We start from the raw sequence: 55,946 nt of genomic DNA, 5'->3' as shown, positions 1-55,946 counted from the left end.
ACCCCAGTCCCACCGGGATCAGCACCAGCGCGAATGCGATGTAGTTGGGCATCCACGCACTGGCAATCCCGGCGATGCCGAAGAACACGCCGCCGCCGATCAGGAAGCGCCAGCGCGGAGCCGAACGCCGGGCGGCGAACAGCGCCCCGCCAAAGGTGCCCACGGCCATGATCGAGCCCAGGATCCCGTACTCCCCTGCTCCTACCCCGTAGACCTCGGTGGCCATCAGCGCGTTGGTCATCTGGAAGTTCAGCCCGAAGGTGCCGATCACGCCGGCCAGGAAGAAGATCAGCACCAGGTCCTTGCGGTTCTTCACGTAGGCCAAGCCCTCCCGCACCTGCCCCTTGGCGCGCGCGACCGGCTTAGAGGGGTTCAGCGCGTCCTTGCGCATGAACACCAGTGAGAAAATCACCGCGAGGAATGAGGCGCCGTTGAGCAGGAACGCCGGTCCGGTGCCCACCAGCGCGATGACCGCACCGGCCACGCCGGGCCCGGCCAGCCGGGCCAGGTTGAAGTTGGCGCTGTTCAACGCCACCGCGTTGGCCAGGTGGGTGCCGGGAACCACCTCGGAGACGAACGCCTGGCGTGCCGGGGCGTCGAAGGAGGCGCCGATGCCCAGCATCGTGGCCAGCACGTAGACATGCCACAGCTGCGCCGTGCCGGTAACCACCAGCAGGCCCAGGACCAGGGCGCAGACTCCCATGAAGCTCTGCGTGAGGATCAGCAGCCGGCGCTTGTCGAAGCGGTCGGCGATCAGTCCGGCATAGGGGCCCAGCAGCAGCACGGGCAGGAACTGCAGGCCGGTGGTGATGCCGGTGGCCACTGCATCGTGGTCGGTGAGCTCGGTGAGCACCAGCCAGTCCTGGGCCACACGCTGCATCCAGGTTCCGATATTGGAGACCAGCGCACCGATCACCCACAACCGGTAATTTGGTACTTCCAGTGCACGGAACATTTTCGACGCCATAGCTACCGCCAGATCCCTCCGGCTCCTCCCGTCCTCCAGTCTAGCCACCCGGGCAGGAAAATGCTGAGGTTTCCTCAGATTCTTGCTGCGGCGCTGCCCGGGCGTTCGGCGCCGGGCGCGCAAAAGGCGCACCATCGCTGGTGCGCCTGATGCATGCTTCGGGCCGGGGCTAGTTCACGCCACGCAGGTCAAGGAGCAGTTCATCCTCGCCCTCTGCGTCCAGCACCACCGGGATGCCCCAGTCCTGCTGGTACAGGTGGCAGGCCGCGTGATCGGGAATCTCGCCGCCCGGTTCGCCATCGCAGGCCGCCGCGCGGGCGGTAATGTGCAGCACGCCCTCGGCCACCTCCGGGTTCAGTTCCAGGGTGCGGGACAGGCCCACCGAGGTGCCGGCGCCGTCGAGGATCAGTTCCTCAGGGCTGGCCGAGATCTTCAGCTGGGTCGGATCGCCCCAGCGGTCATCGAGCTTCTGCCCCTTGGGTGCGGCGAAGCGGACCAGGATCCCGTGCTTGCCGGCCTGCACCCGGGTCTTGGGGCGCTGGGTCTGGCTGGCGCCCTGGTCGACCACCAGTGCTTCGGCAGGGATCGGGATGCGCACCAGCTGGTGGGAGTTGGTCTCCACGACCAGCAGCACCGGATCGCCGTCCACGGTGGTGTCCACCAGCACGTCGGCCGGTTCCTTCAGGCCCTTGGCCAGGGTGGAGACAGTCTTGGTGGCCGGATCGAAGCGGCGCACCGCGCCGTTGTAGGAGTCGGCGATGGCAATCGAGTGGTCCGGCAGCACGGCCACGCCCAGCGGGTGCTGCAGGCGCGCCTGCTGCGCATCGCCATCGCGGAAGCCGAAGTCGAACAGGCCGGTGCCCACCGCGGTGTTCACTCTCTTGGCCTTGCCTTCTTCAACCTCGATCCAGCGCAGGGCGCTGGTTTCCGAGTCGGCGATCCACACGTTTTCGCCATCCAGTGCCAGGCCCGAGGACTGGGCGAACCAGGCCTCATCCGGCGCGCCATCGGTTAGGCCTTCCAGCCCGGTGCCGGCGAAGACCGACACGGCGCCGGTGCGCGGATCGAAGGCGAAGATCTGGTGGGTTCCGGCCATCGCGACGATGACCTGCCCCGATGGGTGGTAGAGCACATCCCATGGGGACGAGAGCGAAATATTCAGCGCATCGGTGCCCAGCTCGGTGGGCTGGACTTCTTGGCGGGCGTTCTCCGAATCCAGCAGGCGCTGCACTCCGTTGCCGGCCAGGGTGCCCACGGCGCCGGTGGCCAGGTTCACCGAGCGCAGGCGGTGGTTGACGGTGTCGGCGACGATCACGTCGTAGCCGACTTCGGCGGCCAGTTCCGCCGGCAAGGCGGCCAGCCCCTGCAGTTCGTTGAACTGCGCGGTGGCAGCGTCCCCGTCGGCATAGCCCTTGACCCCGGCGCCGATGGTGCGCACCACGGTGGACAGGTCGCCGGCCAGTTCGACCAGGCGGTGGTGGCCCGAATCGCCCACCAGGAAGTTGCCGTTGGCCAGGGCGATCGCCTTGCCCGGGAAGCGCAGGTCGCCCTCGCGGGCTGCCGGTGCCACGTACGGACCGTTGCCGCGGTGCAGCGTGCCCTTGGCTTCGTGCTCGGCTACCAGTTCCTCGACCAGCGAGCCCAGGCCCTGGGCGTGGCCCTCGCCGGACAGATGCGCGACGATGTAGCCTTCGGGATCCAATACCACCAGGGTAGGCCAGGCGCGGGCACCGTAGGCCTGCCAGGTGACCAATTCCGGGTCGTCGAGCACCGGGTGGTGGATTTCGTAGCGCTCCACGGCGGCGGCCAGCGCATCCGGATCCGCTTCGTGCTCGAACTTCGGGGAGTGCACGCCGACGGTGACCAGCACGTCCTTGTACTGCTCCTCCAGCGGGCGCAGCTCGTCGAGCACGTGCAGGCAGTTGATGCAGCAGAAGGTCCAGAAGTCCAGGAGCACGATCTTGCCGCGCAATGCGTCCAGATCCAGTTGCTTGCCGCCGGTATTCAGCCAGTTGCGGCCCAGCAGTTCGCTGGCGCGCACCTTGTAATTGGCGCGGACGGATTCGGAAGTGCTCATGGTGATCCTTTCGCTGTCGCCGCGGCTGCGGCAATTCGAACCTCAATTATCTGCCACCGCGGCCCGCTGGGGCTAACGGTGTTAAGCAACATTGAGAAAAGTGTGAAACTCGCTCACGGTCTGCTGGTGTAACCGCAGGCCCACGCCTTCTATTCCCTGCCGGGGCGGCGAGCTAGGGCAGCTGCGCGAGCACGGTGTCCATGATGCCGGTGGCCACCTGGTTGAAGGCGGCATCCTGCAGCGAGGTCGCCGAGAGGAAGGAGACCATCACCGCATACTCCCCGGTGCTCTTGATCAGCACCAGCGAATCCTGCGCATACTGCCCATCACGGCTGTAGTACAGGGCCGAATCGGCATCCTGCACGCCCGGATCGGAGAATGCCAGGGTCTCGCGGTAGTCCAGCCCGTTGAGCTTCACGCTCTTGCATTCCTCCAGGATGGTGGCCACGTTCGCATTGTGCACCGCCACCTTCGCCGCCCCGTCGCCGAGCTTGGCCACCTCCACCGACCCGGTGATCGACTGGTTCTCGTTGGTGAAGTCGGTGCGCGCCGCCTCGGTGCCCAGCTGCACCGGCGACCAGTTCAAGTCCTCGATCGGAGCCGAGCATTGGGACGGCAGGACCACCAGGTCCTTGAGCGTATCGGTGGGCGGCGTGGCCAGGGATTCGAGGTCCTCGCCCTGGATCTTGGCGCTGGAGGGGAAGCCGAGCTCGGCGGCCATCACTGCGCCGGCCGTGGTGGCCACCTGCGCGGTGGTCATTTCTTCCGGCTGGGCAGGCTCTTGCGGCTCTTGCGATGCGCTGGGCGTCGCGGTGCCCTGCACGGCGATCTTGTGCGTTTCGTCCTGCGGCATTTCGGATTGCGCGGAGCAGGCGCTTGCGGCCAGCAGCGCGCACACCGCCAGGGAGGCGGCGAGGATTTTCTTGGTGCTAGGCACGTGGGTCCCTTCGGTCGGCTTGCTTGAAGCGGGCGAACATTTCGTTGTAGGCAGCCAGCTCGGCGTCGTTGTCGCGCTCGGCCTGGCGGTCGTAGCGCTTGGTGTCCTTCTTGTCCTGGCGCAGCCACGAGATGACCACGAAAATGGCCAGGACCAGGGTCGGCACTTCGCCGATCGCCCACATCGCCCCGGCACCCACCACCTGGTCTTCCAGTGCGGTGCCGCCCCAGGTGCGGCCCATGTTCCCGAAGTAGTCCGGGGCCAGCAGGGTTTCGGTGCTCATCAGCGCCACCCCGAAGAAAGCGTGGAAGGCGACGGTGGCCAGCAGCACCACCAGGCGCATCGGGTACGGGTAGCGCTTGGGGACCGGGTCGGCGTCCACCAGCGACAGCGCGAACAGGTATCCGGTGAGCAGGAAGTGCAGGTTCATCAGCTCGTGGCCCGCGTGGTAGCGCATGGCCGGTTCCAGCAACGGGGTGAAGTAGAAGACGACGATCGAGCCGGCGAAGTTCACCGCGGCGAAAATCGGGTGGGTGATGACCTTCGAGTAGCGCGAGTGCACCAGGTAGAGGATCCATTCGCGCGGGCCGCGGGTGCCGTCGACGCGCGATCCCAGCACCTTGAGCAGCAGCGTGACCGGGGTGCCCAGGACCAGGAAGATCGGCACGATCATGGTCAGCGACATGTGATCGACCATGTGGGTGGAGAACTGGATCTTGCCGTACACGGCCACCGCGCCGCTGGTCACGTAGAACAGCGCGAAAAGGCCCACGATCCAGCTGGCCAGGCGCAGCACGCTGGGCTTGTCGCCGCGGCGGGCCAGCTTGATGAAGGCCCACAGGTACACGGCCAGGCCGAACAGGCACACGGCCACCCAGATCCAGTCCATGCGCCAGGTGGTGAACCACGCGGCGGTATCCGGGGCCGGCGGCAGGTCGTAGCCGGTGAGCAGGCGGGCCGGGGTCGCTTGCACCGGAGGCTCATCGGAAGTCGGCGGAGCGGTGCGCGCCAGCACGGTGGCCACCGACATCACCGCAGCCATCAGGATGACCTCGCCGGCCACGACCTGCCAGGCCGCGCGCAGCGCCGTGAACTTGCCCTCCAGCAGCCGCGGGATCACCATGCGCCGATGCCACAGGCCCAGTGCGCCCAGCCCCAGGGTGATCAGGATCTTCACGATCACCAGGATGCCGTACGGGGTCAGCCACTGGTCCCAGCCGGTAATGCGGATCACCGCCGAAGCCAGGCCCGAGCCGATCATCAGGAACACCGCGAAGGTGGCCAGCGCGGAATAGCGCTTGAGCACCACCCCGGCCAGCACCTGCCCGCGTTTGCGTCCCGGCGCTTCGCCGGCCAGCGTCGGAGCGAGCAGGGCCAGCACCATGATGCCGCCAAACCAGAGCACCACGGCCAGCAGGTGCAGGCCGATGGAGTTCACCGCGGCGAAGTGGTCGTCTCCCCCGGCCGCGTGGCCGATGAAGGCCAGCGGCAGGATGCCGAACAGCGAGAAGAATGCGCTGAGCCCCACCGTGGTCCTGGAGCGCGCGGCCAGGGCCAGCGAACTGGTGATCGCTGCGATCACCACCATCCAGGCCCAGGCCCGCCCGCTGGTGATCGACAGGATGTAGTCCAGGATCGCGGCCGAATACTGCGGATCCAGGCTCATCGGGATGCCGGCCAAATCCCAGAAGGTCAGCAGCATGACGGTGGCCGCGGACAGGGTCCACACCACCGCGGCCCCGGCGGCGATATTCATCGTGCGGGCGAACGCCGGATGGGCCTGGCCTTCGGCATCGCCGGTCACCTTGGCGGCCCGCGGGATGATCGCCGCACCGAAAACCAGCGCGGCGATGCTCAGCGACATCGAGGCATGGTGGATGGCCCGGGAGATGGGCAGCGACCAGCGCACGAAAGCCCCGGGATCGGCCAAATCCGCCGGCCGGGCGATCCCGGTGAACAACACCGCCGCCAGGAAGGCCACCGCCGCAGCGAGGATTCCGGGCAGGATGAAGCGGGTGACTGAAACCGTGCGCTGTGCTGTATCCATAACCTTCTCATCATCTCATTTTTCGCCCGGCCGGTCACCGCGCGGCAGCCCGCTTTGGGCGCATCTCACACCTGGCCCAGCAACGCCTCCCCCAGGTAGCCGCCTTCGCGCACCCCGGGAAGGATCGCGTACAGGCCCGATCCCACCGGCTTCAGCCAGGTGTTCAGCGCATCTGCGGCCGCCAGCCGGTGCTGCACCGGGATGAAGCTGGTGGCCGGGTCGCGCTGGTAGCTGGCGAACAGCAACCCGGAAGCCGCTCCGTCGAAGTTGTAGCCCCGCCGGTGCATGGTCTCATCCGCGCTGGCCGGCTTGGCCAGCGCCACGTGGGCGTTGGCCGCGATCGCCGGCAGCCCCAGCTCATTGGCCGCGGCCAGGTCCACCGGATCATCCACGCTGGCGCCCGACAGCGGCGCGCCGTCGGACTGCCGGCGGCCCAGTGCATGGTCCCGTCCGGCGCCGTCCACCTCGTCCCAGCCGTCCAGGTCCATCTCGAACCTGCGCAGCGCCAAGGTGGTCCCGTTCTCGATCCAGCCCGGCTGGCCGAACACCGCGCTCTCGCGCAGTTCTCCGCCGGGGTTGTTGATCCCGTCGAGCTGGCCGAACAGGTTGCGGAACCCGCGCCCGCCGGGGTTGATGAACCCGGTCTGGGCGAAGCGCCTGGCGCCCAGCCCGCGCAGGTTCTTGGACACCGCCCGCACCGCATGGTGCAGCACGGTCTGGTCCTGCGCGCAGAACTGGATCAGCAGATCGCACTGCCCGTACTGCTCATCGAGCTGGTCCCCGGCGAAGCGCGGCAGCGTGCCGATCTGCCCGCGCCCGGCCACATCCAGCAGGCTCTGGCCCAGCCCCACGGTCAGCGTCAGCTCGCATCCGGGCTGCGCCATTTCCGGTTCGGTGTCGGCCAGCACCCCGCGGCCACTGGCCAGCCGGGCCGCATCATCGTTGATCATCTGCAGCACCGCGCGCAGCTGCTCCTTCTTGGAGCCCTCGCGCCAGTGCAGATCCCACCCGGCGAAGACCGCGTGGGCCTGCTGGCCGTCGAGGATCCCCGACTGGTACTTCCCGTAGAACGGGCGGTACCCCTGCGGGTTGGCGGTGGCCGCTGGGGCTGGAGCGCTCAGCTTTCCGGTGCCGAACCCGGTGAGCATTCCGCCCAGCGCGGCGGCCGCGGTGGTGCCCAGCAGCAGCCGGCGGTCGACGCTAGTGCCCGGCATGCGCATCCCCGGCATGCTCGTCGTAGCTTTCGTTGGCCCCGTCGAAGTTGCGGATCGGGAAGTCCACCTCGGTGCTCGACCCGTCGGCGAATTCCAGCTTCAGCCTCGCCGTCTGGGCCGCCACCAGCGGTTCCTGCAGGTCCATGAACATCAGGTGGTGGCCGCCCGGTGCCAGCACCGCGTCCTTGCCGGGTTCGATCACCAGATCCCCTTCGAGCTGCGCCATCGTCATCCCGTCGCCGGTGCCGCGCATTTCGTGGATCTGGATCTGATCGCCCTGGGCATTGCTGATCTTGCGCAGCGCAATCGGGGTGCCAGAATTATTGTGCAGGATGCCGAAGGCCGCGCTCATGCCCGACTCGGCGGCCTTGGCCCAGGTTTCGCTGGTGGCCAGCGCTTCGGCTTGCCCGGCGGTTTTCTGTTCGGCCGGTGCGGGCTGCTGCCCGTCGGCGCTCTGTGCGCAGCCGGTGAGCAGCAGTCCAAGGCCCAGGGCCAGTGCAGTGGTTTTGCGGAAATTCATGTTCTCAAGCTTTCGGGTTCGGTGTGCAGGCGCGCCAAAGGCAGCGGTGGCCTCGGGCGCACCGGAAGGGTGGGGGCTACTTGGACTGGCGCATGAACTTGGCCAGCACGCCCAGCGCGCCGCCAAGGATGACCACGCCGATGATGACCCAGACCACCGGGCTCATCGAGCTGCCCAGGTCCTGGACCGGGTTAGCGCCTGGATCCAGGTCGGCGGACCCTGCGGAGTCGCTAGGCGCCGCTGGCGCGCTCGAGCTGACCAGGGTGGGGGCGGCCTGTGGCGCGTCGACGCTGAAGCCGATCTTGTTCTCGATCGGGTGGCCGTCAGACGAGACCACGCGGTAGGCCAGCTGGTACTCGCCGTTGCCCAGCTCCTTGGCCGGGGTGACGGTGACCTTGGTGCCCTTGGTCTTGGCCTCGGTGTCGATCTTTTCCCCATCGAGGGTCAGCGAGACCACCGTGGAGTCCACGCCGGATAGGCTCTGGAGCACGCCGGAGAATTCGAGGGTGATGTCCTCGGGCACTTCCTGGATGGTGGCCCCGGCCTCCGGGGTGGAGCCGATCAACTGGTCGTGCGCGTTGGCGGCACCGATCGAGCCGGCGAAAGCCAGCAAGGAGAATGCCAGTACTGCGACTAGTCGGGTGATGTTCTTGGTTACTACGCTCATGATGTTCCTTCCAAGCCCCTTGCGGGGCGCTTCGATTCTTTACTCAGGCAGCAAGAATGAAGCAGGGCGGACCGCGGCGCTCCGGCAGTCTTCCCAATTGCGCCAGCTTGAGTTGGAAACGCAAGGGGAAGTAGGCACGAAGCGGCCGGGCAGCAGGTACCTGCACGCGAATGCGCGAGAGGATCCGCCGGGCCGTTGAAAGGGTGAGCCAGCCGGCCATGGCCTTGAGCAGGCGTTCACCGCCGTAGAGCACCAGTACGCTGGCGATCGCGGCCAGCACGTGGGCGTAGAGCATCGATTCGGTATGCACGTTGGCGTACTGCGCGGTGATGTCCTGCGCCAGCGCTGGATTGCGCCCCGCATGGTGCGCGTGTTCCAGTCCGGAAAGATCGCCGCCCTGGTGGCTCATCACCGACAAGCTCAGGTGGTAGAGTCCCTGGCTGAGCAGCACGACCAGGCTGGTCGCCCACAGGGAGAACTTCCGGCCCACCAGCACGACGCCGATAGCCGCAGAGACGCAGGTAATGAGCACCATTGCCACCACCGATAGCGCTGTAGGCGCACTGTGGGCGTGCGCGGCAAAGGCTGTCCAGGTGCACACGCTTGCCGCCAACCAGCCGCGGATAACGCGGGTTGCGGGTTTCTGTGACACGATGGGCAGCCATTCTTCGCGGAGTTCTACGATCGAAGCTGATTCTACGCGAAGTAGAAGAGCGCCTCAAACGGTGCTCCGATAAAGCAGAAGGCCCGACCCTGCCTCCTGGATTTCTCCGGAGCGGGTCGGGCCTTGCGCAAAGCTCTAGCGGAAGCTTACTTCTTGGCTACAGCAGCCTTCAGCTTCGACCCAGCGGTCAGCTTGACCGAGTGGCCAGCAGGAATCTGGATTGCTTCACCGGTCTGTGGGTTGCGGCCGGTGCGAGCTGCACGATCGGTGCGCTCTACAGCCAACCAACCTGGGATCGACACCTTCTCACCCTTGGAAATCTGGTCGACGAAAACCTCGAAGACTGCATCCAGAACACCATTAACGGCAACCTGGGAGTTTTCGGTCTTCGCTGCAACAGCAGCAACAAGTTCGCTACGGTTCATAGCCAATGTATGGTCCTCCTGGACTAGTGATCCAAAGCCCTCTTCCGGGCCCCGAACGCCGCACGGTCGCACGGTCTTACCAGTGAGAACATATCAAACGTTTCGCCCCAGAACTGCGGAAAACAGGCGGAAAACCGGGATTTTTTCAACTAATTGCAGATTTCTTGGCTCAACGGCAGCATTTTTGGGTTCAATGAAGGCTTTTGCAACGTTCCTTAACGCCGCAAGGCCCGCCAATCCGGGAACGGACAGCGGGCCTTGCGCAAAGCTCTAGCGGAAGCTTACTTCTTGGCTACAGCAGCCTTCAGCTTCGACCCAGCGGTCAGCTTGACCGAGTGGCCAGCAGGAATCTGGATTGCTTCACCGGTCTGTGGGTTGCGGCCGGTGCGAGCTGCACGATCGGTGCGCTCTACAGCCAACCAACCTGGGATCGACACCTTCTCACCCTTGGAAATCTGGTCGACGAAAACCTCGAAGACTGCATCCAGAACACCATTAACGGCAACCTGGGAGTTTTCGGTCTTCGCTGCAACAGCAGCAACAAGTTCGCTACGGTTCATAGCCAATGTATGGTCCTCCTGGACTAGTGATCCAAAGCCCTCTTCCGGGCCCCGAACGCCGCACGGTCGCACGGACTTATCAAGAGTTGAACTTACCAGCTGAAAGCGACAAAAAGTGCATCATCTTGCGGATTCTGCTGAATTTTCGCCAAATCAAGGGTGTGAAAGTTCACCCGGGACCTACAGCGCGAACGGATCGAGGCCTTCGTTTGCCTCCACGAAAAGTTCCCAGGCTTTGCTTTGCAGCTCCTTGCCGCGGCTCGCTTTCGCCGGGCTGGCCAGTGCCGTTGGACCCTTCGTGAGGTATTTCGGCCCCAAATAGCTGCCTCGGGGCGCGTCTTCGAGTTCCGGCGCCAATGCCGCTTCGACCAATGCCACCGCACCTTCATGTTTGCCCTGCGCGAAACTGGGCTGCAATTGGCCAATCAGCCGCTTGGCAAAGTCCGGTTCGTTGATGTTGGGCACCTGCGGGGTCAGCCCGGAAAGCGAATACCCCGGGTGGATGGCCAGCGCGCGAGCCGGCAGTTCCAGCTGGCGCAGCCGGTGGTCCAGGGCCAAGGTGAAGGCTTGCACTGCCGCCTTGGACTGCGCATAGGCACGGTATGGATGGTAGTCGCGGGTCAAGGCCAGGTTTTGCGGATCGGTAGCCAGCATCCGGGTGGACATCGATCCCAGCCCGATGAACCGCAGCGGCTGGGCGAAGCGTTCGGCCAGCTCGCCGACTAGCCGCGCATGCCCGATGAAATTCGTGCTCATGGTCAGCTCATGGCCCAGCAGGCCCTCGACGCGGCTCTGCGGCGCCCGGATGACCCCTGCATTGGCGATCAGCGCATCCAATGGCCGATTGCGCAGTTCAGCTGCCAGTCCCATTGCGGATTCCATGCGCGAGGAGTCGAACTGCATGAATTCCACGCTAGCCGCCGGTACGCGCAGCCGGATCTGCTCCATGGCATGCTCCGCACGGCTCTGGTTGCGGCAGGCCAGGATGACTTTCGCACCGGCTCGCGCCAAGCCGAGGCTCGCGAAGAAGCCAAGGCCGCTATTCGCGCCGGTCACCACAACGGTCTTGCCTTGGCCCAGCGGCGCCCACCGCTGCCGGTTCGCGTAGATGTCAGTTGCGGGTCTCGGATAGCGCGTCGCTGGCTTCATGGAATACACGCTACTACAGGGATAATGCTCGATTGCGGGTGGGACATGGCCGCTAATAGCGATCTCCAGCCACCCCGCAGCCGCTTGCTGGGCACTGAATCCTTGGCGAAGCGCCCGAACCCGAAGGGAATGATTTTATCTTCCCAGCTCCCCCATCAATTGCTTCGGAAAGTCCCAGTGCCGTTGCCGGGCTCAGGCACACGGTGGGATCATTGGAAGATGGAGCACAGCGAGGATGCCGCACTGAATGCGGCCCGGTACAAGATGAAGCAGGACAGCGAGCCGTTGCCGGTGGACGAGTATGCGCAGGCCACCGGGATGGCTCCCGTCGAGAAGCAGAAGACTCCGCTGCAGCTGCATGCCGAGGACGAGGCATGGGAAGTGGCCAACTCCGTGCTCGATGAGGCTTTCGCCCGCGGGGACTTCGACAATCTTGCCCTCTCGGGCCAGAAGATCGACCATATCACCAGCAATGACGATCCCGACTGGTGGCTGAAGTCCATGATGCGCCGCGAGCAGCTTACCGGGCTGGGCCCACCAGCGCTGACCTTGCGGGTGGAAGATGAGCAGATGGAGCAGACCTTGGACCGCTTGCCCTCCGAGCGGGCCGTGCGTGAGCATATCGAGGATTTCAATGCCCGCATTATCGAGGCGCGGCGGCAGCTGCTTGGCGGCCCGCCGGTGATCACCGCATTGCGCGATTCCACCGCAGAGGTGCTTGGTTGGCAGGAACGCCGGGCGGCAGAACCTGCACCGGTGGCAGAGAAGGCACCGGTGAAACGCCGGTGGTGGCGGCGTTAAAAGGCGAAGCCGCCTTCCCGAAAGGGAAGGCGGCTTGCTAAGTCAAAAGACTTGCAGGTCTTACCAGGAAGACTTGGTGATGCCCGGAAGCTCACCACGGTGCGCCATGTCGCGGAAGCGAACACGGGAGATACCGAACTTCTGGAAGGTGCCGCGTGGGCGACCGTCGATTGCGTCGCGGTTGCGAACGCGAATCGGGGAAGCATCGCGTGGAAGCTTCTGCAGGCCTACGCGTGCAGCTTCGCGAGCTTCGTCGGTTGCGTTTGGATCAACCAGGGTCTTCTTCAATTCGAGACGCTTTGCAGCGTAACGCTCGACAATGACCTTGCGCTGTTCGTTCTTTGCGATCTTGGACTTCTTGGCCATGTCTTAGCGCTCCTCTCGGAATTCAACGTGCTTACGGACGACTGGGTCGTACTTCTTCATGACCATGCGGTCAGGGTTGTTACGACGGTTCTTACGGGTTACGTAAGTGAAACCGGTTCCAGCGGTGGACTTCAGCTTGATGATCGGACGTACGTCCTTATCCTTCTTTGCCATTTTTAGAGCTTCACACCCTTCGCAATCAGGTCAGCAATTACAGCGTCGATACCGCGAGCATCGATGACCTTGATGCCCTTGACCGACAGGGTCAGGGTCACCTTACGGCGCAGGGAAGGCACGTAGTAGGTCTTCTTCTGGATGTTCGGATCGAAACGACGCTTGTTGCGACGGTGCGAGTGGGAGATGCTATGTCCGAAGGCCGGAGTAGTACCGGTTACCTGGCAAACAGCTGCCATGATCACTCCTCAGTTAGTTAGTAGTAAAATTCGGCGGTACTCGCGCACAGTGCCCATACCAAAATATCGACACCGCTTCTGCGTTATGAGTCCCGCCAACCAGTGAAACACCGTTAATACTGCACACTAGGAAGGTAACCAGGCTGGGTGAGAACCAACCGAAGAGCCTTAAAGTATGTAAGTCGGTGAACTTCGCAACCGGTCGAGCAATTTCCCCGTACTCAGTCGGCCACGATATTCGGTATTACGGGCAACGCGCAGTTGTTCTGCTGTTAGACGGCATAACAACACACGCGATTAACGCCTGATTAGCTTATCGAGAATTCCTCAGTGTTCCAAATCGAGGTTTTCCGAATTCAGGATCCAATGATCCGCATCAAGCGAAGTTGTAATTTTGCGTGCGATCCGCGTGAGATCGTTAACGTCCTTGTCATCAAGGGTATCGAAGAGAAGTCCGCGCACCGAGGCAACGTGGTGAGGCGCCATCTGCTGCACGGCTTCCCATCCGGCCTGCGTTAATGAGGCGATTTTCACACGGGCATCTTCTGCGGACTGCTCGCGGGTAACCCAGCCGCGCTTCTCCAGCTTCTTGACCACATGCGACAGTCGCGAAAGCGAAGCACTGGTGTGCGAAGCCAGCGTCGTCATGGTCAGCTGATGGTCCTTGGCCTCGGAGAGCATGGCGAGCATGTGGTAGTCGAAAAGCGTGATGCCTTCCAGGCCCTGCAGATCGGAATCCAAGGCCGCCGGAAGCAAAGTCATGACAGCATGCAGTCCAAGCCAGGCGTCGCGTTCAGGCCCGGAGAGCCAAACTGGCTTATCGCTCATGAAGTTTCCAATCGTTCATAGACCTGCACCTACAGGCCAGCAAGGTATCAACCTGTAGACCATATATTGTAAAGCTAAGTATTTACTATATGTCAGATGCCCGCATTTCGGCTCTCTGCCAATATTTCGTTCCGCCAGCCACCCTAATGGCCTTTGGCCGCGGCTGCATCCTGCAGGCAATGGTCCTGCAAATCACCGCAAGAGCAGCAAGCGGCCGGAGGCCTAGCGCCAGTCCAACAACGTGCAGGTCCCAGAGGGTGCAAGGAGCGAGCTGGGTACCGCTCACGCTAGTGACGATCCCTGCTTTTTGACCAGCTGGCAAGCCAAAGGCCCGCGCTGAAGAGCGCGGGCCTTTGGAACCTAGGAATTCTCCAGCTGTTTCTTCTTCCGGTAGCTGATCACCTGTCCGATGACCACCACGAGCAGGGCAAGGATGAACATCGCCGAACCAATGACATTCGCCTGGGCCGGGATGCCGCGGGTAGCTGCCACATAGATGAACTTCGGGAAGGTCTGGAAGGTGCCGGAGTTGAAATTCGTGATGATGAAATCATCAAAACTCATCGCGAAGGACAACAGCGCGGCGGCCACAATGCCTGGCAGCAGCAGCGGGAACGTCACCTTCCAGAAGGCCGCCCGCGGCGAGGCGTAGAGATCGGCGGCCGCTTCTTCCAATCGCGGATCCAGCGAGGAGACACGAGCCCTGACGGTGACGATCACGAAGGACATGCAGAACACAATGTGGGCGATCACGATGGTGGCGTAGCCCAGTTCCCAACCGAGGTTCAGGAACTGTGCCAGCAGAGAAGCGCCGAGCACGACCTCCGGAGTAGCCAACGGCAAAATGATCAGCACATCGGTGAGCTTGCGGAACCGGAACTTGTAGCGGACCAGGCCGATGGCGATCAGCGTGCCCAAGGCGGTGGCGGCAATCGTGGCCACCGTGCCGACCTGCAGCGAGTGCGCCAGCGATTCGCAGACCGCCGGAGCGCCGCAGGGGTTCTGCCAGTTCTCCAGGGTGAAGCCGCGCCAGTCCAGGTTGGTGCGGCCGGCATCGTTGAAGGAGAACACGAAGATGTACGCGATCGGGACCAGGAGGTAGATGAAAGCCAGCCCGCCGACAGCGGGGATGAACCAGCGTCCGATTTTCTGCTTCATGCTACATCAGCTCCTTGGTCCCGAAGCGGCGGATATAGATCGTGACCAGGATCAGGATCGAGACCATCAGCACGAAGCTCAACGCCGAGGCGCCCGGGTAATCGATGACCTTGAAGAATCTGGAATCGATGATCTGGCCGATCATCGTAGTATTGCGGTTATTGCCCAGCAGGGCCGCGTTCACGTAGTCGCCGGCGGCCGGGATGAACGTCAGCAGGGTGCCGGCGAAGACGCCCGGGGCGCTCATCGGCAGCGTCACCTTGAAGAAGGAGGTCACCGGGCTGGCATACAGATCCCCCGAGGCCTCGAGCAGGCGGGTGTCCAGCCGGCCCAGGTTAGCGTAGATCGGCAGCACCATGAACGGCAGGAAGTTATAGGTCAGGCCCGCGACGACCGCGAACGGCGTGGCAGTCAGGTGCCCGTCGGCTGGCAGGATCGCCAGGAATTTCAGCGTTTGGGCGATGAACCCCTCATCGGCCAGTATCTGCTTCCAGGCCTGGGTGCGCAGAATGAAGCTGGAGAAGAACGGGGCGATCAGCAGCACCAGCAAGATGCCCTGCAGCAGCGTCTTCTCGCGCAAGCGGACTGCCACCAGGTAGGCCATCGGGAAGCCGATGAGCAAGGCCAGGACGGTGGCGATCAGCGCGAACCCGAAGGAGCGCAGCAGCTCGGGCCAGTAGGCGGCGAGCACCGTGGCGTAGTTGCCGATTTCGAAACCCGGCACGAATTCGCCGATTTCCCCGCCCTCGGGTTTCACGTACAGGCTCATTGCCAGCAGGACTACCACCGGAAGCGCGAAGAACAGGGCGAGCACCAGCATGCCCGGGGCGATCAGGTAGACGCCGGTGCGGCCCTTGCGCCGCTCCGCCCGGATCTCCTCGGGGCTGCGCAGGTCGACGATGCCCTTCTTGGTCATGACCGTCATGGCTGGTCAACTCCGGCATCCTCGTGCTCGGCACCGGCCAGTCCGAAGGAATGCTGCGCTTCCCAGGACAGGTACACGGTGTCGCCTTCGGCAGCAGGCTGCTGGCCGCGATTCTGCGCGAAGGTCCCGAGCGTGCCGATCCCGTCCACCTCGACCAGGTACTCGGTGGTGGTGCCGGTGAAGGACACGTCGACCACGGTGCCGGACAAGCGGTTCTCTCCCGCATAGCCATCGCGCGAGATCGTGATCTTCTCCGGGCGCACCCCGACGACCACCTCCCCTGATGCCTGCACGGCGCGGTCGGCCGGCAGCAAGATGGCTTGGCCGTTGACCATGACGCTGAGCATGCCGGCGTCATTGCCGGTGACCGTGCCGCGCATCAGGTTCGACTTGCCCAGGAAGTTCGCGACGAACGCGGTCTTGGGCAATTCGTAGAGTTCGCGCGGCGGGCCCATCTGCTCGATCCGTCCGCCGTTCATCACGGCGACCACGTCGGCCATGGTCATGGCCTCTTCCTGGTCGTGGGTGACGTGGATGAAGGTCAGGCCGACTTCGGTCTGGATGTTCTTCAGCTCCAGCTGCATTTGGCGGCGCAGCTTCATGTCAAGTGCCCCGAGGGGCTCATCGAGCAGCAGCACCTGCGGGCGATTGACCAGCGCCCGGGCCAGGGCCACGCGCTGCTGCTGCCCGCCGGAGAGCTGGATCGGCTTGCGATTGGCAAGGTGCCCGAGCTCCACCAGGTCCAGCCCGGCCCTGGCTTTCTCCATCGCCTGCTTGTCCTTCTTGCGCTTGAGCCCGAAGGCCACGTTTTCCAGCACGCTCATGTGCGGGAACAGCGCATAGGACTGGAACACGGTGTTCACCGGACGCTGGTGGCTGGCCAGCGCGGTCACGTCCTGGCCGCCGATCGAGATGCTGCCCTCACTGGGGGCCTCAAGGCCCGCGATCATGCGCAGGGTGGTCGACTTGCCGCAACCGGAGGGTCCTAGCAGGGCGAAGAAGGTGCCCGAAGGGACCACCAAATCCAGGTCCTTGACCGCCACGAAGCTGGAAAAGCGCTTGGTGATGCCCGAGAGGTGCAGATCCGCGCCGGTGGCAGTGGTTTCGGTACGCGTTGCCAAGGTTGTCATGCCCCTATCACTTCCTGGAACTGGTTGTGGAAATCGGTTTCTGCTGCCGGTACAGCACGTGCGGAGGTTGCCCGGTTGACGACGTCCCTGGCGCGGGCCGGGCCCGAACCGTGGCCCTTGGGCAGGCGCTGGCAGTTGATGGCTCGTTGGCGAGTCATGGTGTTCCCCGCTTTCTAGGCGCCGATTGCACTCTGGAATTCAGAGTTCAACGCGGTCTCTTCATCCGCTTCCAGCGAGCGGAAGACATGTGCCTTTGCCAGATCCTCATCGGTCGGGAAGATCAGCGGGTTGCCGACCAGGTCAGGGTCGATCTTTTCCATTTCTTCCTGGGCGCCGACCACCGGGCAGATGAAGTTCACGTAGGCTGCGACCTGCGCGGCCACGGCCGGGTCGTAGTAGAAGTCCATGAGCTTCTCGGAGTTGGCCTTGCGTGGCGAGGCCACCGGGACCATCAGGTTGTCGCTCCACAGGGTGCCGCCGGCCTCGGGGATCACGAACTCCCACTGGTCATCGTTCTCGAAGTTCATCTGCACGATATCGCCGGACCAGACGATGCCGGCGATCGCATCGCCCGAGACGAAGTCCTCCTTGTAGGAGTTGCCCTTGACCTGGCGGATCTGGCCATTGCCGATGTTCTCGCGCAGCACGTCGGCAGCGGCGCCGAATTCGCTTTCGCCCCATTGGCCGGCGATGTCCACGCCGTTGTGCAGCATCAGCAGGCCGATGGTGTCGCGCATTTCATCGAGCACGGTGATACGGCCCTTGAGCTTTGGATCCCAGAGGTCCTCGACGGATTTCAGGCCCTTGGGGAATGCCTTCTTATTCCAGGCGATGCCGGCGTAGCCGGACTGCCAGGTCAGCGAGTGCTTGCGTCCCGGGTCGAAGTCCACGTCCTTCAGGTTGGGCAGCAGGTTGGCCGAGTTGGGGATGTTCGCCAGGTCCAGCTCCTGGGCGTAGCCCTGGCGGATCATGCGGCCGGCCATCCAGTCGGTCATCGTGATGACGTCCTGGCCGATGTCCTGGCCTGCCTTGAGCTGGCCCTGCACCTTGCCGTAGTAGGTGTCGTTGCCGTCGATATCCTCGCGGTAGTTCACCTTGATGCCGGTCTGCTTGGTGAACGCATCCAGTGTCGGGTAGGTCTTCTTCTCGTCGTCGTAATCCAGGTACAAGGTCCAGTTGGCCCAGTTCACGGTGGGGTCGTTTGCGGAAATGTCCTCGATCGACGGTGCGGCTTTGGTGCTGCTTCCTCCGGTGCCGCAGGCTGCGAGCAGACCGGTCAGGCCCAATGCGCCGGCCGCGGAAAGCACGCCGCGGCGGGAGTAGCTGCGCTGGCTCATGGCCTGGACCAGTGCGCGGACTTGGGGGTCTTGCGGAAGTCGGCGTTGCGAGTGCGACATGGCTGGAATCCTAACGACGAATGTGATCGGCCACACATGAAAGTGTTGTCGTTCATCCTGCCAGCAATGCACAAGTCCAACAAGACCCGAACGCAAGTTTCCTTGTAAAAATTACGTTATGAAAACTGAAAACTTTCAAAAATACCCCTTTCGCAACTGAATCAGTGACGGTAGGGTCTGTGGAAAGTCCCTTAGACCTAGGAGGTCGATATGACGCTGCCCTCGCATACGGCACAGGCCATTGATGAAATTTCCAAGGAGATCATCGAGCAGCTGCAGGAAGATGGCCGGCGCTCCTATGCCGCCATCGGCAAGGCAGTGGGCCTGAGCGAAGCGGCTGTGCGCCAGCGCGTGCAGAAGCTGGTCGAGAGCCGCGTCGTGCAAATCGTCGCAGTCACCAACCCGCTGGAATTGGGATTCACCCGCCAGGCCATGATCGGCGTCGTCGCCGCCAGCGACATCAGCGGCACCGCCGACCGGATCGCCGAACTTCCGGAAGTCGACTACTGCGTGGTCACCGCCGGCAGCTCGGACATCCTCGCGGAGGTCATCTGCTCGAACGATGAGGACCTGCTGCGCGTGATCGGAACGATCCGCGGGCTCGAAGGCGTGGTCAGCACCAATACGTACACCTACCTTTCACTCAAAAAACAGGAATACAACTGGGGAACACGATGAACACACCACGTGGTACCGATCGCCAGCAAGCCGCTCGCGATCACCTTTGGATGCACATGGCCCGGCACTCCGGAATTTCCAACGGCGCGCACGTTCCGATCATCTCGCGCGGCGAGGGGCACAAAATCTACGACGATGCCGGGCGCGAATACATCGACGGCTTGGCCGGGCTGTTCGTGGTCAACGCGGGGCACGGGCGCGCCGAATTGGCCGAAGCCATGGCCAAGCAGGCCGAGAAGCTGGCCTTCATGCCGCTGTGGTCCTACGCCCACGAACCGGCGATCGACCTGGCTGAGCGCCTGGCCAGCTATGCACCGGGCGACTTGAACCGCGTCTTCTTCACCACCGGCGGCGGCGAGGCGGTCGAATCCGCCTTCAAGCTGGCCAAGCAGCATTTCAAGATGAAGGGCAAGCCGGGCAAAACCAAGGTCATTTCGCGCGCCCTGGCCTACCACGGCACCCCTCAGGGAGCCTTGGCCATCACCTCGCTGCCGGATATGAAGACCCCGTTCGAGCCCTTGGTCCCCGGCACCTTCCGCGTGCCGAACACCAACTTCTACCGCGCACCGCAGATGTTCGCGGACAACGAGAAGGACTTCGGGCTGTGGGCCGCGGAGCGCATCCGCGAAGCCATCGAATTCGAAGGCGCCGACACCGTGGCGGCGGTCTTCCTGGAACCGGTGCAGAACTCCGGCGGCTGCTTCCCGCCACCACCGGGGTACTTCGACCGGGTCCGCGAGATCTGTGACGAATACGATGTGCTGCTGGTTTCCGACGAAACCATCTGCGCGTTCGGCCGCATCGGCTCGATGTTCGCCTGCAACGACTTCGGCTACGTCCCGGACATCATCACCTCGGCAAAGGCGCTGACCAGTGGCTATGTCCCGCTGGGCGTGATGGTCGTTTCCGACAAGCTGTTCGAGCCTTTCACCAAGGGCGATACCACCTTCTACCACGGCTACACCTTTGGCGGGCATCCGGTGGCAGCCGCGGTGGCGATGGCGAACCTGGACATCTTCGAGCGGGAAGGATTGAACGAGAACGTCAAGAACAATGCCGACGCGTTCAAATCCACGCTGTCCAAGCTCACCGATCTGGACATCGTTGGCGATGTGCGCGGCGCCGGCTACTTCTACGGGATCGAGCTGGTCAAGGACAAGGCGACCAAGGAGACCTTCAGCGACGCGGAGTCCGAACGCCTGCTGCGCGGGTACCTCTCCCCGGCCCTGTGGGAGGCGGGACTGTATTGCCGCGCCGACGATCGCGGCGACCCGGTCATCCAGCTGGCTCCGCCCATCACGATCGGGCAGCCGGAGTTCGACCAGATCGAATCCATCCTTCGCACCGTGCTGAAGGAAGCGGCCAGCAAGATCTAGCGCCACGAAGGCTCGCAGGCATCGCCTGCGAGCCTTTTCGCAAGTCAGAGCGTGTTACTTCACGAAGCTGCACGCAATTGGTGCTTTGTGGCATAGGCCACTAGTCTGAGGTCATTAGACGATCAAGATCGCCTTTTGGAAGATTGCAGGAACCTCATGACTTTGGAACCGACCAGAATCAGGTTGGCACGCGAACGTGCAGCGCTGAGCCGGTCCGCCTTGGCCGCCTCGCTGGGTATTTGCGAGCGCGAACTCGCCCATGCTCCCGAGGATCTTTCCCTTGCGCTGGCCGATGCGCTGGGCTGCGCGCCGCAGTTCTTCCGGCTTCCCGCGGCCCAGGGCATCGACACCGAACGGATTTTCTTCCGCTCCCCGCGCCGCACCAGCACCGCGCAAAAAGTCGCCGCAGCCGCGCTGGGCCGCAACGGCGTAGAACTCTACAACCTGATCACGCGGAACTTCCGGCTCCCGCACACCGGGATCCCCGAGCTGTGCGGCTTCACCCCGGAAGATGCCGCCGCGCATCTGCGCACCGAATGGGATCTGGGATGCGGCGCGCTGCCCGATCTGCTGCATCTGCTCGAAGCCCGCGGGGTGCGGGTGCTGAGCCTGCCGGCCTCGCTCGAAGCGGTCAAGACCTTCAGCTTCTGGGAAGACGAGCAGGCCTTCATCTTCCTGGCCGCCGGCAGCCGCAATGCACAGCGCCTGGCGATGGCCCACGAGCTGGGGCATCTGCTGATGCACTCCTCGCTGGGCGAGAACCGCGAGCAGGTGGCCGCCGCGGAACGCGAAGCCGACGAATTCGCGGCACGCTTGCTCCTGCCCTCCCTGTCCCTGCAGGTGCGGGTCTCCGATTCCCTGCAGATCCCGCAGCTGCTGGCACTCGAAGAGCAGTTCGGTGCACCGGCCCAGGTGATCCTCGCGCATTCGCGTGCCCGCGGCTTGCTGGGCGAAGGCGCCTACCAGTGGTTGTCCCAGGAGCTGGCGCTGGAACCGGCCCAGGAGCACCAGCAGCTGGTCTCCCGGGTCTTCTCCCTGGTCTTCCCCTCCCTGCAGCGCGACCATCGGGCCAGCACCGCACGGATCGCCCGCGAATTAGGGCAAACCGCATCGCAGATCCATGAGCTGACCTTCGGGCAGGCGTTCGTGCTGCTCGAAGGAGAGAACCTGCACGACGCCGGCCAGGCGATCCGCGGCCACCTGCACGCGCTCTAGCAACCCCGGGGTTTGGCAGCTACGCTGGTGCCACCAGGCGATGGCGCCGCGGCCGATCGCCGAGCCAAAGGGGATCGCCATGCAAATCAACGCCGACAAATCCAGGCAAGTCGCCGAGGAGTCCCGCGAGCAGTTCGACCGGCCCAGCTTCGCCAAGGGCCTGTACATGGGGGCCGTGGACTTCTCCCTGATCGAACCATTGCCCAGCGCCCTGCATCCAGAACGCGGACAGGAATTCCTGCCGCAACTCGAAGCGGTCCTCGATGGCATCGACCCGGAGCGCATCGAAACCGAGGCGCGCATCCCCGGCGAATATATTGCCCAGCTGCGCCGCATCGGCGCCTTCGGCATGAAGATCCCGATTGAATACGGCGGACTGGGGCTGAGCCTGCTGGACTACGGCCGGGCGCTGATGCGCGTCGGCGTGGTTTCCCCGGCCATCGGCGCGCTGCTCTCGGCCCACCAGTCCATCGGCGTCCCCGAACCGGTGAAGTCCTTCGGCACCGAGGAGCAAAAACGCGAATACCTGCCGCGCTGCGCGGCAGGAGCCATCAGCGCCTTCCTGCTCACCGAGAACGATGTCGGTTCCGACCCTGCACGGTTGGGCACCGAAGCCCGGCTCAGTCACGACGGCAGCCACTACATCCTGGATGGCGCGAAGCTGTGGACCACCAACGGGGTGGTCGCCGAGCTGCTCGTGGTGATGGCCGCGGTGCAGCCGCATGAGGCCCTCGGCCAAGAGCCTGCAGGTCGCGGCGGAATCACCGCCTTCATCGTCGAGGCCGATACCGCGGGCATCACCGTCGAGAACCGCAACCAGTTCATGGGCCTGCGCGGAATCGAGAACGGGGTGACCCGGTTCCGCTCGGTGCGCGTGCCGGCGGCCAACCGCCTGGGCAAGGAAGGCTCGGGGCTGAAGATCGCGCTGAGCACCCTGAACACCGGGCGCTTGTCCATCCCGGCCATGTGCGCCGGGGCCGGCAAATGGTCCACGAAGATCGCCCGTGAATGGTCCGCGGCCCGCGTGCAGTGGGGCCACCCGGTCGGCAAGCACCAAGCCGTCGCCGGCAAGCTCGCCTGCATCGCGGCCAGCAGCTATGCGCTGGAAGCGGTGTTCGAGGTGTCCGCCCGGCTGGCCGATGCCGGCATGAAGGATATTCGCATCGAGGCGGCACTGGCCAAGCTCTGGGCTTCGGAGACCGCCTGCACGATCGCCGATGAGCTGCTGCAGATCCGCGGCGGGCGCGGATTCGAGACCGCGCAGTCGCAGGCAGCGCGCGGCGAGCGGGCGGTGCCGGTCGAACAGATGCTGCGCGACCTGCGGATCAACCGCATCTTCGAAGGCTCCACCGAAATCATGCACCTGCTGATTGCCCGCGAGGCCGTGGATGCGCACCTGCAGGCGGCCGGGGACCTGGCGCGCGCCGGGTCGAGCATCCAGGACAAGGCCCGAGCGGCGGTGGATGCCTCGGGGTTCTATGCCCGGTGGCTGCCCAAACTTGCGATGGGCGCAGGCTCGCTTCCGAACTCCTATGCCGAGCACGGCCCATTGGCCAAGCACCTGCGCTATGTGGAGCGGACCTCGCGGCGGCTGGCACGCCAGACGTTCGCCGGGATGGCGCGCTGGCAGGCCGGCCTGGAAAAGCAGCAGGTCTTCCTGGGCCATATCGTGGATATCGGCGCGGAGCTGTTCGCCATGTCCGCGGTGATCGCCAAGACCACTGCGCTGCCGCAGTCCCCGGCCGGCCAGCGCGACTCTGCGCAGGATCTTGCCCTGGCCTTCTGCGAACAGGCCGCGCAACGCTGCGAGGAGCATTTCGACAGGCTCTGGAAAAACACCACCCGTACCGATGGACGGATCGCCGCGGACCTGCTGGACGGGAAGTTCCAGTGGCTGGAGGCAGGGGTCCGCGATGTCTCCGAAGGCACCGGAGAGTGGATCGCCCAGTGGTCCGATGGAGTTCGCAAAGACGTGCGGTGGCCCTACCCGGAGGATGCCTAGGGCTCCACGATCTCGATGTCCAGTTCCCCGGCACGCCACTTCGCGGTCATGCGCTCGGCGAGGGCATCGGCCGCCAGGGCTTCCTGCGGGGTCATCCAGTAGGTGTTCACCCGGAGTTTCTGCTGCGGGTCGAGTTCCTTGGACAGCAGGGCCATCGGCCGGCATCCAGGGATCTTCACCGCGTGGAACAACCCGCAATGCCTGCCGATATGGTGGATCGTGCATCCCAAGGCCGCGGACTCGATGTCCGTGTTGCCGCCCTTTTCCCACGCGTCGAGATGATCCAGTTCGCATCGTTCGGCGGGCATGCTGCATCCCGGATACAGGCACCCTCGATAGGCCGCCCGGATGGCGCGGCCCTGCGCCTTGCTATACAGCCGCTGGGTGCGGCCCAGGTCCAGGGGAAGGCTCTGGCCGTTCAGCACCAGCGGATAGATTCCGGCCGTGCACAATGCCGCTCTGGTTTCGCCCGGGGATAGCTGGATCCCGGTGGAAGTGACCGCGAATTCCTTGCCGTCGCGTCTCATCTTCTCGTAATCCAGGATGATGCTCACCTGCGGTACCGCCATCCCGGGTTGCTTCCCTGGCGAACCGCTCTGGTTGCGGTCGGTCATCAGCAAGGCCAGGAATCCTACGAGCCGGCGTCGTTCTGGCCTGAGCTCCTCGAACTGGGTGGCGGCCGGGCCGGCAGGTTCCTCGGGCTCTTCAGGTTCTTCGGGTTCGTCAGGTTCCTCGGGTTCTCCAGGTTCGTCAGGTTTGTCAGGTTCTTCGGGTTCTTCAGGTTCGGCGGATCCCTCGGGTGCCGATCCGGCAGGTTCCCCGTCTTTGGCCCAGTCGGGCATCGATTCCTCGTCATCCCAGCCGCTGTCTTGGGCACCGGTGAACTGCGCCTCGGCGTGCGCCAGGGCTTCGCGGTTCCCGGCCACGGTGGCCGGGTTGTCCAGCGCGTTGAAATACGCTTCGATCATCGCCGCATGGGCGGGCAGGACGCGCAGGACGTATTCGACCAGGCCCTGGCGCATGCCCTTCTTGAAGATCCCGATCCCATCCAGCAGGGCCTGCAACGGGCGCTGGCCGGACTTCACCTGCGCCACCAGTGCGTTGATGTGCCTGCGGGCGGCCTTGGGTTCGCTGCGGATGAAGGCGGCCGATTCGGCTTGCAGCTGGTCCTTCTTGGCCTGCCCGGCCTGGCCTTCGCCGAAGTCCTTGCGGGCCGAATGCAGTTTCAGCGCGGCCGAGGACACCAGCCGGGGATCCACGTCGGGGTCGGCGAATTGCCCGGCCAGTTCCGGCAACCAGGCGGGCAGCGGTTGCCCTGCCTCGTCGACACCGCCCAGCAAGCAATCCACCAGGGCCAGCCGGGAGCGGACCGTGCTGCGCGGGATGTCCAGCCAGCCGTGCAGCAGCCCGGCCGTGTTCTTGAAATGCGTGCGGGCAGTGGTGGTGCGCCCGGCGGCCACCTGGAATGCGGCGCGGCTCGGGTGCTCGCCTGCCTCGGTGACGGCCTGGAAGGATTCCTGGTCGAGCTTGTGGGCACCGGTGCGGCGCAGCGCATGGGCGGCGTGCAGCTGGGTGCGGCTCTGGCGGCGGGCGAGCTTGTCAGCAAGCTGCGCAAAGCAGGCCGCGTGGCCGGGGCTCAATGGCCCGCCGGCAAGGACCGCGGTGGCCGATGCGATGAGTTCTTCCGCGTCGGCCAGGTCCTTCAGCGCCTGTGCCTGTTCTGTGCTCATGCCCCCATGATGCCTGCGGCGTCCTGCGGGGTTTTCGGACCGGGAGCCAAGTGTGGATAGCTCAGCCGTGCATGCGGTACCAGAGCAGCGCCACCTGCAGCGAGGCGCGGGACTCGGCGGAGTCCAGCTGCACCCCGAGCTTGGCTTCGAGCTTGGCCAGCCGGGAGTAGAGGGTGGGCCGCGAGAGGTAGCCGGCCTTGGCCAGCGCGGTTTTGTTCCCGCCGTGGGCCAGGTAGAGATCGAGCAGGTCAAGGGCGGCCAGGTCGAGCGGGTTGAGCAGGCCGGAGAGCTCGGCCAGCGCGAAGGTGCGCAGCTTCGGGTCGCTGCCCATGGCCGAGAGCACCCCGCGCAGGCGCAGGTCGGCGAAGCGGTAGTAGGGCTGGGCGCGGGTGGGCAGGTGCGGGACGATCTGCGCGACCTGCGCGGCTTCCTCCAGCCCGGCGATGCTGGTGGCCAGGGTGCCTTCGGGCCCCACTCCGATGGCCACCGGCGCGGTGAGCTGCTCGGCCAGCCGGCGGGTGAAGCCCTGCAGGGTGGAGTCCAGCAGTTCGCGGGCGCGCAGCGGCAGGATCAGCCCCAGGTACCCGGGCTTGAGCGAGCCGGCCAGGATGCCCAGGTGCAGGGTTTCGGCCAGCTGGTCGAGCACTTCGAGCAGGGCGCGGTCGGCCAGCTGGGTTTCGGTCGGCGTGCCGGAACCGGCCAGGGAGATGACCACCGGGACATAGTAGGGGGCGGCGGCCAGGCCCAGGGCCTGGGTGCGGATGGCGATGTCCTTGTCGCTGTAGCTGTGCCCGGCCTGCAGTTCGTGCAGCGTGGAGGTGCGCGCCTGGTAGAGCAGCTCGCGCTGGTCGCGCCCGGACAGGCGGGCGATGGTCAGCGCCTGGCCGGCCCGTTCCAGCACCAGGGCCGCGCGGTCGTCGTCCTCCAGGACGGCCGGGACGATCAGCCGCCCCCAGCGGCTGCGGACCGCGCCGACCGGGGTCTGCAGCCAGTTCTCGGTGCCGGTGGCGCGTCCGGTGTGCTCCAGGAACCCGACGAAGCGCGAGCGGGTGATCCAGTGTTCGAGTTGCGCGCCGGACTGGGCGAGCACGTGGTGGCGGACATCTTCCAGGACCACGGGGGCCGAGAGCAGCTGCGCGGTGCGGTCCACGATCTGCGCTTCGTCGGCCTCGGTCAGCGAGAGCCCGGTGTAGATTTCGTGCACCGTGCGGGAGAACTGGACGGCCTCGAGCTGCTCGGCGACGAGTTTCTGGTGGATGACCTCGGTGATGGACACGAAGCGGGTAGTGGTGCGCAGGGCGATGACCGGCAGGCCCAGGTCGGCGACGTCCAGCGGTGCGCCGGAAAGGTCCTCGATGATGACCCCGACGGCCCCGGCCTCGCGCAGCGCGGTGATGAAGGCGCGCACGTCGCTCACGTTGCGCAGGGTCGTGAGGATCAGCTCGCGGCCCAGCAGCAGGTCGATGTTCTCGGTGGATTCGGTCACGTGCACCCAGCGAAGCGGCGCGTCCATCCCTGTTCCGCAGAGCACCTGGGGGTCGGCGGCCTGGACCACCGGCAGGTGCAGTACCTCGTCTACCGTCAGCATTTTTACACTCCGTCAGCACTAGTGCTTAAATCATGACACAGTGATGGTGTTGTCCCTCACATCCATGACCCATGATGAAGGCAGGCACCCAACTTCGAAAGGCCGATACGATGACCGCAACGCTGACCGGCACACTGCAGCACTGGATCAACAACGCCAATTACTCCGCCGATGACCGCACCGGCAAGATCTACAACCCCGCCACCGGCGAGGTCACCCGCCAGGTTGCGCTGGCCTCCAAGGCCACCACCGAGCATGCGATCGCCGCAGCCGCCGAGGCCTTCCCGAAGTGGCGCGACACCTCGCTGGCCCGCCGCACCGCGATCATGTTCAACTTCCGCCAGCTGCTGGCCGAGCGCAAGGGCGAGCTGGCCGCGATCATCACCGCCGAGCATGGCAAGGTGCTGGACGACGCGCTGGGCGAAGTGGCCCGCGGCCTGGAAGTCGTCGAGCTGTGCTGCAACGCGCCCTACCTGCTCAAGGGCGAGTTCTCGCAGAACGCCTCCACCGGCATCGACGTGCAGTCCATGCGCCAGCCGGTCGGCATCTCGGCCATCATCTCCCCCTTCAACTTCCCGGCCATGGTGCCGCTGTGGTTCTTCCCGGTAGCGATCGCCGCCGGCAACGCGGTGGTGCTCAAGCCATCGGAGAAGGACCCGTCGGCCGCCAACTGGCTGGCCGAGCTGTTCACCGAGGCCGGCCTGCCCGAGGGCGTGCTGAACGTGGTGCACGGCGACAAGGAGGCGGTGGACACCCTGCTGACCGATCCGCGCGTGAACTCCGTGTCCTTCGTGGGTTCCACCCCGATCGCGCAGTACGTCTACTCCACCGGCACCGCGCACAACAAGCGGGTGCAGGCCTTTGGCGGCGCGAAGAACCACATGCTGGTGCTTCCGGATGCCGACCTGGACCTGGCCGCCGACATGGCGGTCAACGCAGGCTTCGGCGCGGCCGGCGAGCGCTGCATGGCGATCTCCGTAGTCGTCGCGATCGACACCATCGCCGATGAGCTGGTGGCCAAGATCGCCGAACGCGCCAAGACGCTGCGCGTGGGCGATGGCACCCGCGGCTGCGACATGGGTCCGCTGATCACCGGCGAGCACAAGGCGAAGGTGGCCGGGTACATCGAGGCCGGCATCTCCGCCGGCGCGGACCTGGTGCTCGATGGCCGCACCGGCACCGTGGATGCTGATGGCGAGGGCTTCTTCCTGCATCCGACGATGTTCGACCATGTCGGCACGGACATGTCCATCTACACCGAGGAAATCTTCGGTCCGGTGCTCTCGGTGGTGCGCGTGGAGAGCTTCAACGAGGGCATCGAGCTGATCAACTCTTCGCCGTACGGCAATGGCACCGCGATCTTCACCAACGACGGCGGCGCGGCCCGCCGCTTCGAGGACGAGATCCAGGTGGGCATGGTCGGGGTCAACGTGCCGATCCCGGTACCGGTGGGCTACCACTCCTTCGGCGGCTGGAAGGCCTCGCTGTTCGGCGACCAGCACGCCTACGGCCCGGAGGGCTTCAAGTTCTTCACCCGCAACAAGGTGATCACCAAGCGCTGGCTGGATCCCAGCCACGGCGGCATCAACCTCGGCTTCCCGCAGAATGACTGATACCCATGACTGAACCACTGGCACAGCCACTGACGCAGGGCGTTTCCGCAGCGGATATCGCCGCTGGCCAGCACGCCTACGAGCTGGACCGCAAGCACGTCTTCCACTCCTGGCAGGCCCAGGGGCCGTTCGCCCCGATGGCCATCCTGAAGGCCGAAGGCTCCTGGGTATGGGACGGCGAGGGCAACGCGCTGATCGACCTCTCCAGCCAGCTGGTGAACACGAACATCGGGCACCAGCACCCGAAGGTGATCGCCGCGATCCAGGAGCAGGCCGGCAAGCTGGCCACCATCGCCCCGCAGCATGTGAATGACGCGCGCTCTGAGGCGGCCCGGCTGATCGCCAAGCACACCCCCGGGCAGCTGGACAAGATCTTCTTCACCAATGGCGGTGCCGATGCGGTGGAGCATGCGGTGCGCATGGCGCGGCTGCATACCGGCAAGCACAAGGTGCTCTCCGCGTACCGCTCCTACCACGGCGGCACCCACCTGGCGGTGAACCTCACCGGGGATCCGCGGCGCTTCGCCTCGGATCACGGAACCGATGGGGTGGTGCGCTTCTTCCCGGCCTACCCGTACCGCTCCTACTTCAATTCGAGCACCCCCGAAGAGGAAACGCAGCGGGCGCTCAAGCACCTGGAAGACACGATCCTGCTCGAAGGCCCCGGCACCATTGCCGCGATCATCCTGGAGAGCATTCCGGGTACCGCCGGCATCTACCTGCCGCCCCCGGGGTATCTGCAGGGCGTGCGCGAACTGACTAAGAAGCACGGCATCGTGTACATCGCCGATGAGGTGATGGCCGGCTTCGGGCGCAGCGGGAAGTGGTTCGCGGTGGACCATGCCGGCGTGGTGCCGGACCTGCTGACCTTTGCCAAGGGCGTGAACTCCGGCTATGTGCCGCTGGGCGGGGTGGCGATCAGCCCGGAAATCTTCGAGACCTTCCGCGAGCGGGTCTACCCGGGCGGGTTGACCTATTCGGGCCACCCGCTGGCCTGCGCGGCGGCGGTAGCCACCATCACCGCGATGGAGGACGAGGCCATGGTGGAGAACGCCCAGCGCTTGGGCGAGGAAATCATCGGGCCGCGCCTGGCGCAGTTCGCCGCCGAGCACCCGAGCGTGGGCGAGGTGCGCGGAACCGGCGTGTTCTGGGCGATCGAGCTGGTGAAGAACCGGGAAACCCGCGAGCCGCTGGCCGCCTATGGAGGCAGCAGCCCGGAGATGAACCAGGTGGTTGCCGCCGCGAAGGCCGCAGGGCTGCTGCCCTTCGCGAACTTCAACCGGCTGCATGTGGTGCCGGCGATGAATATCGAGGACGACGTGCTGATCGAAGCACTGGATCGCGTCGAGCAGGCCTTGGCCGTCGCCGACACGTTCGTTCAATAGCACCGATCTGGCAGGACAGCTCAGCTGTCCTGCCAGTTCTGCATTCAAAGGAGATCGAGATGACTACCGTGGCGACCAGTCCAGTGCTATGCGCCCATCCCCGGGCCTCGCTCGATGAGCAGGACCGCAAGCAGGCCAGCGTGGACCGCTCCGGCTATGTGCCCCCGACCTTTGCCGACGGGGTGATCTTCGCGCAGGACATCGATGATGTGGTGCTGGCGATGCAGTTGGCCCACAAGCATGGCGCCACGATCGTCCCGCGCGGGGCCGGCACCGGGCTGGCGGCAGGGGCCAGCGCCGAGGCCGGGCAGATCGTGCTCGACTTGTCCCGGATGGACAAGATCCTGGAAATCGATCCGGTGGAAGCCACCGCGGTGGTGCAGCCCGGCGTGCTCAATGCGGCGGTGAACCAGGCCGCCGGCGAGCACGGGTTGTTCTACGCCCCGGATCCTGCCAGTACCGCGATCTGCTCGATCGGCGGCAATATTGCGACGAATGCCGGCGGCATGTGGTGCGCCAAGTACGGGGTGACCCGCGAGTCGGTGCTCAGCTTGCTGGTGGTGCTGCCCGACGGGCAGCTGCTGCGTACCGGGCGGCGGACCATCAAGGGCGTGGCCGGCTATGACATGAATGCGCTGATGATCGGTTCGGAAGGCACCTTGGGCATTGTGGTTGAAGCACTGCTGCGCCTGCGCCCGAAGCCCAAGCACACCTCCACCTTGGTCGCCTACTTCCCCGATGAGGATACCGCGGCAAAGGCCGCCTCGGCGGTGATCGCCGAACGGCTGGCCCCCTCGGTGCTGGAGCTGATGTGCGGCAAGACCCTGAAGGCAGTGGATGCGGCGCTCGGAACGGATCACGAAGCGCGCGGCGGCGCGTTGCTGCTCGCGCAGACCGACGGCTACGGCGCGCAGCTGGAAATGCAGGCCCTGCAGGATGCGATCGCCCCGCTGGCCGCGCACATCGAGATCGCCACGGACCAGGAGCAAGCACAGGCGCTGATCGAAGCCCGGCGCCAGGCGATCCCGAGCATGGAGCTGCTGGGCACGGCCTCGATCTGCGATATCGGCGTGCCGCGCAATCGCTTGGCCGAAGCCTTCGCCGGCCTGCAGCGCATCGAGGATGAACGCGGAGTATCGATCTTCACTATCGCCCATGCCGCCGATGGCAACCTGCATCCGATCATCGTGGTGCCTGAAGGCCAATCCATCACCAGCGGCGCACCGAAGGCCGCGCTGGGAGACATGTTCCACCGCGCCAAGTCCCTGGGCGGCACGCTCACCGGCGAGCACGGCATCGGTTTGCTCAAGCAGGATTGGCTGGCCCAAGAGCTGGGCGAAACCTCGCTTGCGCTGCAGCGACGGGTGCGCGCGGTGTTCGATCCACAGGGCATCTTGAACCCGGGCAAGGCGATTTAACCCTAGAAGTCATCCGCTGACATGGGTAGGGTAAATACATGGATGAGTATCTACCGGTGGAATTCAGTCTTCCTCTCGTGTCGCTGGCGGCTTCTGTGATCTTCTTGTTGATCGGGTTGCCCTTGATCATCCACGCCCTGATCCGACGCAAGGGCTTCACGCGCCTGCGTGACGGGGAGCAGACTTATGCGCGACGCGCATCCATCCGCACCGAGTTCATTTCTGCCGGAATTGCTGTGGTGGCAACGGCCATCTGCCTGGTCATGGGCATCACCGGCTACAACACCGCGATGAGCAACCTCGTGGCGAACGTCCAGAAGGAATATTCGCCGACCGAGTTGGAGATCAAGTACTGGAACGGGTCGTGGGCAACAGCAGATATCGCCTTTGCCGATGGCACCAGCTACGTGGATGCCCAGATCTCAATGCAGTCTGCCTACCGTCCACTAGTTGAACCGAAGATGACGCAGGATTAGCTGGCAGAGAACTGTCGCCATGATCCAACTCCAGTATGAAATACTGGCCACAGCATATTTTCACGCCGATATCCTGTGGAGGGAAAAGACAATGACCGGAAGTGGTGCGCCAGCAGGCGATCCGTTCCAGCCGCATCTTGAATGGGGTCTGAAAACCTCGTTCGTGAGCTATATTTCTTCCCTCGCCGACGGACGCATTGAAGCTGCCAACGGGGTATGGCAGGCAGGCAACGCGTTGGCGTTCCCCGTCTCCCCCGCTGCAGAGGTACCGGAAAACGAAATCTGGTTCAACGGGCGTGTGTCCTTCTCCGGGCACGGCGGCATGATGAAGCTGGATCTCTTTGAACCGCGCATCGTGAACCATGACGAGAACATCAGCCTCACGATCGACGAAGCCGGCGAACGCGTTGCCATTGCTGAGCTCACCGAAACCAGCGTTTCGAACGCTTTCGGCCTGGTCAAGACCCGCTTCTCGGCGGTGCTCACCGAGACAGGTTCGAAGCTGTTCAACGGCCAGTACCCTGCCGGCCAGCAGATGGAAGAAGTCGAGGTCGTGCTGCGCGGTTAGCAGCTCACCAGCAACAGGGCCCGGCACGAAAGTGCCGGGCCATTGGCATATCTATCACCCGTGTTCAGTTGCCGGGGCTGATTTTCTCCCTTTAGCAAGGTAGGTTCGGTTCATGTCTAGAACTTTCCTGTCGAAGATCAGAATCCTGACTGCGCTGAGTATTGCGATGATGGCTTTGTCTTTCGTCATGGCTCATTCGTGGTTATTGCAGATCCTCACGCTGGGTCTAGGCGCTTCGGCACTAATATCGGTCTTCGCCCGTATATGCCAAATAAGGCGCACAAGTGCCGACAACCAGTCACTTCTGCTTCCCTCGCTCGCCATCACCGCGGCAGGTGCATTCATCTTCCGGTTCTTCATCTTGTGGGCGACATCCAGGCCTGCAAGGTACGCCGACTACATGCCCGAGAACGGTGTACCGATCACGAATGGAATTGCATTGAACACGCAATTCTTCCAGTTGCTATCCATGGGATTGATCGTGCTCTTACCGATCTCGTTCTTCGTCCTGCTGATGGTATTTTTTCGTGGAAAGAACATCATAAGCCAAGTGAGTACCGCCAACTAGGGCGCGTACTGATATTCGGGGCTTCAGGATTCCCGGGAGAATTCTGAGGCACGCAATACCTGCTCTTCACTTAGTGCCTGGCCGGTGTACTTCTGAAACTGCGCCGCGGCTTGCAGGGCGATGACTTCTGCCCCGGTAATCACCTGCTTGCCAGCAGTTCGTGTTGCGCGGATCAATGGTGTTTCACTTGGGAAAGCCACCACGTCGAAGACGGTTCGTGCGGCTTCAATCTGCTGAGTGCTAAATGCGTGCTCCTCAGACTGGGCTCCGTCCATGCCCAGCGGCGTTACGTTCACAAGAATCTCGTGTCCTGGAGCCGGGTCAGCACTGGTAAATCGGTAACCGTATTTGTCAGCTAAGGCTTGGCCGGAAACTTCGTTACGTGCCAGCACCGTCAGGTCGTTGAATCCGGCTTCGCGGAAGGCGGCCACGACGGCCTTGGCCATTCCTCCGGAGCCTCGGACAAGCACGGAACTTTCAGGATCCAGCTGATGGCGTTTGATGAGCGTCGCGATCGCCTCGAAGTCGGTATTTGAAGCAACCAGTCGCCCGTTGGTATTCACGATGGTGTTCACCGAGTCGATTGCCTTGGCCGAAGGCTCAATCTCATCGACCATGTTCATCACGTCTTCCTTGAACGGCATGGATACCGAACAGCCACGAATGCCCAAGGCCCGGACACCAGCGATGGCACCAGCGAGGTCTTCGGTCGAGAAGGCCTTGTAGATGAAGTTCAGCCCGAGTTCTTCATACAGGTAATTATGGAACCGGGTGCCGATATTAGATGGTCGACCAGATAACGAAATGCATAGGGTCATGTCCTTGTTCAAAATAGGCACGCGTTACTCTCCAAATACTGTCGTCGGTTCACTTCCCAATATACGTGGCGATACCCGGCCGATCCTTTCATGAACCGGCAATGGCGACTATCGTCTTGGCCTATGAGCAACGAACTTGATGACGGCCCGTTCTTCCACGGCACCAAAGCCGCGCTGCACCCCGGGGATCTGCTGTCCCCCGGTTTTCCCTCGAACTATCGTCCCGAAATCATCATGAACCACATCTACTTCACCGCACTTGCCGATGGCGCGGGGTTGGCCGCCGAAATTGCGGCCCTGGAGGGGACCGCCCATGTCTATGAAGTGGAACCGACCGGGGCGTATGAAGATGACCCGAATGTCACCGACAAGAAATTCCCGGGCAATCCCACGCGTTCCTACCGCAGTGCGCATCCTGTACGGGTGATCCGTGAAGTCCACGATTGGACCCGGCTGTCGCCCGAAGCCTTGCAAAGCTGGCGTGAACGCATCGCAAGGATCACCGATGACCCCACTGCCGAGATCATCAACTAGCCTTCGCACGCAAATGGGCGGTGCCCGATGCCTGGATAGGCACCGGGCACCGCCGGGGAATGCTGGCGAACGCAGTCTCCGTCAGCCCTTGATGATCTGCGGCTGAGCCAGGGACTTCAAGCCGTCAATACCGAATTCCAGGCCGTAGCCGGACTGCTTGGCGCCGCCAAATGGAATGCGCGGGTCGATGGTGCCGTGCGAGTTGATCCACACGGTGCCTGCTTGGATCTGCGCCGCGACTTCTAGTGCCTTCTCGCGGTTGCTGCTCCATACCGAGGCTCCGAGCCCGACTTCCAGGGCATTGGCGTGCTTGATCGCTTCGGCCGTGTCCTTGACCTTGATGATCGGCAGGGCCGGGCCGAACTGCTCCTCGACCACCAGCGGGTTGCCCGGGTCGATGTCGGCAATGAGCGTGGTCGGGTAGAAGTAGCCGGCCGCGTTTTCATCGGGGTTGGCACCGAGCAGCACCTTGGCGCCGGAATCCACGGCATCCTTGACCAGGGAAGCGACGATGTCGTACTGGGCCTTGTTCTGCAGCGGGCCCAGCACGTTGTTCTCGTCGAGGCCGACACCCATGGGCATCTGCGCGGCGACGCCGGCCAGTGCATCGCACACCGCGTCGTAGATCGATTCGGGCACGTACAGGCGCTTGAGCGCGGCACAGGTCTGGCCGGTGTTGATGAAGGCACCCCAGAACAGGTCTTCGGCGATGGCCTGCGGATCGGCGTCTTCGAGCACGATGCCGGCGTCGTTGCCGCCCAATTCCATGGTCAGGCGCTTCACGGTATCGGCCGAGGAGCGGATGATGGCCTTGCCGGTGCGGGTGGAGCCGGTGAACATGATCTTGGCGATATCCGGATGGCCCGAGAGCCTCTCGCCGACCTCGCGTCCGCCAGCCACGATCTTCAGCACGTCTGCTGGCAGCACTTCGTTGAGCACGTGGACCAGGGCCAGGACCGAGAGCGGGGTGTATTCGCTGGGCTTCATCACCACGGTGTTGCCCATGCGCAAGCTCGGGGCCAGCTGCCAGATGGAGATCATCATGGGCCAGTTCCACGGGCCGATGGCGCCCACTACGCCCAGTGCGCGGAAGTGCTTGGCTGCATAGGTTTCGCCGTCATCCACGACCACTTCCGGCTCGATTTCATAAGCGGTGGCGGCGCGCAGCCAGGCGGCTGCTCCCCCGACCTCGAAGCGCGCATTCGGCCCGTTCAGCGGCTTGCCCTGCTCACGGGAGAGCAGCTCGGCGAGCGCTTCCGCGTTGGCTTCGATATTGTCCGCGGCCGCATTGAGCACGCGGTTGCGCTCTTCGTGGCCCAAGGCATCCCAGGCCGGCTGGGCGGACTTTGCGGCGGCAACGGCCGCGTCGAGATCGGCGGCAGTCTGCTCGGCAACACAGCCAACCAGTTCACCGGTTGCCGGGTCCAGGATTTCGGTGCCACCGGTTGCGGGCTGGATCGCATCCAGCAGTTCTTGGGCGTTTGCGTAAGCCATCTTTGAGCTCCTTGGTACTGAGTTGTTAGGTGACGGGAAGTTTTTCGGCCATCGGTGCACGCCGTTTGGACGAGCGGATGACCAGTGCCAGCACCCATGCGATGAGGCCAGGCAGGATCACGATGCCTTGCAGCACATAACCGAGCATTCCCGGTTCTGCCATGCCAAGCAAGATTTCGAAGTTGATGACGATTTGGGCGAAGACATAGACCAGGGCGATGCCCGAGACCAGCGGAGCGATCACCCGGGTTATCAGGGATTCTCCGCTGCGGTTCGCCTTGAAGTATCCGATGACGGCAAAAGAGGTCAGTGCCATGAGCAGCACCAGCCCGTAGGCCGCCGAGTTGGTCATCCAGGTGAACATCGTGAACACGACATACATCGGATCCTTGCCATGCGAGATCACCGCGAAGACGGCGATAACCGCCAGTCCGAGGGTGGACTGCGCCAGCGAGCCTGCAACGGGGGCGTGGGTGGTGCGCGAAGTTGCGGCAAGGAACTTCGGCAGCGCCCCGCCGCGGCCCATGGAGTAGAAGTAGCGGGCAATGACGTTGTGGAAGGCCAGCAGCGCGGCGAACAGGCTGGTGATGAACAGGATGTTGGCCAGATCGACGAACCAGGCTGGCGCGTTGGCGCCGAAGAACGCGAAAATCAGGTCGGGGCCGAATTGTGCCGAAGCGCCGATGACGTTCGAGGCGCCTTCGCCGACAGCTACGGCGAAGGCCGAAAACGCGTAGAAGCAGGCGATGATCACGACCGCGATCATCGTGGCACGCCGGGCGGTGCGTGCTGGATCCTTGACCTCTTCGTTGTAGATGGTTCCGGATTCGAAGCCCATGAAAGCGGCGATGGTGAAGGCCATGACGGCGCCCATGCCCGGTGCGATGGCGTCAGCCATGTTGAAGGATGCGGCCGGCTGCGGCGCTTCGGGAGCCAGCACGAAGGCCATGATGTTGTAGATGATGACCACGAGGAATTCTGCGGCCACGACGATGCCCAGGATCTTGACGGAGAAGTCGACCCGGTTCATGCCCAGGAAGCCGACAACTGCCCACGCGGCCAGGGCCATGGCCCACCATGGGATGGCGGTGCCGAAGGAGGCATTGGCAAAGGATGCCGCGGCGAATCCGAACATGCCGTAGATGCCGATCTGCATGAGGTTGTAGCTGACCAGGGCGACCATTGCCGCTCCCACGCCCAATGCCCGTCCCAGCCCCTGGGCAATGTAGGCGTAGAAGGCGCCGGCGTTCGGGATGTAGCGGCTCATCGCGGTGTAGCCGATGCTGAAAACCAGCAGGATGGCACCGACCATGAGGAAGGACAACGGCACGGATTCCATGCCGGTCACCGCGTAGTTGGTAGTCACGCCGCCAGCCACGGCGGTTAGCGGTGCGCTGGCGGCAATGATCATCACGACCAGAGCCGGCACCGTCAGTGTGCGTTGTTCGAGTCCCATTCGATCCCCCATTTGCCGAGTGCTTGGATATCAGCATCGCCCAAGTGCTCGGGCTTGTCCTTGGCATTGAGTGCAGGACCATTGGCTCCGCGTGCACAAGAGTGTCCTGCGCCTCAGCCGGCGCAGCGGTATTTGCCCGGGGTGGAACCGAATTCCTTGGAGAACATGCGGCTGAATCCGGCCGCATCGGCAATCCCGACCCGGGACCCGATGGCTTGGACGGGCAGTTCGGCCAGCAGCGGGTCGCGCAGCAGGCGCGCGGCCTCGCGCATCCGCAGATGGCGGATCAATGCGGCAACACTGAGCGGCTGGTTCTCGAAAAGCGCGTGCAGGCTGCGCACGGACATGAAGTGGGCGGCAGCGATGCGTGCAGGTCCCAGGTCGGGATCATCCAGGTGTGCGCCGATGTAGCTGGTGGCCAATTCGCGCTGCCGCTCCTTGGCATCGCCATGGCACTCGGCGCCAAGCGCCCCGCCCAGGGCAGTTGCCAGCAGGTCCACGGTATTGCGCGCCAGCTGGTAGCCGCCGAATTCATCCCATTGGGACAGATTGGCGCCAAGATGGCGCAGCAGCGGGGCGACGGTTCCCGATAGCGGGTGGGTTTGCCTCAGGGCGACGGCGGTGAGCTGGCCGACCTGTTGCTGGGACAGGCGGAACAGACCATGGGGAACCAATGCGACGAGCACCGACGCCGGCTTTTCAAAGGCCAGGGTGTAGGGGCGCTGCGTGTCATAGATCGCCAGGTCCCCTGGGGCCAGCAGGGTCTCGCGACCGTCTTGGATCAGCAGCCCGTAGCCATCGAGCTGGTAGGAAACCTTGTAGAAATCCCCGTCGCCACTGGAGGTGAGGTTCTCGGTTCGTTGCACTGCGTGGGGTTTGGCATGTATGCGCATCAAACCGATATCGCCGAGCATATTGGCACCCAGTGTGGCGGTGAAATGGCCGCTGGAAATCTGCTCGCTTTGCAGCCTGACGAAGGCGTCGGAAATGAGCCGCGACCACGCGGTGAACGAATCGACGTGCTGAAGTTGGTACATGCTTGCCTCCCCATTGAAGCCCATCAACTGTGTCGGGCATCACGAATGAGAGTACGCCGAGCGAGGCGAAAAGTCACTATTTTCTTCGCGCGGAGAATATCCGCTTAGGCCTGGGGGTGGAGGCGACGCAAGGCATCCAGACGGTATTGCAGCTGCGCTTCGAGCGACTCGGCGGTGTTGACAGCTTCATCGAGCACGCTGCTGGCCTGAGCGCCCATCAGGAAATTGATCATCGAGTCGCGGGCAACACGCGCCGCGGGATGCTCCGGACCCAGCAGCTGTCCAAGCCATTGGTCGATGAGCTCGCGCCACCGGTCCATAGTTTGCGCATTGACCGCAGCCAGCGCACGGTCCCCGAGGGCCAGATGCCAGAAGTGCACAGCAATGCGGGCTTCATTGCGCCGCAGCTCATCAAGCGGGAGCACTTCGCGCGAGAATGCCTCCAGCGCGCCCAGCCCGGCTTGCCCCTGGCACATGCGGGCGATGCGCCGGTCGGTAGCCTCGGCCACGTAGCGGAACGTGGCAACCAGCAGCGAATCGCGCGTCGGGAAGTAGGGCTTGAAGGCGCCATTTGAATAGCCGGCCGCGGCCGCCAAGTCACGCAGATTCAGCTTCTCGATGCCTTCGCGGGCAATGAATCGCCAAGTGACTTCGACAATCTCCCGGCGACGCTGATCATGGTCCACGATTTTCGGCATGGTTCAAGATTAGCGAAAAACAATTTATTTCAGGCAAGGGCTTGCGTCACATTGGCCCCGTCCGTATTCTCTACAACTAGAGAATAATAAATGCCGCAGATCACACTTCAGTGCCGAAGGAGTCAATCCCATGCCAATCACCACCACCACGGATTTCACCCTGCTCAGCGAAGCAGAGATTGCCACCGCCAAGGAATTGCTGGTCAGCCACCAGCTTTTCACCGAGAACACCCGCATCGCCTACATGGGCCTGGAAGATCCACGCGCTGACCGCCCCGGACGTTTTGTCCGCGTCATGCTCATGGACAAGCTGGCCAACTCACCCAAGGACGTCGTCCTGGACTTGGGCGCGCAGGCCGTGCACTCCCGAATCGACCTGGATCCGGCCAAGGTGGGGCAGATGCCCGTGCTGCTGGAGGAATTCGAAATGGTGGAGGCCATCCTGGTTGCCGATCCGCAGTGGGCGGCCGCTCTGGCCAAGCGCAATCTGACGCCAGAACAGGTGCGCGTTGCCCCGCTCTCCGCAGGTGTCTACGAGGACGAGTACCCGCAAGAAGCCGGGCGCCGCATCCTGCGCGGCCTGGCCTTCCGCCAGGATTTCGCCGAAGACTCCGCCTGGGCCCATCCCGTTGATGGACTGGTGGTTTACATTGACACCATCGCCGGAAAGATCGACCAGCTGCTGGACCTGGAAGTCATCCCTGTGCCCGAAACCCACGGCAACTACACGGATCCGGAACTCACTGGCCCGGTGCGCACCACCCAGAAGCCCATCGAGATCACCCAGCCTGAGGGCGCCAGCTTCACGGTCAGCGCAGGCAACCACGTCGAGTGGGAGAAATGGTCGCTGGATATCGGTTTCGACATGCGCGAAGGGCTGGTGCTCTACAACATCGCCTTCAACGATCGGGGCACCGAACGCCGCATCCTGGATCGTGCGTCCATCGCGGAAATGGTAGTCCCCTACGGGGACCCTTCCCCGGTGCGCAGCTGGCAGAACTACTTCGACACCGGCGAGTACCTGATCGGGCGCCTGGCCAACTCGCTGGAGCTGGGCTGCGACTGCCTGGGCGAAATCCACTACATCTCCCCTGTGGTCACCGACGCAGATGGCAATGCGCAGAAGATCACCAACGGCATCTGCATGCACGAGGAAGACGCCTCGATCCTCTCCAAGCACGCCGATGACTGGTCAGGCGTGAAGTACACGCGCCGCAACCGCCGCCTGGTGATCAGCTTCTTCACTACCGTGGGCAACTACGACTACGGCTTCTACTGGTACCTGTACCTGGACGGCACCATCGAATTCGAGGCCAAGGCCACCGGCATCGTGTTCACCTCGGCCATGCTCGACGAGCGCTACTCCTCGGAAATGGCGCCTGGCCTGGGCGCGCCCTTCCACCAGCACATCTTCGGCGCCCGGCTGGACTTCGCCCTGGACGGCGGACCCAGCCGCGTCATCGAAGAAGAAGCCGTGCGCCTGCCCATCAGCAAGGAGAACCCCCGGGGCAACGCCTTCACCCGCAGCCACACGGTGCTGGCTACCGAGAAGCAGGCGGTACGCGATAGCAATCCGACCGCCGGCCGCACTTGGGTGGTGACCAACCCGGATTCGAAGAACTACCTCGGCAAGCCGGTGGGCTACAAGCTGATGTCCCAGGGACTGCCGACCCTGCTGGCCGCCGAAGGATCCTCCATCCATCGTCGCGCAGAATTCGCCTCCAAGGCCCTGTGGGTGACCAAGCGCGAGGACGGCCACCGCTATCCAACCGGTGACTTCGTGAACCAGAACCCGGGCGTTGACGGCATTGGCTCGTGGATCGAGGACGACAAGAACATCGACGGCGAGCAGATCAGCCTGTGGCACACCTTCGCGTTGACCCACTTCCCGCGGACTGAGGACTGGCCGATGATGCCTGTGGACACCGTTGGCTTCACCATCCGTCCCGAGGGCTTCTTCGACCGCTCCCCTGTCCTTGATGTTCCAGCCCCGGTCCAGCACGGCTGCTGCGCCACCAAGGAATCAGACGGTTGCTGTGGCAGCGGCGACTAGCCACGCGGCCAGGGTGCCGGCCGGACACATTGCCCTGGGAGCCGCTTCGCTGGGCCTGGCCGCAACCCACCTGCTGGTTCTGGCACTGATGCCGCACTCCTTGTGGTGGAACCTGGCATTGCTTGCCATGACCTTGTGGTGCATCAAATGCTCCTGGTGCGTGCTGCGCGGCGGTTCTCCCCTGCGCCTGCTGGTGATGAGCGCGCTCATGGGCACCTCCCATGTGGCGATGGTGATCGGAATGCCGTGGTTTGGCGGCCATCACGCGTCCCACGCTGCGCACGGCGCCCAGCATGCACCGGTGATGCTGGGAGTTGCGGCCGCCGAATTCCTCCTGATGTTCGGCGCGGCTTGGCTCAGCCGCCATTTCCCGGGACGGGCGCATCAATTCACTAGCGGCAAACCGGTCGCGGTTCCCGCATGACCAGGCCCGGTCTTCGAAGCAGTGCTTTGCTGTTTCGAAGGCCGGGTTTCGGCTTGGCTTCGGGACCTTGACAACCCCGAGCGGCGCAGGCTTAGATGAGTAATGAATCACATTCAATTTGTATTCATCTTTCCGAGAAGAGGGATAGCCTTGGCCGCCGATTGGCACTCAACTGGCATCCCCGGTGCCCAGCAGACGGCAAAGCCGCACGGACCACTGGTCGTTCCCCTGCCTCGATAGCGCCTGCCGAACCCGCTACCTTCGAGGAAAGAACCAATGAACAGCACCAATGACCTGACTTTTGACAGGCATGAAGCCGAAGTCTCGCCCACCCTGATCTCCCGAGCATTGGCCGGCGCCAAGCGCACCAGCTACTGGCTGGATCATGAGCACCGCCCCGCACCCCACCCGGCGCTGCATGGCTCGCTCACCACCGACTTGCTGATTATCGGCGGCGGCTACACCGGATTGTGGACCGCGCTCCAAGCCAAGGAGCAGAACCCCGGCCGAAGGGTCGTACTGATCGAGGGCCAGCGCTTGGGCTGGGCTGCTTCCGGGCGCAATGGCGGCTTCTGCGAAGCCTCCCTGGTCCATGGCGAGGCCAACGGAGAAAACCATCTGCCCAAGGAAAATGCGCTGCTTGCGGAGCTCGGCAGGAAGAACCTCGACGAGTTCGAAGCGACGGTGCGCCGCTATGCAATGGACGTGGACTTCGTCCGCGAGGGCGCGCTCAGCGTGGCCACCGAACAGCATCAGATTGCGTGGGTGGCCGAGGAAGCTGAGGCACCGGGTGTCGACTACCTCGATGCCGGCGCGGTAAGGCAACTGGTCAATTCGCCAGACTTCTTGGCCGGCGCCCGTGACCATGACTCAACCGCGCTGGTCCACCCCGCCAAGCTGGTCTGGGAACTTGCCCGCGTCTGCAGCGAGCTAGGCGTCGAGTTCTACGAGCATACCCACGCCGTGGAGATGAACAATGCCGGCACGCAGGTCCAGGTGCTGACCGCCGACGGGCAGATCACCGCCAAGCATGTGGCCCTGGCAACCAATGTTTTCCCGTCTCTGCTCAAGCGCCACCGCTCCCGAATTGTGCCGGTATACGACTACGCGCTGATGACTGAGCCGCTCACTGCGCAGCAGCGCGCGGCCATCGGCTGGGAGAACATGGTGGGCTTGGCCGACCTGAACAACCGGTTCCACTATGCCCGCCCAACCATCGACGCCGAAGGGAACTTCCGCATTCTCTACGGCGGCTACGACGCGGTCTACCACTTCGGGGGCAAGGTCCGCTCCAGCTACGACACCAACCAGCAGACCTTCGAGAAGCTCGCCGCGCATTTCTTCGGCAGCTTCCCGGACCTCTCACAGGTGAAGTTCTCTCATGCGTGGGGTGGCGCCATTGATACCTGCTCCCGCTTCTTCTCCTTCTTCGATCTGGCCTACGGCGGCAAGGTCGCCTACTGTGCAGGCTTCACCGGCCTCGGTGTCGGCGCTACCCGTTTCGGTGCAAGGGTCATGCTGGATCTGCTCTCGGGCCAGAAGACCGAGCTGACCGAATTGGAACTGGTGCGTACCAAGCCGATCCCATTCCCGCCGGAACCTGCCGCATGGGTGGGCGTGAACCTGATGACAAGCCAGCTGGTCAAGGCCGATCGCAATCGAGGCGAGCGCTCGGCCTTCTTGAAGCTGATGGATAAGATCGGAATGGGGTTCGATTCCTGATGCCTGGAAGAATACTTCAAGCCGGCATCGTCCAAGCCGATGCCCTTGAGGTCAAGCATGTTGCCATCGGCGACGAGCAGGTGGTCGCCGGTCAGGCATCCGCAACCGCAGGCTACCGCGAGCTGGGCACCCTCGGGGATGCAGAAATCGGCGTCTGGGAGATGTCCCGCGGCGCCATGCAGGATATTGAAGCGGACGAGTACTTCGTGGTGCTTGCCGGGTGCGCGACGGTGCAGATTCTGGAAACCGAAGGTTTCGGTGCCCAAGAACTGGTGCTGGTTCCAGGCAGCGTTGTCCGGCTCCATGCGGGCATGAGAACCCGTTGGATCGTCACCGAAACCCTGCGCAAGATCTATTTCACCCTCTGAATCCCCCTAGGAGAATTCACATGGCCTACTACGATAGTTCCCTTGGACACCAGTTCATCAATGGCCAGCAGGTCCGCGGGCACGGCCCGGTGCTGGAGCGTGCGAATCCAGCCACCGGAAAGAAGCTGCTGGACGTGGATACCGCGACCGGCGAGCAGGTTGACCAGGCGGTGCAGGCGGCCACCGGCGCCTTCAAGACCTGGTCCCGGCTGACCCCGGGCGAACGGGCCGACCACCTGCTGGCATTCGCTCGCGAACTGGAAAAGCATGCCGATGAAATCGCCGCCCTGGAAACCGCTCAGACCGGCAAGAGCATCCGCATGTCGACCCAATTCGATGTGCCCGGTTCCATCGACAACGTGAATTTCTTTGCTGGCGCTGCACGCAATTTGCAGGGATTGGCCGCCGGGGACTACGCGGGCAACACCACCTCGATGGTTCGCCGTGAAGCTATCGGCGTGATCGGTTCGATCAGCCCGTGGAACTACCCGCTGCAGATGGCTGTGTGGAAGGTCCTGCCAGCGATTGCCGCCGGCAATACGATTGTGCTCAAGCCCAGCGAGCTGACCCCGGGCACCTCGGTGCTCTTTGCCCAGGCCGCCAAGGATGCCGGGGTGCCGGACGGCGTGATCAATATTGTCGTTGGCGACGGGCCCAGCGTTGGCTCGCCCCTGGTGCGCCACAAGCTGGTGAAGATGACTTCGTTCACCGGCTCTACCGCCGTGGGCCTGAAGATCATGTCCATGGCGGCCGAGACCGGTACCCGGGTTCATCTTGAACTCGGCGGCAAGGCGCCGATGGTGGTCTTCGATGATGCCGATATCGAAGCTGCCGCACATGGTGCGGTGGCCGGCGCGACGATCAATTCCGGACAGGATTGCACCGCCGCCACCCGCGCGTACGTGCATTCCTCGGTCTTCGAGAAGTTCACCAGCAAGGTGGCCGAACTGATGGAGGCCATGGTGGTGGGAGATCCGACCGATCCCGATACCGACATGGGTTCGATGATCAGCGAAGCCCACCTGCAGAAGGTTTCCTCGATGGTTGAGCGCGCCAAGGATGCCGGAGCAACGGTGCTGGCCGGAGGCAAGCAGCTTCCGGGCGATGGCTGGTTCTACCGCCCTACCCTGGTGGTGGGAGCTGCCCAGGATTCAGAGATCGTGCAGCAGGAAGTCTTCGGCCCGGTCCTGGTGGCGTTGGCGTTCGATACCGATGACGAGGCCATCGAATTGGCCAACGACACCCCGTATGGCCTGGCGGCGAGCGCATGGACCAAGAACGTTGACCGCGCGATGCGTGCCAGCGCCGAAATCCAGGCCGGTTGCGTGTGGATCAACGAGCATATCCTGATCGTTTCCGATATGCCGCATGGAGGCTACAAGGCTTCGGGGATGGGCAAGGACATGAGCCAGTATTCCTTCGACGAGTACACCAATGTCAAGCATGTGATGATCTCCCATGATTCCGCGACCCATCGCGAATGGCAGGATACGGTCTTCAAGCAGCGCTAGGCCCAGAAGGCTAGAGGCTCGAAAGCAGCTGGCTCAGCTTCTTCGTAGCCACCCCGGGTTCTGTGGTGGCAAAGAAGTACTGTGCCAGCTGTTTTTGCGCCCCGGCAACCGAGGAAGCGGCAAGATCCGCAACCCGCTGCGCCAGTCCGTTGGCGTTGCCCAGCCGCTGGTCCAATGGCAACCCTGAATGGAGCTTGCTTTGGGGGTCTCCCGCCAGCAACAGCGGGATGTTGAGCGCTACCGCGTCATAGGCCATCGCCGAGGTGTCGCAGATGGCCACATCCGCCCACACCAAGGACTGTGCCGCGTCGCTGAGCGCATCCACGGTGGCAGCGTAGTTGCTTTTCAGGCTTACCACGGCCCTTTTTGCCTCTGCGGACACATCACCGGTCTTCGGATGAGGACGGAAACGCACTTCGAAACGCTCATCGTTGCTCAGCTGGGCCAGAATTCTCTCGCCCAAAGTAGCCACCGAGGAGTACGCCATGGCTTGCGAGTCGCCCTCCCAAGTCGGTGCGTAGAGAACCCGGATCTTCTCCGAAGGGCCGGGCAATTCCAGTTCATCGAGCTGCGGGCGTCCGATCTGCACCAGATGCGATGGGTCGAAACGGGAGATGTTCTCGGTGATGCGCTCTACCGCGGCAGCACCAGCCACGCAGGCGAAATCGTAGGCCTTGAGCTGGTTGGAGACCATGGAGGCCTTTTCGCTCTCACCGTGGTTCAAGTGAATATGCGCCGGTCCGTTGAAGCGCAGCATCGTGAAGTTCCGCTGGGCGTTGTTCACGTAATTGATGGATTTGGTATTCCACTCGCTCAGCTTATTCTCGATCTGCTCCATGGAACGCGAGAACAATATCGGCAGGTTCGACTCTGCCAGCGCGTGTCGTGCGCTTAATGCGTCCATGAGCACCACGCCGACGTTGAGACCCTGGGCAGCCAGTCGCTCGAAGGTACCCAGCCAGACTCCGAGCTGGTAGAACTGCCCGGGCCCCTCGGCGAAGAAAAGCACATGGTCGGCTTGCTCGATTCCCCGGTCCGAGTGAGCGATCTCCGCTCGAACAGACCGCTCCGCAATGAGGGAGCGTGCTTTACCTGTCGCTTGCGTTATCTGGGAAGAGAACAATGCCATGCATTTAGTTTACGTAGGTTTAGCCGTTGATTGCGGAAGCCAAGTCGGAAATGTTGGATTCCATCCATTCGAGGTAGCTGGAATCATCCTGAATGGTTTCTGCAAAGTCGACTACAGGTACCTGTCCCCGCTCAGCGTTCTTCTTCAGCGCCTTGGTTTCGCTGCCTTCGGTCTGCACGTTGTAGGCAAGCATGTCAGCGTCGCCAGCAACGAGCTTGTCTTCAGCCTTCTTCATGGTCATCGGCGCAATGCCCTCGCCCTCTTCGATGGCTTCGCTCAGCCCTTCAGGAGTGGTGTTCTCCATGCCGGCTGCTTCCAGCAAGTGGAATGGAACCGGCTCGGTCATCATGAAGCTCTTGCCATCCAGCTTGGTGGTTTCGAGCTGGGCTTCGAGTTTCCCGATCCCTTCGTTGAAGGCTGCTGCGTTCTGCTTGTACTGATCCGCGTTGGCGGTATCGGCCTTGGCGAAGGACTCGGCCAGTGCATCAGCAAGTTCACCCATGGAATCCAGGTCGTACCAGATGTGCTCGTTGTAGCCCGCGTGGTCGTGGCCCTCATGGCCGCCCTCTTCAGCGTGCTGCGCATGCTCCTCGGCGCTTTCGCCCTCATGGCCGCCCTCATCAGCGTGCTGCGCATGCTCCTCAGCGCTTTCGCCCTCATGGCCGCCCTCATCAGCGTGCTGCGCATGCTCCTCGGCACTTTCGCCCTCATGCCCGGCCTCTTCAGATTCCGCAGCTACCGGCGAGGAGTCCACAGCGTGCATGAGCGTGATCTCTCCAGACTTGCCTTCCGGTAGCGAAGAAACGAGAGAGTCCATGAATTGGTCATATCCGCCGCCATTGGCAAGGACCAGGTCCGCGCTGGAGATCGCAAGCTTGTCGCGTGCGGTTGGCTCATAGGAGTGCGGATCCTGTGCGGCCGAAGTGATGATCTCGCTGACCTCCACGCTATCTCCGCCAATGGCACGGGCGATCTGTCCGTAGACGTTCGTCGTGGCCACTACGCTGATCTCTGCAGATTCCGCGTCCTTCGATTCGCTTCCTGTGGCGCTACCGCATCCGGCAAGGATCAGTCCGGCAGCGGGCAGGGCGACGGCAGCTGCGAGCAGCGAGCGGTAGTTCTTCATGGTGGTCTCCATCTAAATCGGATCGCTATTGAGAACTATTCTACATTACATATGAGAATGGTTCGCACCTAGGAGTCGGAGCTTACACTCTGCAAAGCCCGCTTGCCGTGGGCACCGCCGGTGCCGGTAGCTTTCACCACCATCACTGCAATGGCGGTGGTTACCGGGATCGCCAATACCAATCCGATGGAACCAATCAGGATTCGGATGACCTCTTCAGCCATGGCGCCGGAGCCGAGGGTGACCCCGAAACTCTGGTTGCTCAGCGCCGCAATGGCCAGCACCGGCAGGGCCGCACCGGCGTAGGCGAAGGCGATGGTGTAGACGGTCGAAGCGATATGGTCCCGGCCGATGCGCATGCCGCGGAAGAACAGTTCCCTGGCCGAGGCCTTGGGCGTGCTCTCTGCCAGTTCCCAGACGGTTGCCGACTGCGTAATTGTCACGTCATTGAGCACACCCATGCCGCCAACCAGCACGCCGCAGATCAGCAAGCCGGGCAGGGAAATTTGCGGGGCCACCGTCGATAGGGTGATAGCCGATTCATCGTTGGCTCCGGTCAAAGCGGCCGCATCGGTCAACCAAAGCACCATCGCCGCGGTCACCGCTAGGCCAAAGAGCGTTCCCAGCAGCGCTGTGGATGTTTTCGCGTTCAGCCCATGGGCGAAATACAACGCGACAAACATGATGGCGGTAGAACCGGTGAGTCCCACCAGGACCGGATTGCCGCCTTCAAGCAAGGCCGGAACCATGAAGATGATCATGAAGGCGATGCCACCGACCAAGCCGATCATCGCCCGCGTGCCGCGCCATCCGGCGACCAGCACCACGACCACGCCATAGGCGATGGCCAGCAGTGCCATGGGCAAAGTGCGCACGAAGTCAACGAATACGTACGGGCTGCCGCTGGTGGTGTCCACCGCGGAGAGATCAAGGTATCGAATGCTGTCGCCCGCGCGCGCATCACGTGATTGCAGCATTTCCGGTGGGATTTCCAATTGGATTTCCGCGCCACCGGATTCGGGCATCACGTAGGTTACTTGGCATTCGAGAACCTTGCCACCAACTTCTTCCAACCCTTGGGAAGACGGGCAGTCCTGGACTGTGCTGCGCGTGACAGTGCCCACTTCCATCGTTGCGCCACCGGTAGTGTCCATGGCTCCGTTCAGGGCAAACTTGTCGTAGTTGCCTTGCGGCCACAACAAGATGACCATGACCAGGGCCAGGGCGCCGATAGGCGCAAGCAGCGCCCATAAGATGATCGAGGCACGCCGCCGGCGCCGGGGATCCTGCAAAATCGGTTCGTCATGGTGATGATGGCCCACGTGGTGCTGCTCCAAATCAAAGAAGGCGAATCGTTCTTTCCCAGTGTAAGAGCTAGCCCATTGGAGTTTGCCTTGGATGCCGACCGCGTTGCGAAGAGCTGGTCCTGGATATTCAAAAGGATGACCCGATAAATCCTCCGTAAGGTTCATACCTTCAAACACTGCGGAACGGGAGAATTGAGCCATGAGCTTGCCAATGAACCAGCCACCCTTGCCGCAAGGCGCCGAGGGTGAGATGAACTATCCGTTCCATCGCCTAATGAGACGCAGTGAGAACTACCGCTGGTGGAGGCCGCTGGCGTTCACCGGCATCGGCATTGGCTTCTACGGCGCGGCATTGCTCATCGCCATACTGGCGATGTTCATTGCACTGATCATGAACCCGCTGACGTGGGCTGCGGAGAATCCAGATGAGGCTCCCGATCAGTTCCTCATGGATCCAACCCTGAACATGGCCACGGCGACGGACTTCTCGATGACCATGGTCTCCCTGATCATCATGATCCCGGCGGTCTACCTCGCCTACTTGCTCATCGGGCCCAAGCCTGTCGGCTTGCTGATATCGGTCGCCGGCAAATTGCGCTGGCGCTGGTTCGGCCTGGCGTTGGGTGCCAGCGCCATCTTGTTCGCAGTGTATTTCGGGCTGAGTTTCGGGTTGGGCGCCTTGGGCATTGGCGAGTCCGAACCCGTGCCGGCGAGCAGCCTGCTGGCCGATCCGCTGTTCTATGCCCTGCTGGTGATCCTCTTGACGCCCTTCCAGTGCGCAGCTGAAGAGCTTGTTTTCCGTGGCGCGTTCATGCAGGTCATCGGCAGCTGGCTGAAGCATCCACTGTTCGCCATCCTGCTTCCAGTTCCCTTCTTCACCATCGGCCATCTCTACGATGTCTGGGGGCTTCTCGATGTGGCGGCGTTCGCTATCGCGGCAGGCTATCTGACCTGGCGCACCGGTGGCCTTGAAGCAGCGATGGCGATGCACATCATCAACAACACCTTCTTGTTCCTGCTCGGTGCAATGGGCGTAGTTGATCTGAACGCCACGGAATCCAACCCGGTCTCGCTGGTCTTCTCGGTGTGCTTCATGGCCCTATTGACCTTCGTGCTGGTGAAGCTGGCAGACAGGCAAGGCATTGCGCGTACGGCAGGCCCGATTCCAGCAGCAGAGCGCCGTCCGATGCTGCAGCCTTGGCAGATGAACCAGCCACCGGTTCACCCTAGCCAGGCCTACTGGGCTCCTCCGGCCTACCAGCCTGGACAGCAGCAGAACTCCGATCACGGTTCAGAAGTTTCCCCACCGGCTCCCCCGGCAGCCGGCCCGTCAGATCGCTAGGCACCAGATAGCTGGAACGCAAAAAACGATCCGCGCAGGATTTCCTGGGCGGATCGTTTCTTCTAATGAACTGTTCAGGATTTGGCCCAGCGCAGCAAGGCTGCGATTCCTGCACCGCCAGGAATCACCGAATCCGGTACATAGCGAATGCTGGCATCGGTCAGCGCAGTGGCCCGCAGGAGCACTTCTGGCGCCGGCCATTCCCCGACGACCAACTCTGCATGGTCATCTCCGTCCTGATGGGCAATCCATGGTTCGGCGCTCAAGGCGCGAAGGGTATGCTCGCTTTGGTACTGTCCAACCAGCACCATTTCGGCTTGCGCCGATTGGAGCGCAGTGACAACTTCATCGAGACCGACAGCAAGCTGCGCTTTGCCGTTGCCGGACTGCGCAGCGATCTTCGATTCCAATTCAGCCAGGGACTTGGCTTTCACTTCCTCTACAAGCTTGGTGATTTGGGCATCGACTTGCTTGGTGTCCGCACCCCCGGTGCGCGTATGCGAGTCGATGACTTCTACATAGTCCTTGAGCGCCACGGGTACTGCCCCGAGCACTAGTTCACGAGCCTTGATGTCGCCCGAAAGAATGATCAGGCGGACGTAGTTCTCGTTGGACATTTCACTGATCAGCTCGGCAACTTCGTCAGCGTTTCGACGAGCCATCTCATCGGCGGCGGCCTGCGCCTTGGGCTGGTCGTATTCCCCGGGCACCTTGCGTGCATGGTGGATTTCCTCGGGCAACCCGACGATGCCACGGCTGCCCAGGCGTTCAGGTGACGCCGTATTGTAGAGGTGCACCTCGCCTCCGTCCTTGCTGACTTCAGCTACGAGGTAGGAGAACGATCCGCCACGGGCGCGGGCCAGCGCCGTGAAGTTCGGGAACGGACCCACATCAACCGATGAAGTTTGGACCTTGAGGCCTGGGATGATTTCGTTCAGGACGATTTCACCGTCATGAACAGCTACGAACCGTGCTACCGGTGCTCGCAGTCCCTGGGCTGGCTCCAGTGCGCCGATCAGTACTTGGACATCGCTGGGCTGCGCCTGCTGGCTCTTGAGCAGCTTGGCTACCTCGTCCGGAAGCCGATCTGCTGCTTCCTGGGCGGCAGTGGTTCCCAACGATGCATCCACGAGAGCTGTGCTCCACGAGCCGTTTCTCCGGTAGAGCGAAGCGTCGATTCCATTAGAATCCGCGCGTAGTGCCATGCTGACTCCCTTCCGCACGCGACCCTTGGCCGCGGTGCGACTAGATCCGTGGCACTAACCTAACATCACTATTCAGTGGCTGGAAGAGGTAACCAGAAACTATGTCGTTGTTTGGATGAAATCAGCATGGCAACTTGCGTTTACCAGCGGCCGCGCCAGTATTGGGCGGGGAATGCCATCGGTGCACCCAATTCCTGCGCCGAACGGTTAGCCCACTGCGGATCGCCCAGTGCAGCGCGCCCAACGCAGACGCCGTCCGCTTGCCCGGTCACGACGATCTGCTCTGCCTGCATCGGCTCGGTGATGACGCCGACCGCGGTAACGAAGGCATCCTGGGGCAGCGCTTCCTTCACTGCCTGAGCCAACGGCACTTGGTAGCCCGGACCAGACGGTCCGTTGAACTTGCCAATTCCTGCACTGGAGAGGTCGAAGTGGCGCACACCGTAGCCGTAGAGTTCCTTGGCGATCCGAACGGTGTCAGCAATGCTCCATCCATCGTCCACCCAGTCTTCTCCGGAGAAGCGAATGCCCAGGGCCTTGTTTTCCGGCCACACGGCAGCCACTGCCTCGATGACTTCACGCAGGTATCGAGTGCGGTTCTCGAAGCTGCCACCGTATTCGTCGGTGCGCTTATTGGTCAGCGGCGACAGGAATTGGTGCACCAGGTAGCCGTGCGCGGCATGGATCTGGATCAGGTCGAATCCGGCCGCGTCGGCACGCTTGGCCGCATCAGCCCAGTCCTGCACCGATGCCTGGATCTGTTCCACGCTCATCGCGGTAGCTGGCTTCAGCCCGTAGAGCTCGCTGGGCGAGGAAGTGAAGGTTTCCCAGCCGCCATCGTCCGCGCTGATGCTGCCGGATTTTCCAGCGTCTTCAAGATCCTTGAGCCAGCCATAGGTCGATGCCTTGGCTCCGGCGTGCGCCAGCTGCACGCCGGCGGCTGCCCCATGGGCGCGGATGTATTGGGCAATCGGTTTCCAGGCTTCGGCCTGCTCGTCATTCCACAGGCCGGTATCGCGATCCGAGATCCTGCCTTCAGCTGCCACCGCAGTTGCTTCGGCGATCACCAAGGAGTATCCGCCATGGGCCATGGAACCCAGATGAGCCAAGTGCCAGGTCGTTGGAACGCCGTCGCGTTTTTCCACGGAATACTGGCACATCGGCGGAAGCACGACGCGGTTGCGAAGCTTCAGGCCTGCTCCGCTTCTGGCCGGGACGGTAAATTCAGTAAAGAGCTTGCTATGAGGCATACCTGTTACGACACTGGGGTGCGCGAATTTATTCCGCGCACCCCAGTGCAGCTGCAGGCTATCCAAGAATCAGCACGGCCACCGACAGGTAGACGATCAGCCCGGCGGCATCCACGAAGGTTGAAATGAAGGGGTTGGAAAATACCGCAGGATCAACCTTGAAGAATTTACCGATGATCGGCATCACCCCGCCGACAGCGGCAGCAATGCTGCACAGTGCCACCAGACTGATGCCTATCACCAATCCGATGCGCAGTTCGAAAATGCTCCCGGCCACCACCAGCGCTATGGCGCCCAGGCACAGTCCCAGGACCGCTCCGATTCGCACCTCGCGCATCAGCACCCGCCAGAAGTCGCTTCCCCGCACATCCCCCATGGCCAGCGCACGGGTGACAGTGGTCGCCGCCTGGTTGCCGGTGTTCCCGCCAATGCCCACGATCAAGGGGATGAACAAGCTGAGCACCACCATCGACTCCAGTGTCTGCTCGAAACTGGACAGCACCTTGACCGTCAAGGTGGCGCCGATAGCCAGGACCAGCAGCCAGATGACGCGCGCCTTCACCAGGTGGCGCAATGGCGTCCCCAGGTAGGGGCGGAAGAGCGGATCCGTTCCGGAGCCGTACGCGGAGCGGCGCTCTTCGGCATCCTCTAGGATCGCGATCGCCATGGGCAAGGTCAGCACTCCCAGCAGGCGATCTTCCCGATCAAGCACCGGGAGCATCCCTGCCTTCCGATCCACCACCACCCGTGCCGCGCTCGTCTCCGGCTCGCAGGCCTGGACGACCGGGCTCTGGGTGCACAGTTCTCCGATCGTTGTCCCGGCCGGCTCGGTGAGCAGCTCGCTGAGCTTGATGGTGCCAAGCAGCCGGCGTTCATCATCGATCACCAGGATGTGCTGCGCGTTCTCGCAGTTCCCGAGGCGTGCGCTGATGCGTTCCAGGGTTTCGGCCACAGACAGCTGCGGGTGGGTCGAGATGAAATCCGGGGACATCGCCCTGCCGGCGCTTGATTCCGGATAGCCCAGCAGGATTCCGGTTTCCTGGCGCGTGGCCGTCGGCAGCCCTGCCAGCAGTTTCGTGGCCACCATCGCTGGCAGTTCATCGAGCAGCGCTACCCGTCCCGCGGCGGGGAGTTGGGCGAAGGCATCGATGACGATCTGCGACTGCAGCGCCCGCACCAGGTCGGCTTGCACCGGGGCGTCGAGTTCCTGGAAGACCAGTACCGCGGTCTGCTTGTCCAGCAGCCGGTAGGCCAGGGCAGCCTCCGTGGCATCCAGTGCTTCGAGGTGCTCAATGGTCTGGGCGATGTGCAGACCGCCCAGCAGCCCTGCCGCGAGCTGGAATTCTGCGTGATTGAGATGGGAGCGCAAGGCTCGCGAAATAGTAGAGAAGTCTACCTTTTCTGGAGAAAACATGATTTTGGTCCAAATGGTTCATTTGGCGCGTGAATACAAGCCTGCCAGCAACTTCTCACCGCTTGACCACCCCATGAATACAGGGAGATAAATCAGTCAGTATTTGCGTGCAGGACCAGGCGCCGGTGACATGTACAAGAGTCACGAACTCGTTGGGATCCCATGGCGGGATGCTGCCAGATTCGGCTGATTCGGCTACGAGCGTCCGGGTGAGTTCGTGTGCATAGATCGACTAGAACTGTCTTCCACGACACTCACCTCCTCGAAACTGGTTTGCGCTAGCGCGCATCAGGCCTAGTCCCAGTTCTATCAGCTATGGCTGGGAATTGCCGGACTTGGGGGCCAAGATCACATTTAAACAGTTCGGGAGGTCTGCAGTGCAGGCCTCCCGAACTGGGTCATGCGTTACTGGGAAATCAGCATTCCACCACGTTGACGGCCAGGCCGCCCATCGCAGTTTCCTTGTACTTGTCGCTCATGTCCTTGCCGGTTTCGCGCATGGTGATAATGACTTCATCCAAGGTGACGTGGTGTTCGCCGTCGCCCATCAGCGCCATCTTCGCCGCGTTCACTGCCTTGGAAGCAGCGATGGCGTTGCGTTCGATGCAAGGGATCTGGACCAGTCCGCCGATCGGGTCGCAGGTCAGGCCAAGGTTGTGTTCCATGGCGATTTCCGCTGCGTTCTCTACCTGCGCTGGGGTGCCGCCAAGAATTTCGGCCAGGCCGCCAGCAGCCATCGATGATGCCGAACCGACTTCGCCCTGGCAGCCGACTTCGGCGCCGGAGATCGATGCCTGCTCCTTGTACAGCACGCCGACGGCACCAGCGGTGAGCAGGAAGCGTACGACAGCGTCGTGCTTTTCCTCCTCATTCCAGTACTTTGCGCCCGGTGCGTAGTGGGTGGCGTAGAACAGCACGGCTGGGATGATGCCCGCTGCGCCGTTGGTCGGAGCGGTGACCACGCGTCCGCCGGAGGCGTTCTCCTCATTGACGGCCAGCGCAACGAGGTTGATCCATTCCTGCCAGTAGACCGGATCCCGGTCCTTGTCTTCCTTGCGCAGGCGTTCATGCCATTCCGGCGCACGGCGGCGAACTTTCAAGCCGCCGGGCAGCACGCCGGTGCGTTCCAGCGCGGAATCCTTGCAGTCTTCCATCACTTCGTAGATGTGGACCAGGCCGTTGCGGATCTCGTCGCGGGACCGGTAAGCCATTTCGTTGGCCATCATGATGTCGGCAATGGACAGGCCGGTTTCCTTCACATGTTCCAGCAGCTTGGCTGCCGTGGTGAAGGGATAGGGCTGCTTGTTCAGCTTCTCTTCGAGGTTCTTCTCGATGCGGTCTTCGGCGCCTTCGCGCACGATGAAGCCGCCGCCTACGGAGAAGAAGGTCTCGTTGGCGATTTCGTTGCCGTCAGCGTCGAGGGCAATGAACTTCACGCCGTTGGTGTGGCGTGGCAGTACGGTGAGCGGATGCTGGATCATGTCTTCGACCTTGTAGTTCAGGTCCTTGCGCTGATCAAGCTGTTCGGCCAGGTGGAGGATTCCAGTGGCTTCCATGTCCGCCAGGCGGTCATCGACCTGTGATGGCAGCACGGTTTCAGGTTCGAAGCCTTCAAGCCCCAGCATGATGGCAGTGAAGGTGCCGTGGCCGCGTCCGGTAGCGGCCAGGGATCCGTAGACATCAACACGGATATTTTCCAGTGCGTCCAGTTGGCCTTCTCGGATTACTTGGGCAATGAATGCGTGTGCTGCACGCATTGGTCCCACGGTATGGCTGGAAGACGGTCCGATGCCAACCGAGAAAAGATCGAATACGCTAACCGCCATAGCGGGTCACATCCTTAGAACTTGGGTAATCCGAGAGCTTCTGCCCCGGATCTGTGGAGTGTGGTTCCAGAGGCTTGCGGCCACCGCACGTACCGTGCAGCGCCTGGACCTCTGGATGTTGAAAGACCGCGGGCCCGAAAAGCGAGTATTTCCACCTTCCGGGCCCACATCCTAATCAGATGATGCTACTCGGAAACCTTAGCCAGTTCCGGGTACAGCGGGTGGGCCGCGGCAAGCTTCAGAACACGATCCTTCAGCTCCGGCAACACCGCCGTATTACCCTCAGCACCAGCAATCAACGCCTGAGCAATAATCTCCGCAACCTCGGCGAATGCCTCTTCAGAGAAGCCGCGGGTCGCCAGTGCCGGGG

Annotated in this window: 52 protein-coding genes and 1 pseudogene (1 of these 53 running past the window's edge); 18 read left to right on the top strand and 35 right to left on the bottom strand. The window is 63.1% G+C overall.

Annotation, left to right across the window (positions count from 1 at the left end; all coding sequences use genetic code 11):
* The 11 genes from ACIOTL_RS04560 to ACIOTL_RS04510 form a co-directional block, all read right to left on the bottom strand.
* Positions 1-955: the 5' portion of an MFS transporter gene (locus ACIOTL_RS04560; protein ID WP_332594843.1), read on the bottom strand. The gene continues 284 nt to the left of window position 1, outside the view; the window shows 955 of its 1,239 coding nt (coding positions 1-955); it begins with the start codon at positions 953-955; its stop codon lies beyond the left edge, outside the window.
* A gap of 181 nt (positions 956-1,136) precedes the next feature.
* Complete coding sequence (locus tag ACIOTL_RS04555) at positions 1,137-3,044, bottom strand: NHL domain-containing thioredoxin family protein (RefSeq protein ID WP_400341955.1); 1,908 nt, start codon at positions 3,042-3,044, stop codon at positions 1,137-1,139.
* 172 nt (positions 3,045-3,216) lie between these two features.
* Positions 3,217-3,981 carry a hypothetical protein gene (locus ACIOTL_RS04550; protein ID WP_400341954.1) on the bottom strand — a complete coding sequence of 255 codons (765 nt, stop codon included), beginning with the start codon at positions 3,979-3,981 and terminating at the stop codon, positions 3,217-3,219.
* Positions 3,974-6,028: a cytochrome c oxidase assembly protein gene (locus ACIOTL_RS04545; RefSeq protein ID WP_105657032.1), complete on the bottom strand. Its 2,055-nt coding sequence runs from the start codon at positions 6,026-6,028 to the stop codon at positions 3,974-3,976. The genes ACIOTL_RS04550 and ACIOTL_RS04545 overlap by 8 nt, the downstream gene beginning before the upstream one ends.
* Positions 6,029-6,093: 65 nt before the next feature.
* Entirely contained in the window at positions 6,094-7,242 is a 1,149-nt protein-coding gene (locus tag ACIOTL_RS04540; RefSeq protein WP_400341950.1) for a Dyp-type peroxidase, read from the bottom strand.
* A complete protein-coding gene (locus ACIOTL_RS04535) occupies positions 7,229-7,762 on the bottom strand; it encodes a copper chaperone PCu(A)C (RefSeq protein WP_133833542.1) in 534 nt (177 codons plus the stop codon). Before ACIOTL_RS04535 ends, ACIOTL_RS04540 begins: the two co-directional genes overlap by 14 nt.
* 76 nt (positions 7,763-7,838) lie before the next feature.
* A complete protein-coding gene (locus ACIOTL_RS04530) occupies positions 7,839-8,429 on the bottom strand; it encodes a copper resistance CopC family protein (RefSeq protein ID WP_105657035.1) in 591 nt (196 codons plus the stop codon).
* 43 nt (positions 8,430-8,472) lie between these two features.
* The gene (locus ACIOTL_RS04525) at positions 8,473-9,081 is read right to left on the bottom strand and encodes a hypothetical protein (protein WP_332485890.1); all 609 of its coding nucleotides are present in this window, start codon (positions 9,079-9,081) and stop codon (positions 8,473-8,475) included.
* Positions 9,082-9,239: 158 nt separating this feature from the next.
* Complete coding sequence (locus ACIOTL_RS04520; protein ID WP_013349906.1) at positions 9,240-9,524, bottom strand: HU family DNA-binding protein; 285 nt, start codon at positions 9,522-9,524, stop codon at positions 9,240-9,242.
* 275 nt (positions 9,525-9,799) lie between these two features.
* The gene (locus tag ACIOTL_RS04515; RefSeq protein WP_013349906.1) at positions 9,800-10,084 is read right to left on the bottom strand and encodes an HU family DNA-binding protein; all 285 of its coding nucleotides are present in this window, start codon (positions 10,082-10,084) and stop codon (positions 9,800-9,802) included.
* A 174-nt stretch (positions 10,085-10,258) separates the two neighbouring features.
* On the bottom strand, positions 10,259-11,227 hold the full coding sequence (locus ACIOTL_RS04510; protein WP_400341948.1) for an SDR family NAD(P)-dependent oxidoreductase: 969 nt from the start codon (positions 11,225-11,227) through the stop codon (positions 10,259-10,261).
* Between the two features lie 219 nt (positions 11,228-11,446).
* Here ACIOTL_RS04510 and ACIOTL_RS04505 point away from each other — a divergent pair, with 219 nt between their 5' ends.
* Positions 11,447-12,028: a DUF1992 domain-containing protein gene (locus ACIOTL_RS04505; RefSeq protein WP_166650710.1), complete on the top strand. Its 582-nt coding sequence runs from the start codon at positions 11,447-11,449 to the stop codon at positions 12,026-12,028.
* A gap of 60 nt (positions 12,029-12,088) precedes the next feature.
* Here the strand turns inward: ACIOTL_RS04505 and rpsN are convergent, their stop codons facing one another.
* The 9 genes from rpsN to ACIOTL_RS04460 form a co-directional block, all read right to left on the bottom strand.
* The gene (rpsN, locus tag ACIOTL_RS04500; RefSeq protein WP_013349909.1) at positions 12,089-12,394 is read right to left on the bottom strand and encodes a 30S ribosomal protein S14; all 306 of its coding nucleotides are present in this window, start codon (positions 12,392-12,394) and stop codon (positions 12,089-12,091) included.
* A gap of 3 nt (positions 12,395-12,397) precedes the next feature.
* A complete protein-coding gene (gene rpmG / locus ACIOTL_RS04495) occupies positions 12,398-12,568 on the bottom strand; it encodes a 50S ribosomal protein L33 (protein ID WP_013349910.1) in 171 nt (56 codons plus the stop codon).
* 2 nt (positions 12,569-12,570) lie between these two features.
* Positions 12,571-12,807 (bottom strand): 50S ribosomal protein L28, encoded by a 237-nt coding sequence (gene rpmB / locus ACIOTL_RS04490; RefSeq protein ID WP_013349911.1) that lies wholly within the window; start codon positions 12,805-12,807, stop codon positions 12,571-12,573.
* A 327-nt stretch (positions 12,808-13,134) separates the two neighbouring features.
* Positions 13,135-13,635 carry a MarR family winged helix-turn-helix transcriptional regulator gene (locus tag ACIOTL_RS04485; protein WP_105657039.1) on the bottom strand — a complete coding sequence of 167 codons (501 nt, stop codon included), beginning with the start codon at positions 13,633-13,635 and terminating at the stop codon, positions 13,135-13,137.
* A gap of 360 nt (positions 13,636-13,995) precedes the next feature.
* Entirely contained in the window at positions 13,996-14,793 is a 798-nt protein-coding gene (locus ACIOTL_RS04480) for an ABC transporter permease (protein WP_105657040.1), read from the bottom strand.
* Between the two features lies 1 nt (position 14,794).
* Positions 14,795-15,718 (bottom strand): ABC transporter permease, encoded by a 924-nt coding sequence (locus ACIOTL_RS04475; protein ID WP_332730597.1) that lies wholly within the window; start codon positions 15,716-15,718, stop codon positions 14,795-14,797.
* Complete coding sequence (locus ACIOTL_RS04470; RefSeq protein WP_332730596.1) at positions 15,715-16,848, bottom strand: ABC transporter ATP-binding protein; 1,134 nt, start codon at positions 16,846-16,848, stop codon at positions 15,715-15,717. Before ACIOTL_RS04470 ends, ACIOTL_RS04475 begins: the two co-directional genes overlap by 4 nt.
* Complete coding sequence (locus ACIOTL_RS04465) at positions 16,845-17,006, bottom strand: hypothetical protein (RefSeq protein WP_166650709.1); 162 nt, start codon at positions 17,004-17,006, stop codon at positions 16,845-16,847. Before ACIOTL_RS04465 ends, ACIOTL_RS04470 begins: the two co-directional genes overlap by 4 nt.
* Before the next feature lie 15 nt (positions 17,007-17,021).
* A complete protein-coding gene (locus tag ACIOTL_RS04460; RefSeq protein ID WP_400341945.1) occupies positions 17,022-18,245 on the bottom strand; it encodes a PotD/PotF family extracellular solute-binding protein in 1,224 nt (407 codons plus the stop codon).
* 210 nt (positions 18,246-18,455) lie between these two features.
* On the opposite strand from ACIOTL_RS04460, the gene ACIOTL_RS04455 reads away from it, so the two are divergent.
* From ACIOTL_RS04455 to ACIOTL_RS04440, 4 genes are all read left to right on the top strand, one after another.
* Positions 18,456-18,923: an Lrp/AsnC family transcriptional regulator gene (locus ACIOTL_RS04455; RefSeq protein ID WP_105657044.1), complete on the top strand. Its 468-nt coding sequence runs from the start codon at positions 18,456-18,458 to the stop codon at positions 18,921-18,923.
* Positions 18,920-20,299, top strand: a complete 1,380-nt coding sequence (locus ACIOTL_RS04450) for an aspartate aminotransferase family protein (RefSeq protein ID WP_105657045.1) — start codon at positions 18,920-18,922, stop codon at positions 20,297-20,299. The genes ACIOTL_RS04455 and ACIOTL_RS04450 overlap by 4 nt, the downstream gene beginning before the upstream one ends.
* Positions 20,300-20,455: 156 nt before the next feature.
* A complete protein-coding gene (locus ACIOTL_RS04445; RefSeq protein WP_332485883.1) occupies positions 20,456-21,514 on the top strand; it encodes an ImmA/IrrE family metallo-endopeptidase in 1,059 nt (352 codons plus the stop codon).
* Positions 21,515-21,593: 79 nt separating this feature from the next.
* Complete coding sequence (locus ACIOTL_RS04440) at positions 21,594-23,516, top strand: acyl-CoA dehydrogenase family protein (RefSeq protein ID WP_400341943.1); 1,923 nt, start codon at positions 21,594-21,596, stop codon at positions 23,514-23,516.
* Here the strand turns inward: ACIOTL_RS04440 and ACIOTL_RS04435 are convergent.
* Both ACIOTL_RS04435 and ACIOTL_RS04430 read right to left on the bottom strand, forming a co-directional pair.
* Positions 23,513-25,246, bottom strand: coding sequence for an HNH endonuclease signature motif containing protein (locus ACIOTL_RS04435; protein ID WP_400341941.1), 1,734 nt, complete (start codon positions 25,244-25,246; stop codon positions 23,513-23,515). The genes ACIOTL_RS04440 and ACIOTL_RS04435 overlap by 4 nt on opposite strands.
* 61 nt (positions 25,247-25,307) lie before the next feature.
* Positions 25,308-26,834, bottom strand: coding sequence for a PucR family transcriptional regulator ligand-binding domain-containing protein (locus ACIOTL_RS04430; RefSeq protein WP_332730592.1), 1,527 nt, complete (start codon positions 26,832-26,834; stop codon positions 25,308-25,310).
* A gap of 110 nt (positions 26,835-26,944) precedes the next feature.
* On the opposite strand from ACIOTL_RS04430, the gene ACIOTL_RS04425 reads away from it, so the two are divergent.
* The 6 genes from ACIOTL_RS04425 (at position 26,945) to ACIOTL_RS04400 (ending at position 32,862) form a co-directional block, all read left to right on the top strand.
* The gene (locus ACIOTL_RS04425; RefSeq protein ID WP_332485879.1) at positions 26,945-28,447 is read left to right on the top strand and encodes a CoA-acylating methylmalonate-semialdehyde dehydrogenase; all 1,503 of its coding nucleotides are present in this window, start codon (positions 26,945-26,947) and stop codon (positions 28,445-28,447) included.
* A 5-nt stretch (positions 28,448-28,452) separates the two neighbouring features.
* On the top strand, positions 28,453-29,832 hold the full coding sequence (locus ACIOTL_RS04420) for an aspartate aminotransferase family protein (RefSeq protein WP_400341939.1): 1,380 nt from the start codon (positions 28,453-28,455) through the stop codon (positions 29,830-29,832).
* A gap of 59 nt (positions 29,833-29,891) precedes the next feature.
* Positions 29,892-31,250 carry an FAD-binding oxidoreductase gene (locus tag ACIOTL_RS04415; protein WP_400341937.1) on the top strand — a complete coding sequence of 453 codons (1,359 nt, stop codon included), beginning with the start codon at positions 29,892-29,894 and terminating at the stop codon, positions 31,248-31,250.
* A 38-nt stretch (positions 31,251-31,288) separates the two neighbouring features.
* Positions 31,289-31,726 (top strand): hypothetical protein, encoded by a 438-nt coding sequence (locus tag ACIOTL_RS04410; RefSeq protein WP_133833529.1) that lies wholly within the window; start codon positions 31,289-31,291, stop codon positions 31,724-31,726.
* 19 nt (positions 31,727-31,745) lie between these two features.
* The gene (locus ACIOTL_RS04405) at positions 31,746-32,294 is read left to right on the top strand and encodes an HtaA domain-containing protein (protein WP_400341935.1); all 549 of its coding nucleotides are present in this window, start codon (positions 31,746-31,748) and stop codon (positions 32,292-32,294) included.
* 112 nt (positions 32,295-32,406) lie between these two features.
* The gene (locus ACIOTL_RS04400) at positions 32,407-32,862 is read left to right on the top strand and encodes a hypothetical protein (protein ID WP_105657054.1); all 456 of its coding nucleotides are present in this window, start codon (positions 32,407-32,409) and stop codon (positions 32,860-32,862) included.
* A 23-nt stretch (positions 32,863-32,885) separates the two neighbouring features.
* Here the strand turns inward: ACIOTL_RS04400 and ACIOTL_RS04395 are convergent, their stop codons facing one another.
* Positions 32,886-33,701: a shikimate 5-dehydrogenase gene (locus ACIOTL_RS04395; protein ID WP_332485875.1), complete on the bottom strand. Its 816-nt coding sequence runs from the start codon at positions 33,699-33,701 to the stop codon at positions 32,886-32,888.
* 102 nt (positions 33,702-33,803) lie between these two features.
* On the opposite strand from ACIOTL_RS04395, the gene arr reads away from it, so the two are divergent.
* Entirely contained in the window at positions 33,804-34,214 is a 411-nt protein-coding gene (arr, locus tag ACIOTL_RS04390; RefSeq protein ID WP_133833527.1) for an NAD(+)--rifampin ADP-ribosyltransferase, read from the top strand.
* Positions 34,215-34,295: 81 nt separating this feature from the next.
* On the opposite strand, the gene ACIOTL_RS04385 is transcribed toward arr, so the two are convergent.
* The 4 genes from ACIOTL_RS04385 to ACIOTL_RS04370 all read right to left on the bottom strand — a co-directional run bounded on the left by ACIOTL_RS04385 (position 34,296) and on the right by ACIOTL_RS04370 (position 38,899).
* A complete protein-coding gene (locus tag ACIOTL_RS04385; protein ID WP_332498503.1) occupies positions 34,296-35,708 on the bottom strand; it encodes an aldehyde dehydrogenase family protein in 1,413 nt (470 codons plus the stop codon).
* A gap of 25 nt (positions 35,709-35,733) precedes the next feature.
* Positions 35,734-37,164 carry an APC family permease gene (locus ACIOTL_RS04380; RefSeq protein WP_133833525.1) on the bottom strand — a complete coding sequence of 477 codons (1,431 nt, stop codon included), beginning with the start codon at positions 37,162-37,164 and terminating at the stop codon, positions 35,734-35,736.
* Positions 37,165-37,277: 113 nt separating this feature from the next.
* Positions 37,278-38,201: a helix-turn-helix domain-containing protein gene (locus tag ACIOTL_RS04375; protein WP_332503671.1), complete on the bottom strand. Its 924-nt coding sequence runs from the start codon at positions 38,199-38,201 to the stop codon at positions 37,278-37,280.
* A gap of 104 nt (positions 38,202-38,305) precedes the next feature.
* Entirely contained in the window at positions 38,306-38,899 is a 594-nt protein-coding gene (locus ACIOTL_RS04370) for a TetR/AcrR family transcriptional regulator (RefSeq protein ID WP_400341932.1), read from the bottom strand.
* A gap of 130 nt (positions 38,900-39,029) precedes the next feature.
* On the opposite strand from ACIOTL_RS04370, the gene ACIOTL_RS04365 reads away from it, so the two are divergent.
* The 5 genes from ACIOTL_RS04365 (at position 39,030) to ACIOTL_RS04345 (ending at position 44,977) form a co-directional block, all read left to right on the top strand.
* Complete coding sequence (locus ACIOTL_RS04365) at positions 39,030-40,952, top strand: primary-amine oxidase (RefSeq protein ID WP_105657061.1); 1,923 nt, start codon at positions 39,030-39,032, stop codon at positions 40,950-40,952.
* Complete coding sequence (locus tag ACIOTL_RS04360) at positions 40,936-41,376, top strand: hypothetical protein (protein ID WP_105657062.1); 441 nt, start codon at positions 40,936-40,938, stop codon at positions 41,374-41,376. Before ACIOTL_RS04365 ends, ACIOTL_RS04360 begins: the two co-directional genes overlap by 17 nt.
* Before the next feature lie 276 nt (positions 41,377-41,652).
* Entirely contained in the window at positions 41,653-43,098 is a 1,446-nt protein-coding gene (locus tag ACIOTL_RS04355) for an FAD-binding oxidoreductase (protein WP_105657063.1), read from the top strand.
* Positions 43,098-43,466 carry a cupin domain-containing protein gene (locus ACIOTL_RS04350; RefSeq protein WP_105657064.1) on the top strand — a complete coding sequence of 123 codons (369 nt, stop codon included), beginning with the start codon at positions 43,098-43,100 and terminating at the stop codon, positions 43,464-43,466. The genes ACIOTL_RS04355 and ACIOTL_RS04350 overlap by 1 nt, the downstream gene beginning before the upstream one ends.
* Positions 43,467-43,486: 20 nt before the next feature.
* On the top strand, positions 43,487-44,977 hold the full coding sequence (locus tag ACIOTL_RS04345; protein ID WP_400341929.1) for a gamma-aminobutyraldehyde dehydrogenase: 1,491 nt from the start codon (positions 43,487-43,489) through the stop codon (positions 44,975-44,977).
* Between the two features lie 10 nt (positions 44,978-44,987).
* Here the strand turns inward: ACIOTL_RS04345 and ACIOTL_RS04340 are convergent, their stop codons facing one another.
* The 3 genes from ACIOTL_RS04340 to ACIOTL_RS04330 form a co-directional block, all read right to left on the bottom strand.
* Entirely contained in the window at positions 44,988-46,106 is a 1,119-nt protein-coding gene (locus ACIOTL_RS04340) for a CDP-glycerol glycerophosphotransferase family protein (protein ID WP_359195660.1), read from the bottom strand.
* Between the two features lie 19 nt (positions 46,107-46,125).
* On the bottom strand, positions 46,126-47,232 hold the full coding sequence (locus tag ACIOTL_RS04335; protein WP_400341927.1) for a metal ABC transporter solute-binding protein, Zn/Mn family: 1,107 nt from the start codon (positions 47,230-47,232) through the stop codon (positions 46,126-46,128).
* 68 nt (positions 47,233-47,300) lie between these two features.
* Positions 47,301-48,554 carry a YibE/F family protein gene (locus tag ACIOTL_RS04330; protein WP_332485868.1) on the bottom strand — a complete coding sequence of 418 codons (1,254 nt, stop codon included), beginning with the start codon at positions 48,552-48,554 and terminating at the stop codon, positions 47,301-47,303.
* A gap of 259 nt (positions 48,555-48,813) precedes the next feature.
* On the opposite strand from ACIOTL_RS04330, the gene ACIOTL_RS04325 reads away from it, so the two are divergent.
* On the top strand, positions 48,814-49,881 hold the full coding sequence (locus ACIOTL_RS04325) for a lysostaphin resistance A-like protein (protein WP_400341925.1): 1,068 nt from the start codon (positions 48,814-48,816) through the stop codon (positions 49,879-49,881).
* A 74-nt stretch (positions 49,882-49,955) separates the two neighbouring features.
* Here ACIOTL_RS04325 and ACIOTL_RS04320 read toward each other — a convergent pair whose 3' ends face one another.
* The 5 genes and pseudogenes from ACIOTL_RS04320 to ACIOTL_RS04300 form a co-directional block, all read right to left on the bottom strand.
* Positions 49,956-51,086: a hypothetical protein gene (locus ACIOTL_RS04320; protein WP_388025209.1), complete on the bottom strand. Its 1,131-nt coding sequence runs from the start codon at positions 51,084-51,086 to the stop codon at positions 49,956-49,958.
* 140 nt (positions 51,087-51,226) lie between these two features.
* Entirely contained in the window at positions 51,227-52,336 is a 1,110-nt protein-coding gene (locus tag ACIOTL_RS04315; protein ID WP_400341923.1) for an NADH:flavin oxidoreductase/NADH oxidase, read from the bottom strand.
* Between the two features lie 58 nt (positions 52,337-52,394).
* The gene (gene mgtE, locus ACIOTL_RS04310; RefSeq protein WP_400341921.1) at positions 52,395-53,750 is read right to left on the bottom strand and encodes a magnesium transporter; all 1,356 of its coding nucleotides are present in this window, start codon (positions 53,748-53,750) and stop codon (positions 52,395-52,397) included.
* A gap of 416 nt (positions 53,751-54,166) precedes the next feature.
* A complete protein-coding gene (locus ACIOTL_RS04305) occupies positions 54,167-55,576 on the bottom strand; it encodes an L-serine ammonia-lyase (RefSeq protein WP_105657073.1) in 1,410 nt (469 codons plus the stop codon).
* 185 nt (positions 55,577-55,761) lie between these two features.
* Positions 55,762-55,946, bottom strand: a pseudogene (locus tag ACIOTL_RS04300) (serine hydroxymethyltransferase); the annotation flags it as partial.

The organism is Glutamicibacter sp. NPDC087673, from assembly GCF_044743255.1.
GTDB lineage: Bacteria > Actinomycetota > Actinomycetes > Actinomycetales > Micrococcaceae > Glutamicibacter.
This window is presented reverse-complemented; position numbering and strand designations above follow the sequence as displayed.

What these genes read in the sequence shown, in the direction of transcription:
- ACIOTL_RS04465 (WP_166650709.1), bottom strand. Translation starts at nt 17,006, where the DNA reads ATGACTCGCCAACGAGCCATCAACTGCCAGCGCCTGCCCAAGGGCCAC.
- ACIOTL_RS04415 (WP_400341937.1), top strand. Translation starts at nt 29,892, where the DNA reads ATGACTACCGTGGCGACCAGTCCAGTGCTATGCGCCCATCCCCGGGCC.
- ACIOTL_RS04305 (WP_105657073.1), bottom strand. Translation starts at nt 55,576, where the DNA reads ATGGCGGTTAGCGTATTCGATCTTTTCTCGGTTGGCATCGGACCGTCT.
- ACIOTL_RS04485 (WP_105657039.1), bottom strand. Translation starts at nt 13,635, where the DNA reads ATGAGCGATAAGCCAGTTTGGCTCTCCGGGCCTGAACGCGACGCCTGG.
- ACIOTL_RS04470 (WP_332730596.1), bottom strand. Translation starts at nt 16,848, where the DNA reads ATGACAACCTTGGCAACGCGTACCGAAACCACTGCCACCGGCGCGGAT.
- ACIOTL_RS04350 (WP_105657064.1), top strand. Translation starts at nt 43,098, where the DNA reads ATGCCTGGAAGAATACTTCAAGCCGGCATCGTCCAAGCCGATGCCCTT.
- rpmB (WP_013349911.1), bottom strand. Translation starts at nt 12,807, where the DNA reads ATGGCAGCTGTTTGCCAGGTAACCGGTACTACTCCGGCCTTCGGACAT.
- ACIOTL_RS04370 (WP_400341932.1), bottom strand. Translation starts at nt 38,899, where the DNA reads ATGCCGAAAATCGTGGACCATGATCAGCGTCGCCGGGAGATTGTCGAA.
- ACIOTL_RS04445 (WP_332485883.1), top strand. Translation starts at nt 20,456, where the DNA reads ATGACTTTGGAACCGACCAGAATCAGGTTGGCACGCGAACGTGCAGCG.
- ACIOTL_RS04535 (WP_133833542.1), bottom strand. Translation starts at nt 7,762, where the DNA reads ATGAATTTCCGCAAAACCACTGCACTGGCCCTGGGCCTTGGACTGCTG.
- ACIOTL_RS04435 (WP_400341941.1), bottom strand. Translation starts at nt 25,246, where the DNA reads ATGAGCACAGAACAGGCACAGGCGCTGAAGGACCTGGCCGACGCGGAA.
- ACIOTL_RS04340 (WP_359195660.1), bottom strand. Translation starts at nt 46,106, where the DNA reads ATGGCATTGTTCTCTTCCCAGATAACGCAAGCGACAGGTAAAGCACGC.
- ACIOTL_RS04325 (WP_400341925.1), top strand. Translation starts at nt 48,814, where the DNA reads ATGAGACGCAGTGAGAACTACCGCTGGTGGAGGCCGCTGGCGTTCACC.
- arr (WP_133833527.1), top strand. Translation starts at nt 33,804, where the DNA reads ATGAGCAACGAACTTGATGACGGCCCGTTCTTCCACGGCACCAAAGCC.
- ACIOTL_RS04345 (WP_400341929.1), top strand. Translation starts at nt 43,487, where the DNA reads ATGGCCTACTACGATAGTTCCCTTGGACACCAGTTCATCAATGGCCAG.
- ACIOTL_RS04410 (WP_133833529.1), top strand. Translation starts at nt 31,289, where the DNA reads ATGGATGAGTATCTACCGGTGGAATTCAGTCTTCCTCTCGTGTCGCTG.
- ACIOTL_RS04530 (WP_105657035.1), bottom strand. Translation starts at nt 8,429, where the DNA reads ATGAGCGTAGTAACCAAGAACATCACCCGACTAGTCGCAGTACTGGCA.
- rpsN (WP_013349909.1), bottom strand. Translation starts at nt 12,394, where the DNA reads ATGGCCAAGAAGTCCAAGATCGCAAAGAACGAACAGCGCAAGGTCATT.
- ACIOTL_RS04320 (WP_388025209.1), bottom strand. Translation starts at nt 51,086, where the DNA reads ATGGCACTACGCGCGGATTCTAATGGAATCGACGCTTCGCTCTACCGG.
- ACIOTL_RS04385 (WP_332498503.1), bottom strand. Translation starts at nt 35,708, where the DNA reads ATGGCTTACGCAAACGCCCAAGAACTGCTGGATGCGATCCAGCCCGCA.
- ACIOTL_RS04430 (WP_332730592.1), bottom strand. Translation starts at nt 26,834, where the DNA reads ATGCTGACGGTAGACGAGGTACTGCACCTGCCGGTGGTCCAGGCCGCC.
- rpmG (WP_013349910.1), bottom strand. Translation starts at nt 12,568, where the DNA reads ATGGCAAAGAAGGATAAGGACGTACGTCCGATCATCAAGCTGAAGTCC.
- ACIOTL_RS04420 (WP_400341939.1), top strand. Translation starts at nt 28,453, where the DNA reads ATGACTGAACCACTGGCACAGCCACTGACGCAGGGCGTTTCCGCAGCG.
- ACIOTL_RS04400 (WP_105657054.1), top strand. Translation starts at nt 32,407, where the DNA reads ATGTCTAGAACTTTCCTGTCGAAGATCAGAATCCTGACTGCGCTGAGT.
- ACIOTL_RS04380 (WP_133833525.1), bottom strand. Translation starts at nt 37,164, where the DNA reads ATGGGACTCGAACAACGCACACTGACGGTGCCGGCTCTGGTCGTGATG.
- ACIOTL_RS04450 (WP_105657045.1), top strand. Translation starts at nt 18,920, where the DNA reads ATGAACACACCACGTGGTACCGATCGCCAGCAAGCCGCTCGCGATCAC.
- ACIOTL_RS04375 (WP_332503671.1), bottom strand. Translation starts at nt 38,201, where the DNA reads ATGTACCAACTTCAGCACGTCGATTCGTTCACCGCGTGGTCGCGGCTC.
- ACIOTL_RS04440 (WP_400341943.1), top strand. Translation starts at nt 21,594, where the DNA reads ATGCAAATCAACGCCGACAAATCCAGGCAAGTCGCCGAGGAGTCCCGC.
- ACIOTL_RS04510 (WP_400341948.1), bottom strand. Translation starts at nt 11,227, where the DNA reads ATGAAGCCAGCGACGCGCTATCCGAGACCCGCAACTGACATCTACGCG.
- ACIOTL_RS04480 (WP_105657040.1), bottom strand. Translation starts at nt 14,793, where the DNA reads ATGAAGCAGAAAATCGGACGCTGGTTCATCCCCGCTGTCGGCGGGCTG.
- ACIOTL_RS04460 (WP_400341945.1), bottom strand. Translation starts at nt 18,245, where the DNA reads ATGTCGCACTCGCAACGCCGACTTCCGCAAGACCCCCAAGTCCGCGCA.
- ACIOTL_RS04505 (WP_166650710.1), top strand. Translation starts at nt 11,447, where the DNA reads ATGGAGCACAGCGAGGATGCCGCACTGAATGCGGCCCGGTACAAGATG.
- ACIOTL_RS04335 (WP_400341927.1), bottom strand. Translation starts at nt 47,232, where the DNA reads ATGAAGAACTACCGCTCGCTGCTCGCAGCTGCCGTCGCCCTGCCCGCT.
- ACIOTL_RS04540 (WP_400341950.1), bottom strand. Translation starts at nt 7,242, where the DNA reads ATGCCGGGCACTAGCGTCGACCGCCGGCTGCTGCTGGGCACCACCGCG.
- ACIOTL_RS04315 (WP_400341923.1), bottom strand. Translation starts at nt 52,336, where the DNA reads ATGCCTCATAGCAAGCTCTTTACTGAATTTACCGTCCCGGCCAGAAGC.
- ACIOTL_RS04355 (WP_105657063.1), top strand. Translation starts at nt 41,653, where the DNA reads ATGAACAGCACCAATGACCTGACTTTTGACAGGCATGAAGCCGAAGTC.
- ACIOTL_RS04405 (WP_400341935.1), top strand. Translation starts at nt 31,746, where the DNA reads ATGATCCAACTCCAGTATGAAATACTGGCCACAGCATATTTTCACGCC.
- ACIOTL_RS04545 (WP_105657032.1), bottom strand. Translation starts at nt 6,028, where the DNA reads ATGGATACAGCACAGCGCACGGTTTCAGTCACCCGCTTCATCCTGCCC.
- ACIOTL_RS04555 (WP_400341955.1), bottom strand. Translation starts at nt 3,044, where the DNA reads ATGAGCACTTCCGAATCCGTCCGCGCCAATTACAAGGTGCGCGCCAGC.
- ACIOTL_RS04365 (WP_105657061.1), top strand. Translation starts at nt 39,030, where the DNA reads ATGCCAATCACCACCACCACGGATTTCACCCTGCTCAGCGAAGCAGAG.
- ACIOTL_RS04425 (WP_332485879.1), top strand. Translation starts at nt 26,945, where the DNA reads ATGACCGCAACGCTGACCGGCACACTGCAGCACTGGATCAACAACGCC.
- ACIOTL_RS04475 (WP_332730597.1), bottom strand. Translation starts at nt 15,718, where the DNA reads ATGACGGTCATGACCAAGAAGGGCATCGTCGACCTGCGCAGCCCCGAG.
- mgtE (WP_400341921.1), bottom strand. Translation starts at nt 53,750, where the DNA reads ATGTTTTCTCCAGAAAAGGTAGACTTCTCTACTATTTCGCGAGCCTTG.
- ACIOTL_RS04455 (WP_105657044.1), top strand. Translation starts at nt 18,456, where the DNA reads ATGACGCTGCCCTCGCATACGGCACAGGCCATTGATGAAATTTCCAAG.